At 43.9% G+C, this 57671-nt stretch carries 59 protein-coding genes and 3 pseudogenes (1 of these 62 running past the window's edge); 24 read left to right on the forward strand and 38 right to left on the reverse strand.

Annotated features, from left to right (window positions below; all coding sequences use genetic code 11):
• The 8 genes and pseudogenes from LIX84_RS20025 to LIX84_RS20060 all read right to left on the reverse strand — a co-directional run.
• Positions 1-359: pseudogene (locus tag LIX84_RS20025) on the reverse strand (integrase); the annotation flags it as partial.
• Positions 360-667: 308 nt separating this feature from the next.
• A complete protein-coding gene (locus LIX84_RS20030) occupies positions 668-1594 on the reverse strand; it encodes a PhzF family phenazine biosynthesis protein (RefSeq protein WP_102545760.1) in 927 nt (308 codons plus the stop codon).
• A gap of 18 nt (positions 1595-1612) precedes the next feature.
• Positions 1613-1951: pseudogene (locus LIX84_RS20035) on the reverse strand (tetratricopeptide repeat protein); the annotation flags it as partial.
• Positions 1952-2069: 118 nt separating this feature from the next.
• The gene (locus LIX84_RS20040; protein ID WP_226422040.1) at positions 2070-2774 is read right to left on the reverse strand and encodes a DsbA family protein; all 705 of its coding nucleotides are present in this window, start codon (positions 2772-2774) and stop codon (positions 2070-2072) included.
• A gap of 217 nt (positions 2775-2991) precedes the next feature.
• Positions 2992-3297, reverse strand: a complete 306-nt coding sequence (locus LIX84_RS23485; protein WP_226422041.1) for a redoxin domain-containing protein — start codon at positions 3295-3297, stop codon at positions 2992-2994.
• Complete coding sequence (locus LIX84_RS20050) at positions 3294-5408, reverse strand: protein-disulfide reductase DsbD family protein (protein WP_226422042.1); 2115 nt, start codon at positions 5406-5408, stop codon at positions 3294-3296. Before LIX84_RS20050 ends, LIX84_RS23485 begins: the two co-directional genes overlap by 4 nt.
• 164 nt (positions 5409-5572) lie before the next feature.
• Positions 5573-6343: a TerC family protein gene (locus tag LIX84_RS20055; protein ID WP_226422043.1), complete on the reverse strand. Its 771-nt coding sequence runs from the start codon at positions 6341-6343 to the stop codon at positions 5573-5575.
• Positions 6344-6700: 357 nt separating this feature from the next.
• Positions 6701-7453: a 3-oxoacyl-ACP reductase family protein gene (locus LIX84_RS20060; RefSeq protein ID WP_226422044.1), complete on the reverse strand. Its 753-nt coding sequence runs from the start codon at positions 7451-7453 to the stop codon at positions 6701-6703.
• Positions 7454-7572: 119 nt separating this feature from the next.
• On the opposite strand from LIX84_RS20060, the gene LIX84_RS20065 reads away from it, so the two are divergent.
• Entirely contained in the window at positions 7573-8496 is a 924-nt protein-coding gene (locus tag LIX84_RS20065; RefSeq protein ID WP_005378550.1) for a LysR family transcriptional regulator, read from the forward strand.
• Positions 8497-8619: 123 nt separating this feature from the next.
• On the opposite strand, the gene LIX84_RS20070 is transcribed toward LIX84_RS20065, so the two are convergent.
• Together LIX84_RS20070 and LIX84_RS20075 are read right to left on the reverse strand one after the other, a co-directional pair.
• The gene (locus LIX84_RS20070) at positions 8620-10467 is read right to left on the reverse strand and encodes an MOSC N-terminal beta barrel domain-containing protein (RefSeq protein WP_226422045.1); all 1848 of its coding nucleotides are present in this window, start codon (positions 10465-10467) and stop codon (positions 8620-8622) included.
• A 104-nt stretch (positions 10468-10571) separates the two neighbouring features.
• Positions 10572-11339: a carbohydrate deacetylase gene (locus LIX84_RS20075; protein WP_047009886.1), complete on the reverse strand. Its 768-nt coding sequence runs from the start codon at positions 11337-11339 to the stop codon at positions 10572-10574.
• Between the two features lie 211 nt (positions 11340-11550).
• On the opposite strand from LIX84_RS20075, the gene LIX84_RS20080 reads away from it, so the two are divergent.
• Complete coding sequence (locus LIX84_RS20080; RefSeq protein WP_047009887.1) at positions 11551-12444, forward strand: LysR substrate-binding domain-containing protein; 894 nt, start codon at positions 11551-11553, stop codon at positions 12442-12444.
• A gap of 210 nt (positions 12445-12654) precedes the next feature.
• Here the strand turns inward: LIX84_RS20080 and LIX84_RS20085 are convergent, their stop codons facing one another.
• The gene (locus LIX84_RS20085; protein WP_052764195.1) at positions 12655-13629 is read right to left on the reverse strand and encodes an alpha/beta fold hydrolase; all 975 of its coding nucleotides are present in this window, start codon (positions 13627-13629) and stop codon (positions 12655-12657) included.
• 347 nt (positions 13630-13976) lie between these two features.
• On the opposite strand from LIX84_RS20085, the gene LIX84_RS23570 reads away from it, so the two are divergent.
• The 3 genes from LIX84_RS23570 (at position 13977) to LIX84_RS20100 (ending at position 17238) form a co-directional block, all read left to right on the forward strand.
• Positions 13977-14294: an IS1 family transposase gene (locus tag LIX84_RS23570; protein ID WP_198599890.1), complete on the forward strand. Its 318-nt coding sequence runs from the start codon at positions 13977-13979 to the stop codon at positions 14292-14294.
• A 191-nt stretch (positions 14295-14485) separates the two neighbouring features.
• Positions 14486-15655: an MFS transporter gene (locus LIX84_RS20095; protein WP_226422046.1), complete on the forward strand. Its 1170-nt coding sequence runs from the start codon at positions 14486-14488 to the stop codon at positions 15653-15655.
• 398 nt (positions 15656-16053) lie between these two features.
• Positions 16054-17238 (forward strand): hypothetical protein, encoded by a 1185-nt coding sequence (locus LIX84_RS20100; RefSeq protein ID WP_226422047.1) that lies wholly within the window; start codon positions 16054-16056, stop codon positions 17236-17238.
• Between the two features lie 246 nt (positions 17239-17484).
• Here LIX84_RS20100 and LIX84_RS23575 read toward each other — a convergent pair.
• Together LIX84_RS23575 and LIX84_RS23580 are read right to left on the reverse strand one after the other, a co-directional pair.
• Positions 17485-17610 (reverse strand): annotated as a pseudogene (locus LIX84_RS23575) (IS1-like element transposase); the annotation flags it as partial.
• Positions 17611-17625: 15 nt separating this feature from the next.
• Positions 17626-17754, reverse strand: a complete 129-nt coding sequence (locus LIX84_RS23580) for an IS1 family transposase (RefSeq protein ID WP_443083704.1) — start codon at positions 17752-17754, stop codon at positions 17626-17628.
• A gap of 404 nt (positions 17755-18158) precedes the next feature.
• On the opposite strand from LIX84_RS23580, the gene LIX84_RS20110 reads away from it, so the two are divergent.
• Both LIX84_RS20110 and LIX84_RS20115 read left to right on the forward strand, forming a co-directional pair.
• Positions 18159-19763, forward strand: a complete 1605-nt coding sequence (locus tag LIX84_RS20110) for a S8 family peptidase (RefSeq protein ID WP_226422048.1) — start codon at positions 18159-18161, stop codon at positions 19761-19763.
• 771 nt (positions 19764-20534) lie between these two features.
• A complete protein-coding gene (locus LIX84_RS20115) occupies positions 20535-20783 on the forward strand; it encodes a hypothetical protein (protein ID WP_046873682.1) in 249 nt (82 codons plus the stop codon).
• A gap of 140 nt (positions 20784-20923) precedes the next feature.
• Here the strand turns inward: LIX84_RS20115 and LIX84_RS20120 are convergent, their stop codons facing one another.
• Both LIX84_RS20120 and LIX84_RS20125 read right to left on the reverse strand, forming a co-directional pair.
• Complete coding sequence (locus LIX84_RS20120; RefSeq protein WP_046873683.1) at positions 20924-21169, reverse strand: hypothetical protein; 246 nt, start codon at positions 21167-21169, stop codon at positions 20924-20926.
• Positions 21170-21209: 40 nt separating this feature from the next.
• Positions 21210-21425, reverse strand: coding sequence for a DUF3820 family protein (locus LIX84_RS20125; protein WP_005375557.1), 216 nt, complete (start codon positions 21423-21425; stop codon positions 21210-21212).
• Between the two features lie 143 nt (positions 21426-21568).
• Between LIX84_RS20125 and LIX84_RS20130 the strand changes: the two genes are divergently transcribed.
• Complete coding sequence (locus tag LIX84_RS20130) at positions 21569-21877, forward strand: cysteine-rich CWC family protein (protein ID WP_080955956.1); 309 nt, start codon at positions 21569-21571, stop codon at positions 21875-21877.
• Between the two features lie 38 nt (positions 21878-21915).
• Here LIX84_RS20130 and LIX84_RS20135 read toward each other — a convergent pair whose 3' ends face one another.
• Positions 21916-22260: a HopJ type III effector protein gene (locus tag LIX84_RS20135; RefSeq protein ID WP_005375560.1), complete on the reverse strand. Its 345-nt coding sequence runs from the start codon at positions 22258-22260 to the stop codon at positions 21916-21918.
• Positions 22261-22459: 199 nt separating this feature from the next.
• Between LIX84_RS20135 and LIX84_RS20140 the strand changes: the two genes are divergently transcribed.
• Positions 22460-24229: a choice-of-anchor I family protein gene (locus LIX84_RS20140; RefSeq protein ID WP_226422049.1), complete on the forward strand. Its 1770-nt coding sequence runs from the start codon at positions 22460-22462 to the stop codon at positions 24227-24229.
• Between the two features lie 71 nt (positions 24230-24300).
• Here the strand turns inward: LIX84_RS20140 and LIX84_RS20145 are convergent, their stop codons facing one another.
• Complete coding sequence (locus LIX84_RS20145) at positions 24301-24639, reverse strand: 4a-hydroxytetrahydrobiopterin dehydratase (RefSeq protein ID WP_005375563.1); 339 nt, start codon at positions 24637-24639, stop codon at positions 24301-24303.
• Entirely contained in the window at positions 24629-25423 is a 795-nt protein-coding gene (gene phhA, locus LIX84_RS20150; RefSeq protein ID WP_226422050.1) for a phenylalanine 4-monooxygenase, read from the reverse strand. The genes LIX84_RS20145 and phhA overlap by 11 nt, the downstream gene beginning before the upstream one ends.
• Positions 25424-25645: 222 nt before the next feature.
• Between phhA and LIX84_RS20155 the strand changes: the two genes are divergently transcribed.
• The gene (locus LIX84_RS20155) at positions 25646-27619 is read left to right on the forward strand and encodes an acetoacetate--CoA ligase (RefSeq protein ID WP_226422051.1); all 1974 of its coding nucleotides are present in this window, start codon (positions 25646-25648) and stop codon (positions 27617-27619) included.
• A 155-nt stretch (positions 27620-27774) separates the two neighbouring features.
• Here the strand turns inward: LIX84_RS20155 and LIX84_RS20160 are convergent, their stop codons facing one another.
• On the reverse strand, positions 27775-28350 hold the full coding sequence (locus LIX84_RS20160) for a class I SAM-dependent DNA methyltransferase (protein WP_006742039.1): 576 nt from the start codon (positions 28348-28350) through the stop codon (positions 27775-27777).
• A 171-nt stretch (positions 28351-28521) separates the two neighbouring features.
• Here LIX84_RS20160 and LIX84_RS20165 point away from each other — a divergent pair, with 171 nt between their 5' ends.
• Together LIX84_RS20165 and LIX84_RS20170 are read left to right on the forward strand one after the other, a co-directional pair.
• Positions 28522-29400, forward strand: coding sequence for a LysR family transcriptional regulator (locus LIX84_RS20165; protein ID WP_006742040.1), 879 nt, complete (start codon positions 28522-28524; stop codon positions 29398-29400).
• A 176-nt stretch (positions 29401-29576) separates the two neighbouring features.
• The gene (locus tag LIX84_RS20170; RefSeq protein ID WP_226422052.1) at positions 29577-30473 is read left to right on the forward strand and encodes a cation diffusion facilitator family transporter; all 897 of its coding nucleotides are present in this window, start codon (positions 29577-29579) and stop codon (positions 30471-30473) included.
• Between the two features lie 91 nt (positions 30474-30564).
• On the opposite strand, the gene yddG is transcribed toward LIX84_RS20170, so the two are convergent.
• The gene (gene yddG, locus LIX84_RS20175) at positions 30565-31467 is read right to left on the reverse strand and encodes an aromatic amino acid DMT transporter YddG (RefSeq protein WP_226422053.1); all 903 of its coding nucleotides are present in this window, start codon (positions 31465-31467) and stop codon (positions 30565-30567) included.
• Between the two features lie 120 nt (positions 31468-31587).
• Here yddG and LIX84_RS20180 point away from each other — a divergent pair, with 120 nt between their 5' ends.
• The 5 genes from LIX84_RS20180 (at position 31588) to LIX84_RS20200 (ending at position 35860) form a co-directional block, all read left to right on the forward strand.
• The gene (locus LIX84_RS20180; RefSeq protein WP_006742043.1) at positions 31588-31737 is read left to right on the forward strand and encodes a hypothetical protein; all 150 of its coding nucleotides are present in this window, start codon (positions 31588-31590) and stop codon (positions 31735-31737) included.
• A gap of 12 nt (positions 31738-31749) precedes the next feature.
• Entirely contained in the window at positions 31750-32400 is a 651-nt protein-coding gene (gene elbB / locus LIX84_RS20185; RefSeq protein ID WP_048625237.1) for an isoprenoid biosynthesis glyoxalase ElbB, read from the forward strand.
• A 333-nt stretch (positions 32401-32733) separates the two neighbouring features.
• Positions 32734-33882, forward strand: a complete 1149-nt coding sequence (gene yiaY / locus LIX84_RS20190; protein WP_005391135.1) for an L-threonine dehydrogenase — start codon at positions 32734-32736, stop codon at positions 33880-33882.
• Positions 33883-34020: 138 nt separating this feature from the next.
• The gene (locus tag LIX84_RS20195; RefSeq protein WP_226422054.1) at positions 34021-35097 is read left to right on the forward strand and encodes a PQQ-dependent sugar dehydrogenase; all 1077 of its coding nucleotides are present in this window, start codon (positions 34021-34023) and stop codon (positions 35095-35097) included.
• Between the two features lie 142 nt (positions 35098-35239).
• On the forward strand, positions 35240-35860 hold the full coding sequence (locus LIX84_RS20200) for an HAD family hydrolase (RefSeq protein ID WP_226422055.1): 621 nt from the start codon (positions 35240-35242) through the stop codon (positions 35858-35860).
• A gap of 99 nt (positions 35861-35959) precedes the next feature.
• Here the strand turns inward: LIX84_RS20200 and LIX84_RS20205 are convergent, their stop codons facing one another.
• From LIX84_RS20205 to LIX84_RS20245, 9 genes are all read right to left on the reverse strand, one after another.
• The gene (locus LIX84_RS20205) at positions 35960-36439 is read right to left on the reverse strand and encodes a Dps family protein (RefSeq protein ID WP_005388254.1); all 480 of its coding nucleotides are present in this window, start codon (positions 36437-36439) and stop codon (positions 35960-35962) included.
• A gap of 300 nt (positions 36440-36739) precedes the next feature.
• On the reverse strand, positions 36740-38740 hold the full coding sequence (locus LIX84_RS20210; RefSeq protein ID WP_226422056.1) for a HAMP domain-containing methyl-accepting chemotaxis protein: 2001 nt from the start codon (positions 38738-38740) through the stop codon (positions 36740-36742).
• A 144-nt stretch (positions 38741-38884) separates the two neighbouring features.
• Complete coding sequence (locus LIX84_RS20215) at positions 38885-40093, reverse strand: hypothetical protein (protein WP_226422057.1); 1209 nt, start codon at positions 40091-40093, stop codon at positions 38885-38887.
• Positions 40083-40799, reverse strand: a complete 717-nt coding sequence (locus tag LIX84_RS20220) for an ABC transporter ATP-binding protein (RefSeq protein ID WP_005391145.1) — start codon at positions 40797-40799, stop codon at positions 40083-40085. Before LIX84_RS20220 ends, LIX84_RS20215 begins: the two co-directional genes overlap by 11 nt.
• The gene (locus LIX84_RS20225) at positions 40799-42034 is read right to left on the reverse strand and encodes an ABC transporter permease (protein WP_226422058.1); all 1236 of its coding nucleotides are present in this window, start codon (positions 42032-42034) and stop codon (positions 40799-40801) included. Before LIX84_RS20225 ends, LIX84_RS20220 begins: the two co-directional genes overlap by 1 nt.
• The gene (locus LIX84_RS20230) at positions 42024-43253 is read right to left on the reverse strand and encodes an ABC transporter permease (protein WP_226422059.1); all 1230 of its coding nucleotides are present in this window, start codon (positions 43251-43253) and stop codon (positions 42024-42026) included. The genes LIX84_RS20225 and LIX84_RS20230 overlap by 11 nt, the downstream gene beginning before the upstream one ends.
• Before the next feature lie 34 nt (positions 43254-43287).
• A complete protein-coding gene (locus tag LIX84_RS20235; protein ID WP_203342812.1) occupies positions 43288-44034 on the reverse strand; it encodes an outer membrane lipoprotein-sorting protein in 747 nt (248 codons plus the stop codon).
• A gap of 117 nt (positions 44035-44151) precedes the next feature.
• Entirely contained in the window at positions 44152-45594 is a 1443-nt protein-coding gene (locus LIX84_RS20240) for a transporter substrate-binding domain-containing diguanylate cyclase (protein WP_226422060.1), read from the reverse strand.
• A gap of 142 nt (positions 45595-45736) precedes the next feature.
• Positions 45737-46078 (reverse strand): alternative ribosome-rescue factor A, encoded by a 342-nt coding sequence (locus LIX84_RS20245; RefSeq protein ID WP_006742054.1) that lies wholly within the window; start codon positions 46076-46078, stop codon positions 45737-45739.
• Between the two features lie 365 nt (positions 46079-46443).
• On the opposite strand from LIX84_RS20245, the gene LIX84_RS20250 reads away from it, so the two are divergent.
• From LIX84_RS20250 to LIX84_RS20265, 4 genes are all read left to right on the forward strand, one after another.
• Positions 46444-46653 carry a cold-shock protein gene (locus LIX84_RS20250; protein WP_005375625.1) on the forward strand — a complete coding sequence of 70 codons (210 nt, stop codon included), beginning with the start codon at positions 46444-46446 and terminating at the stop codon, positions 46651-46653.
• Between the two features lie 91 nt (positions 46654-46744).
• Positions 46745-47290, forward strand: a complete 546-nt coding sequence (locus LIX84_RS20255) for a YaeQ family protein (RefSeq protein ID WP_005391156.1) — start codon at positions 46745-46747, stop codon at positions 47288-47290.
• The gene (locus LIX84_RS20260) at positions 47277-47819 is read left to right on the forward strand and encodes a hypothetical protein (protein ID WP_139060017.1); all 543 of its coding nucleotides are present in this window, start codon (positions 47277-47279) and stop codon (positions 47817-47819) included. Before LIX84_RS20255 ends, LIX84_RS20260 begins: the two co-directional genes overlap by 14 nt.
• Positions 47820-47930: 111 nt before the next feature.
• Entirely contained in the window at positions 47931-48290 is a 360-nt protein-coding gene (locus LIX84_RS20265) for a glutaredoxin family protein (protein ID WP_053809555.1), read from the forward strand.
• A 192-nt stretch (positions 48291-48482) separates the two neighbouring features.
• On the opposite strand, the gene LIX84_RS20270 is transcribed toward LIX84_RS20265, so the two are convergent.
• Positions 48483-49109 carry an OmpA family protein gene (locus LIX84_RS20270; protein ID WP_226422061.1) on the reverse strand — a complete coding sequence of 209 codons (627 nt, stop codon included), beginning with the start codon at positions 49107-49109 and terminating at the stop codon, positions 48483-48485.
• A 278-nt stretch (positions 49110-49387) separates the two neighbouring features.
• Between LIX84_RS20270 and LIX84_RS20275 the strand changes: the two genes are divergently transcribed.
• Positions 49388-50020, forward strand: coding sequence for a thiol:disulfide interchange protein DsbA/DsbL (locus LIX84_RS20275; protein ID WP_226422062.1), 633 nt, complete (start codon positions 49388-49390; stop codon positions 50018-50020).
• Positions 50021-50033: 13 nt separating this feature from the next.
• Positions 50034-50507, forward strand: a complete 474-nt coding sequence (locus LIX84_RS20280; RefSeq protein WP_005391162.1) for an FKBP-type peptidyl-prolyl cis-trans isomerase — start codon at positions 50034-50036, stop codon at positions 50505-50507.
• Positions 50508-50588: 81 nt separating this feature from the next.
• Here LIX84_RS20280 and cyoE read toward each other — a convergent pair whose 3' ends face one another.
• Genes cyoE through LIX84_RS20300 form a run of 4 tightly spaced genes read right to left on the reverse strand, consistent with a single transcriptional unit; the run spans position 50589 to position 53833 of the window.
• Entirely contained in the window at positions 50589-51488 is a 900-nt protein-coding gene (gene cyoE / locus LIX84_RS20285; RefSeq protein ID WP_006742059.1) for a heme o synthase, read from the reverse strand.
• Entirely contained in the window at positions 51481-52500 is a 1020-nt protein-coding gene (locus LIX84_RS20290) for a COX15/CtaA family protein (RefSeq protein ID WP_226422063.1), read from the reverse strand. The genes cyoE and LIX84_RS20290 overlap by 8 nt, the downstream gene beginning before the upstream one ends.
• Before the next feature lie 12 nt (positions 52501-52512).
• Positions 52513-53049, reverse strand: coding sequence for a cytochrome oxidase biogenesis cluster protein (locus tag LIX84_RS20295; protein ID WP_193447325.1), 537 nt, complete (start codon positions 53047-53049; stop codon positions 52513-52515).
• Positions 53039-53833 carry an SURF1 family protein gene (locus LIX84_RS20300; RefSeq protein ID WP_443083705.1) on the reverse strand — a complete coding sequence of 265 codons (795 nt, stop codon included), beginning with the start codon at positions 53831-53833 and terminating at the stop codon, positions 53039-53041. The genes LIX84_RS20295 and LIX84_RS20300 overlap by 11 nt, the downstream gene beginning before the upstream one ends.
• Between LIX84_RS20300 and LIX84_RS20305 the strand changes: the two genes are divergently transcribed.
• A complete protein-coding gene (locus tag LIX84_RS20305; protein WP_005391169.1) occupies positions 53826-54062 on the forward strand; it encodes a DUF2909 family protein in 237 nt (78 codons plus the stop codon). The two genes, LIX84_RS20300 and LIX84_RS20305, sit on opposite strands and share 8 nt — an antisense overlap.
• Before the next feature lie 13 nt (positions 54063-54075).
• Here the strand turns inward: LIX84_RS20305 and LIX84_RS20310 are convergent, their stop codons facing one another.
• The 4 genes in view from LIX84_RS20310 to coxB are tightly spaced (at most 51 nt apart) and all read right to left on the reverse strand, a layout consistent with a single transcriptional unit that may run on beyond the window.
• Positions 54076-54960 (reverse strand): cytochrome c oxidase subunit 3, encoded by an 885-nt coding sequence (locus tag LIX84_RS20310; protein WP_005391171.1) that lies wholly within the window; start codon positions 54958-54960, stop codon positions 54076-54078.
• 51 nt (positions 54961-55011) lie between these two features.
• Complete coding sequence (locus LIX84_RS20315) at positions 55012-55551, reverse strand: cytochrome c oxidase assembly protein (protein WP_065645779.1); 540 nt, start codon at positions 55549-55551, stop codon at positions 55012-55014.
• Between the two features lie 20 nt (positions 55552-55571).
• Positions 55572-57203 (reverse strand): cytochrome c oxidase subunit I, encoded by a 1632-nt coding sequence (ctaD, locus tag LIX84_RS20320; protein ID WP_226422065.1) that lies wholly within the window; start codon positions 57201-57203, stop codon positions 55572-55574.
• Positions 57200-57671, reverse strand: the end of a protein-coding gene (gene coxB, locus LIX84_RS20325) for a cytochrome c oxidase subunit II (RefSeq protein ID WP_199804445.1). The gene runs 692 nt beyond the window's last position; only the last 472 of its 1164 coding nucleotides appear in the window; its start codon lies beyond the right edge, outside the window; its stop codon occupies positions 57200-57202. Before coxB ends, ctaD begins: the two co-directional genes overlap by 4 nt.

Below are 57671 nucleotides of genomic sequence, written 5' to 3' on the forward strand. Positions count from 1 at the left end.
ATAGGTTGTCCTTTTCGGCGACCACTTGGAAACAAAAAACTGCTTGCCTCTAAGGATGCCGAGTAGATCCATCGGCTAATACTTTGTTGCGTTCTCGGGGTAATCTCGTAGTGGACGTCGGTGCCAGTTTTTTGCTGGATGCATTGAACCCTTTCATAGATTACACCTTGCGAAGAAACATCATATACATGCAGCCTTAGTAAATCACTTGCCCTTAATTTGCTATCAATGGCTAAGTTCAATAGTGCAAGCTGCATTAGGTCGCTTTCAAGCTCTAGCCTAGTTCTAATTCGCCAAATTTCTTCCAACTTGAATGGTCGTTTAATGCCGCTGCATTTTCCTGAAGATAACTTTCTCATGTTGACCTCCTCTTCGATATTATTGGTCAACATAAAGTCTGGCTATAAACTGAAACTGTTCCAGCCTGATAGCCATCGATCACGCAGTCGTTCAGGGTGCTCAGAATCATCCGTGGACATTTCCGAGTTAGAACCTCCACTCTAACTTGTCAGTATCAGATTAAAATTTGATACTTAAACTAATGAATCCTCATATCAAGGATGTTCACCGTCCTGATTTAGGGAATGAACTGCGCCATCAAAAACCATTAAGAGTTACGTAACTCTTACGCTTTTGATGGCATAGGACATACCGAAAAATAACCATTCTAAACCTTGCAAAGTCGTAGGTTTTCAATGTGAGATAAACTTATCGGCACTTCCTTCATTCCTTCCAAGGACGCTTGACCTCCGACTCTAACCCGGCGAATGATACCTTGTTTAGAATCAATGGTAACTTGAATCAAAGATAAGGCCCCCATTGAGCGTCCTTGCTCTAAAGCGAACGTTAAGCTATCAGTGATGCCATGCTTAATAAGATAACAACCTAAAGCCCCACTCGCACTGCCTGTCGCTGATTCTTCATTGATACCATATAAAGGTGCGAAATTTCGGCAATGGGCAATCGTTGCCTTATCGTTGCTAAGTTCAAATACGTGGAAACCGATAGTATTGAACTCTTGGCTTAGCTTCGATATCGCAGCAAAGTTAGGCTTTAGGATATCTAAATGTCCAGTCTGCACAGGGACAATGATATCGGGTAAACCTGTCGAGATGATTTCAATAGGCAATCCCGTACTCGTAATCACGTCACTAGATATGCCAATAGCATAAGCGATGTCTTTAACATGAGGGGCGCGACGAAACAGAGGTTTGGTTTGATCCATTACAATAGAGCTATCATCGACGGCTACATGAAGAATACCTGCTTTTGTTTGTTGTGTGTAACAACCTTGCTCAATGAACCCCTGCGAAGCCAATACGAAAAATGCAGCCAAAGTGGCATGACCACAAAAGTCCACTTCCCCTTCAGCAGTAAAAAATTCCACCTTGAAATCTGTTTCTTTATTGGTGTACACAAAGGCCGTTTCAGAAAAGCCAACCTGTCGCGCGATGTATGTTTTTTGTTCTGTACTAAGGGAAGGTGGGCCTAAAACAACTCCAGCAGGATTTCCGCCTAATCCGCCTTTGGTAAATGAATTAACAAGATAGACGTTTATGTCATGTTCAATGGCGAGTGTCGTATCAATAGTCACAGCTTCATTTCCTTAAAATTACCAAGTTCGATCTAAGTCTTGCGCGTAAAGCCTGATAGCTCGTTTGTACGTTAAAATCTCCTCTGAGCTTGTTGTGTCAATCAGGAGGTTTAATAACCTCTCGACCGCGTTTTTATCCTCTCCAAGGTTATACAAACACATTGCATAAAATGGCATCGCCTCCTTTGTATTGGGGAAAAGAGTGCATGCTTTTTCAAACCAAACGGCTGCTTCATTATATTTCCCGAGGCTTCTCAGCGTGCTAGCCAGGCTAAATAGAGCCTCAAAATGGTCTTTCTCACCGAGGTCACCAGTTAGTGCGGAGTTATAATGCTGAACTGCTTCTAACTCAAGTCCTTGATTATCATAAGATCATCCAATATGGAGGTATGATATCTTTGTTGCTAAGAAGATTGGCCAAATTAACTACGCCACTACATAACTCAATTTGAGGTGGTTTAGCTTTCTATCCGAATTACTCAGCGGAGTCTTTCACCAATGCTTCCAGCTTATCAAGTGGCACATATCCGGGAATAATTTGACCATTTAACAACATCCCGGGCGTTCCTCGCATACCTAACTGGTTAAATATCTGGTAGTTTCTTGCAAGCATCTCATCGGTCAAAGGATCTGATTTGATATGGTTCTCAAGACCCAATCTTTTAGCAATTCGTTCAATAGAACGCTGATCATGTATTCCTGGTTTTTTAATAAGCAACGCATGAGTTTCAGCAAACTCTTCTGGATGGTTTTCCCACACATTTAAGGCAAAACTCGCTGAATTGGAATGGCTTGACATCTCTTTAATAGGTACGTAAATATTCACAACTTTAATATCATTGGGATATTTATCTACAAGTTGATCTAACACACCATCTAATTTCTTGCACCAAGGACAACTGTAATCTGTAAAATTAATGATCGTAGTTTTCGCATTACTAGAACCAAAGCTTGTGTGATTAGAGTTATTGTACATATAGTCGTAATTTTCAGCGATTGTAGCCTCGAAAGCTTTTTGTTGATTCACATACAAGTGTAAGCTTTCATGAAGGTTATCTATAATCAAAGGGTTTTCTTGAAGTATCTTAGTAATGTCTTCAATTTTATCATCATGTGTCATTGCTAACGCAAACGGTGAAACAAATACATTTGCAATCAATATTTTATAACCAATCTTCATCTCATTTTCTCAGTTATTATACAAACCAAATCCTAGCCAAGAGACCAATAGGAGTCGTGAAACCAGTGGTAACGAGTTGAATTTGCCCACCTTTAACAACTGCGATCGTCGGAGTAACTAAAATCCCCCAAGCTCTCGCATTCAATCCTCGTGAATCATTCAAATTCGAAAAGTCATAATGGTGAGCTTCTAAAAACTTCGCTATCCGCTCATCAGGTCAAGAGCTAATTGACACACCAATAACTTCATAAGAATCCATTTTATCTATCAAGTTGATGGTCGGGCTGACAAACTTACAGACTGGACACCAAGTAGCCCAAAAGTAAACGATGACAGGCTTTTCTTTACTCATTTCAAAGATATCGACACTTTTACCATCAATCGACTGGCCAACAATGTTGGGAGCATTAGCAACAGGAATACTCTGTTGCCTCCACAAATCCACCCCGATCGAAAAGACAACAGCAATAAAAACGAAAAGACCAATCTCTTTAAGCCAACGCCTTAATTTTTTATATTTCACTCTTTATTATTTCCGTTCGCTGTCTCAATCGCACTTATCACAGATTCATCTGTAAGAACAATGGGAAGAGGTATTCCATTAGGGGCTTTAGGACCATAAACGATATTGAATGGGACACCAAATCGTCCATTTTCTTGCAGATAGCTCGTTACACTTTGGCTAGGTACTGTCCAGTCGCCCTCCATTGCAACAACCTCTGAATGGTGCAGCATTCCATAGACTGGGTCTTGTAGTAACACACCAATCTTATTCGCTTTACAAGTAATACACCAATCGGCAGTAACATTGACAAAAACAACTTTTCCGTCAGCAATATGATTTTCAATTGCTGTTGTTGAAAGTGGCTCCCAGTTTGGCTCAGGAGGGAGTAATGTGGCCGATTTATTAGAAGTTATGCTGCCTACAACCAGACTTGCTGAAATTAATATAATCAGAGCACCTCCTGTCCATGTGGCAACCTTTTTTCCATACACACGCAATGTACGCATGACTAATAGAGCCAAAGCTACTATTGAAATTACATACACCCATAACATTGGTACATGGTTAGATAACAGACTTAACAACCAAACACTGGTTATCAGCATCATAAAGCCAAATAACAACTTGATGTTATTCATCCATTGGCCCGGCTTTGGCAGTCTTAGTGCAACCGATGGGAATAGAGCCACAGCTATCCATGGTGATGCCATACCCAAAGCCAATGCCGTGAATATCAAAAACATAACTGGAATACTTGTCGCGAGAGCAAACGCCACAGCGGTGCCTAAAAACGGAGCGGAACACGGCGTGGCAAGCAAAGTCGCAAACATACCTTGAGTAAAGTGTCCTTTATATGAGTTATCCCCTTTTGTTGCTAGCCACGTGTTTGCGTTAGAGGACAAGCGTATTTCAAATAACCCCAGCATATTTGCCCCAAATACGCCTGTGATGAATACCATTAATCCAATAAACCAAGCGTTCTGGAATTGGATCCCCCATCCAATAGCGCTACCTGATAGCTTTAGGACGGTTAGAAATAGTGCAATCAACCAAAATGAAACCAGGATACCTAAGGAAGAAGACAAAAACTGAAAGCGTATCTGTCTTTTCTCTAAACCTTGAGTCGAGACAATACTACTCAATTTCATTCCTAAAACGGGTAGGACACATGGCATGATATTAAGAATGAAGCCACCAAACAAAGCGAATAGAATCATCTGAGCGATATTAAAATTGCCCCGATCTTCAATAATCATTTGAGATTTGACTGTAGTGGCGTGCTCAGCAATGAAGTTATTGTCATCTAAAGTGACGGTTATCGTTTGCTCATCAAGCTGAGGTGTCCCCATCCAGTTGGTGACGTCAAATGTCGCAACCAGTTTGTTCCCTTCAACCTCGAAAACGGGTTGTGTGAATGCCGAGTCTCGGACTTCTTCTGTGGTCCCATCTATTAACATGTCGGGCTCCGTCCAACCCATGCTATTCTCGACAGTGACTTGTAACTTACTATTTTGTTCATCCCAGATAGCGTTCACATTTTTAATAAGAGGGGATGGTTTGGGTACTAAGCTCATCCCTTGAGCGTAAGTATGCATAGCCGATTCAGAAAGCTTCAGCTCTGAGGGAATAAATGATATTTCGAAAGGATAGTCGGTCAAAACACAGACGGTCGTGCATGATGAGAGTGTCAGATTTGCATCTAATACCACCGGGGAATCTAAATCATTTACATGTAGGGTCATAGGAAAGATAACGTTGCCTTTATAGCCCAGTGTCTCAATACCTAAAAGCTCAAATCTCTTTGGATGAGGCCAATGCCATACAATGTCACTAAGGTTTTTAGAACCATCCCAAGTCATACTTGGCGCGATCCCGCCTTCACCTGGGCTTCTCCAATAGGTTTTCCAGTCCCCCGCTAAGCGCACTTCTAGAAAACCAGCAACCGTCTTGCTCTCGGCATCAACCTGCCCACTGATGACAAATCGTGTCTCGACTGGTTGGTGGTTGGGGTTTTTCAACCAACCTGTAGTCAGTGGTTCTGCCTTGACCACACTGGCAAACAAGGTAGCCACTATTGCTATAAACAACCCTACGAAAGCTAGACGACAAGCTGGTTTGGAATTTTTCATTTATTACCCTATGAAAATAAAATAGATCAAACTAAATACTGAAGATGTGTTTCTTTGATCTATCAACAACCTTTAGAGAAGGTAGAAACAAAATGATTTCTCAATGGAGTCAATGATCGCTTATGATTTTTTACGGTCATTCCTTGTATAGAACCCTTAACAAGTTAGAGTACCTCCTGACTGGTTTTAGACTGGAATGCTTTAATTCGCTGGATGACTAAGGTTCGCTTCTGTTTGTTTTTTATTTGTATATGACATAACTCAAGCGTTAGTCCGAAAACCATAGCAAAGTACACATAGCCTTTATTGATATGAATGGCTAAACCTTCCGCCATTAGTAGTCCGCCCAATAAAACCAAAAACAGTAAAGCCAATGTTTTAAATCCAGGGTAACGAGTAACTAAGTCGTTGATTTTTTCCGCCGTTAAAATCATAAAAATCGCGGATGTCAAAATAGCGGCTATCATAACTGGTACTTCAGATGTTAAACCAACGGCGGTTATGACTGAATCCATAGAAAAAACGGCATCTACCGCCACAATCTGGAGAAGTACGACGGCTAATCCAGTCCTAGCTCGAGTCGAATATGACGATGGTGTATGTCTTAACCATGACCAAAGTTCTTTCGCACTTTTAGCCAACAAAAAACCACCACCCAATATCATAATAATATCTCGTCCGGTGAACGTTGTATGGGCGAAGCTCAGCAAAGGATTAGTCAGAGACATCACCCACGAAATAGAAAACACAAGACCTATTCGCGTTAACACCGCCAGAGCAATACCTAAATTACGTGCAACTTTGCGTTGCTGTACTGGGAGTCGTTCACATAGAACTGAAATGAAGACGACATTATCGACACCCAAAACAATTTCAAGGATCAATAACGTGGCAAATACTACCCAGATTTCGGGTTGTAGAAAGAGCTCTAGCATGTGCTTATCTCCTTAATACAAGAAGACAATGGGATAAAACGGCACCTAAAGGGGTCGTCCATAGAAGTAATTTACCTCTCTGTTTAGAAATGGAATAAGACTAAGCATTCGTTTTAATAACGCTAATTTTTTAATACGCTATCTGTTTTATTGGGGAGCTCGATATTTAACATCGGATGTTTATGTGGTAATAACTGGATGTCATTAGCAAGCGCGCAAAACTGTTCAAAACTGATAGGTGCTGAATGATTGACCTTGGATGTAGGCCAATCATCGTATCTCTCTTTGCTCATCATGAAGTGATGATTGCTTGAGGTTGGGTTGATCAATCGTGAGTGACTCGACCGTGTATTTCGATTAAGAGGAAAAGCCACCGTCGATCATCAAGTCAGCACCAGTGATGTAACCCGCTTCTGAGCTAGCGACGAATGCTACTAAGCTCGCAATCTCCTCTACTTGACCATAACGACCAAGTGCACCAATAGCTTTTACAGGCTCTGAAGTATCGCCATTGTCTGGGTTTAAGTCGGTATCTACCGGACCTGGTAAAATGTTGTTGACGGTAATGCCTCTAGGGCCTAAATCGCGAGAGAGACCTTTGGCCAATCCGGTTAGTGCAGACTTGCTCATTCCATAGATAGAACCGCCAGCAAAAGGAATGCGCTGAGCGTTCGTACTACTGATATTGATTATTCTGCCATTATTATTCATGTGCTTCGCAGCTTCATGAATCGCCACAAACACACTTCGTACGTTGGTATTGATGGTCTTGTCCCAATCATCCATCGTCAAATTTTCAATACTGTCCCAGATCAGCGTACCTGAATTGTTTACGACAATATCAATTTGACCAAGTTGTTCTATGGTTTCGCTGATTGCATTTCTGATATCTTCAGGTTTAGTGCTATCCGCCTTTATTGCGATGACTTTGCCACCTTGTAAAGTTAAACTCTCCGCAAGCGCTTTGGCTTTTCCGTGGGATGACACAAATGTAAAAGCAACAGACGCTCCCTCCAATGCCAATCTCTCAACAATGGCGGCACCAATACCTCGACTGCCACCTTGGATAAAAGCGACCTTACCTTTGAATCTATTGAAGTTATTCATCATGTTTACCTTAATTGAAAAGTCGATGTAATCATCTCGTTGATGTACGCAGAATAATCGATTCACATCCGCTTATTAAGTCCATATAATGACAAACATAAAGTCCCCTGAGGAATTAATTAATGTTAAAAAGCCAGTTTGTGGAAGTTCGTCACTTTGTCACCGTTGCGCAGTTGGGGAGTTTTACCCTTGCGGCCCAAGCGCTTGGGATGACCGGTTCAGCTTTAAGTAAAAGCGTTGCTCGACTAGAAAAGCAGCTAGGCACCAAACTCCTTCATCGAACAACTCGACGCATCGCGTTGACCAATGATGGGGATTCCTATTTAGCCGACTGCCTTAAAGCGATGACTATTTTAGAGGAAGCAGAGAAGCGCTTAAGCAATCAACAATTATTGCCATCAGGGCGTGTGCGTATTGATTTACCCGCAGTTCTCGGTAGAAGAGCAATCCTACCCAAGTTGCTAGAATTAACGTCCAAGTTCGAGCAATTAGATCTATCTATTACCTTTAATGACCGTCCTACGGATTTAGTCAGTGACGGAATTGATCTTGCGATCCGCGTTGGGCACTTAGAAAACTCGGGCGATATTGTTGCACGTAAAATTGGGGAGCAAAAAAGGGTGATATGTGCCTCTCCCTCTTATTTAGCAACTCGAGGGCCGATTACCAAAAAAGAAGATCTAGCCCAACATGATTGCATCGTCGGCTGGCCTATAGGACAAAGGCATAGCTGGCTACTGAAAAATGCGAAGGGGGCAACCGAATCAGTCGATATTTCAGCACGTCATGAGATAGCCGACTGTGAAGGCATTTTACAATCGGCTTTATCTGGTGCAGGTTTAGCTCAACTACCAGTATGGTTAGTGAAGCAATACCTTGATGATGGACAATTATGCCCTGTATTAGAGAAACTCAATGGCGAAGGAGCACCCATCAGTATTGTTTGGCTAAAAACACCTTACATTCTGCCTAAAATAAGAGTCATCATAGATGAAATCATTGCATTATCGAGCCGTCATCCAGATATTTTCGAGGCTTCTTTGTAATGTTGACTAATCGAAGCATGACATTGCAGGTCATTTGGGTGTTATTGTGTTTTAGATAGTCCAACGATATTGAGGCCACTATCAAAGTTTGATGGTGGCCTCAATCATCATAAAACCTACATACTAGCTAACAATATTTACATTTGTCTTAGGTATCGCGCAGCAAGCTAGTGCCATTCCTTTCGCCTTGTCACTGTCTTCAATTCCAGACGCATCGGGCTGGTAAACCTCTCCTGATTTCACCGTGACTTTGCAGGCGCCGCAGAAACCAGCTCTGCAGTTATTCGAAATAGAAAGCCCTGCTGCTTCAGCTTGCTCCAGAACGGTGCGCTGGTTGCTTCCCTCAAACACGACACCATCAAGGTTAATTTGAACCCTTTTCTCGTTCCCGTCCGCCACTCTTGCAACGCCAAACGTCTCTTGATGGTACTGTTCTTCAGGCAGCCCGCTGTCTATCATTAAGCGCTTTGTACTTTCCATGAAACCACTAGGACCACATACAAAAACTTGACGCTTGTGAAACTCTGAAATTTGATTTAAATGAGTACGACTAAAATGCCCTTTTTCGCCTACCCAACCAGTTGATGGCTCGCTAAGGGCTATAGTCACAGTCACATTGGCGTGTTGCTTTTCTAGCATAACGAGCTCTTCCATGAATGGAATATCCGCTTCCGTCAAACATTGATGATAAAACGCAATATCACGAGTGTCTCGTTGGTCAGTCAAATACCGAAGTATGGATATCATGGGCGTCACACCGCTACCAGCAGAAAGCAGCAACAGCGGGTCATTCGAGCCTTTAGTAATATGGAATGTGCCTTTGGGTTGATCCGCAATAATGGTATTGCCAACTTGTAAGTGGTTGAATAACCAGTTGGAGACTTCACCACCATTGACTCGCTTCACTGAAATCGACAAACGCTCTGGTCGAGAGGGGCTAGATGACAGCGTATACATTCGTTTAGTCAGTTTGCCATTGACCGTGATCTCAATAGGGAGGTGTTGTCCCGCTTTATACTCAGGCACCAAGCCATTTTTAGGCTCAAACCAAAATGTCTCGAAGTTTCTTGCTACAGGTTCTCTTTCAACGCAAATCAACACTTGTTTTTTTGCGTCGAGATCTTCATAAAACTCCTTGGACTTATACTCAAGCACTTCGATAGCATCATTGATGGAAATAACACCTTCGTTTTTCGCTACAAGGTTTTGCCCGAAAAATATTTTGCCTTGCTCGTTGGCTCTAAAGCGCGAAAAGGTTGTCAATGGCTCTTTACTGGCCCTAAACTCCCTATTTCCCAGATCAAGTGTCGTTAAAATACACCGCTCACACGGCTCTACAATTTCAAATTCGACGTCACCTATCTTGATACGCTTCCATGAGTCTTCGATAAAAGGTTCGTCTGATTGCACCACAAGGTTAGTACGAAACTGTTCCATGGTGTGGACGTCGCTGCTGCGTCTATTCAGTTCCGCTAATGAGCCAGAGCTAATAAGCAAAATAGGAAAACCGTCGGCAAAGCTCACATTATGACCAAGGCGTTCTCTCATGCGGTTAGATTGCTCGCCAGTAAACAGTAACTCAACTCGCTTCCCTATCACTTGGCTAAACCAATCATTCGCTTCATCGGTTGTTGTATAGGCGGAAAAACGGTCTCTCCAAACACTGGCATCTGTCGCCTGCATTTTAAAAGTAGAATAGTGTAATTTTAGCGGTTCCATCCCAGGGTAAGAAAAAATGATACCAGTTGGCAGTAGACTGGAACTCACTTGAACCATATTTGGATATTGACGCGCCGTCACCATCGTTGGGTATTTAGCTAAGGCGGAAACCGCCTCGCCAGTCAGCGCCAGCATAAAGCGACGATCAAAAGCAAGGCCTTGCTTTTCAGTCCACGAAGAAGAGAGTGAAAGCCCGCCAATGGATTTAACTGGATAAATAGTGATTTGGGAAAGTACGGTAGGATTTACCACAATGTCACCCTTTATTATTGTGTTGATTGAACCGCAAGCGATGATTTTAACGACCGATCAAGGCTGATGGTTTATCTTGTGAGGAGGTAGGTTGCTTCGCTGAATTAAGCATGAAGCGCATCAAAGCCGACGCATTCAATGTCATTTTTTCTTAGCCAGAGAGAAAACTCATCGCTGGTTAAAATCTTCCACTCTTCAACGCGAGCATGGGCATAGCTAGAGATGTCCTCTAGCTCTTCATCAAGCGTTCTGGCAGGGTGACACATCAATTCAATCGTGCTGTTAGGCATGCTGTCTTGATAAGCCAGCAACATGGCTTTGAGATATTCAATATTAGCGCCTTCGGCATGAAATCCCATATCAAACGCATCTGGTGTCGGGACCGATAACAAGTTTTGACCTCGTATAAAGCTATCAATACGCCTGACGGGGAGGCCTATTTCATTGGCTGCTTGTGTAAAACCTATTTTAAGAGGGCGATAGGCGCCTGCAAAATGGTGGCTATCGATATGATTAATATTAAAGCCTGCGTCTATAGCGGCTTGATATTGCGCTTTAAGCTCTCTCGCCACTTCGTTAGAGGAGACATCGGATTTATTAAATAGGGTCTTTCTATCAAAAAAATGACCATTCTCGTCGACCAGTGTTGGAACCAATGTAGGATCTGAAATGGGTTGACCAGATGTCACTGTAAAATGCAGTCCAACTTCAGAAATAAGGCCACGTTGATAGAGCTGTGACGCATGAGCGACGCCAGGTTGGTTCATCATGATGGTGGTCGATTTTACGGTTCCGGCACGAAAACAATCCGCAATCCCCAAGTTCACCGACTCCGTCAGCCCAAAATCATCAGCATTTAATATAAGTTTCATCGTATCTCATCCAAGTTGTATTTTATCGATTCTAGTAATAGCGCTATCAGTTCCGATGCCCGTGTTGAACTTTCCGCCATCGGCAACGTTGCGCTTCTTGATTGGTCACCATTAACGTCCTTGTAATGTGACATTACACAAATTAATCTATAATGACTCACAGCTTCGGACAAACGAACAATACCTTTAAATGAATTAACCAGAGTAATGCATGAGCTCAATAACCAATCAACAACAGCAGCTTTCTCTGCTTCATACTTTTAGCGTTGCAGCGCGCCACTTGAGTTTTACCAAGGCAGCAGAAGAGCTCTTTCTGACTCAAGGTGGGGTGAGCCAGCGAATTAAAAAACTGGAAATGCAGCTTCAATTCAATCTATTCATTAGAAAAACCCGAAAGTTAGAGCTAACCCCGGAGGGACAAAGAGTTCTGAGTGTTTTGAACTCATCATTTGAGTCCATATTTTCCACCCTTTCTGACATTCAAACCGGAGAGCTGACTGGTAGCTTACATATAGCGACATCACCTTATTTTGCCTCTGCTTGGCTGATCCCGAAACTCCCTTCACTTCGTCAGCTATACCCAAATCTAAGCATCAAGCTGCAAACCAAACAAAATCAATCTGATTTTCAATTTGAGCCTTACGATGTGGCGATTTTTTATAGCCAAGGGCGGTATCCAAACCACTACAGTGAGCGACTGTTTTCAGGGAAAAGAACACCTGTGTGCAGTGTTGATTACGCCGCCGAGCATGGCCTTCACAATGGGTTGAGCGCTCTATCTGACGTTAATTTTATCCATAGAGGGGATACGAGTGCGTGGCAGTATTGGTTAGATGAGATGAATGCCGGCATCGACTGCGAAAAGCGATGTGATTTCTATAGTGATAACAGGCTGGCGATGGAAGCAGCGGAATTATCGCTTGGTGTATTCCTTGCTCGATATGAATTTGCGCTACCTTTAATCCAAGTGGGGAGATTAGTCGCACCATTTCCACATATTGAATCAGGAAAGGGCTACGATTTGGTTTGTCCTAAAGGCATGGAAACGAGAGCAAAATTTCAAGCGTTTTCTCGCTGGGTACATTCTGAACTAGACAACGAATAATGCGTGCTCGTTGTATCGCGATATGACTGAGCACGAATCAACTCAATCACCATTGTTCTCTGAACCTCTCCAACGCTTTAGACTCATCACCCCTCAAATGAAAAAATACCCTAGTGTTTAACTCTAGGGTATGTATTAAGAACAATGATAGACAGTCTATAGCAGCAATGAAGACCGCAATAGAAACAAAACTCAGCTCAGTTTTGTAAATTATTTTTTGTCAAAAAAGTCAGTAACAATACTTTCAACCTGGACGGGGCACTCCTCCATCAACCAGTGGCCACATGACTCCAACACATGACCTTGAACGTCGTTGGCATACTCTTTCATTTGATTAATTTGAGTTTTACCTAAACTGCCTTGACCGTTACCTGATATTGCCAAAATCGGCATTTTCAACAAGTTATTCTCTGATAGATTGTCATTTTGAATCACAGACTCTGGGAGCGCTCTGTAATATTCAAAAGCGGCATGTAACGTTTGAGGCTTTTTATAAGAGTCAGCATACATACTGAAGAGTTCATCTGAAAATGCATTCTTGTTTTCTGCATGCTCAAGAATGAAATGTTTAAAAAACTTATCTTCATTACCGGAGATAAGTGATTCAGCTAATTCATTCTTAGCAGAGAAAAAACTAAAGTGCCACGCGGTCGACTCTCCCTGAGGTGTATAGGCTGGGAACGTATAGATGAGGTCGCTTGGTACGATGGTCTCTAATAAAGCGACCTTATCAATATCATTCTGATGCTGAGCCAGCATTGGGTAGGTCACCCAACCGCCAATGTCATGAGCGATAACATTAAATTTCTCTTCCGGACTAAAGGTTTTAGCTAAAGAATGGATATAAGGTGATACGTCTTGTCCTGTATAAGAGGAGTTGAGCGGCTCAGACAATCCCAACCCTGGCAGGTCCATGGCTACAACTTGATACTCTTCAGCTAATTTAGGCATTAATTGGTGCCACTCGTACCATGACTGAGCAAAACCATGAACCATTAATAATAAAGGTCCTTCACCTCCAACTACGTAGTGAAGCTTTACGCCATTCACGTCTTTAAAGCTACTTTCAAAGCCTGCAGGGATTGGAAACTCACTGTTTTTTTGACTCTGCTCATTACCCGCAATAGCCATTGAGGAAAGTAAAATACCCGATGAGGCTAAAAGTGTTTTCTTCCATTTTTTCATAAGGTTAAATCATCTCATAACGTGTTATACCGATATGCCCTCACATTAAATGGCATACCGAAGCAGGGCGCAAAATGTGTCATGGCATGTTCGAGTCGTCAACTGGGTATTTTTTAACAAATCAACGTAACGGCTAAATTGTGTGCATTCATCACACCTTCTATTTATCGAAAGAAACCAGAGATTAAATTATTTAAAAACAGATACTTGTTTTGCTTTCTTCTGAGCTTGATGTTCAGTCTAACGCTGCAAAAAACACACATTAGGTCCTGGTGGGAATATGTATTAATAATCTAAAGGACTTAATTCGGCGTGTGTTATCCCCTATTATGCAATCCAACTTGATAATGACATTCAAAAGATTCTCGGTATCTCTCGCTGAGACTTTGAGGTTCGATGTGACGACGAATAACCCCCATTGCCACTTCTGTTGTAAGAGTGACAGCGTGGTAAAGCATGGCTATGGCCCTAAAGGCCATCAAAGGTATCGCTGCCTGAGTTGCTGTCGCACGTTTCAGGTGAACTATTGTTACGAAGCCTGCAAACCAGGCATTAGGGGCAGAATTATTGAAATGACCGCACAAAATCATGGAAAGCGAGCAACCAGTCGTCACTTGCAAGTTTCGTACAACACGGTTCTAAGCGCATGTCATCGGGATAAATAGAAGCCATTCCCCCTTTGAAAATGCGAATTCCGATAATTTGCCGAATTCAATTGCATTGATAACGGCATTTTTATTGGACGAAAAACAACATTTTTGCGTCACCTATCCAAAGCATGGATTGAGTGTTCTAACAACAACCAATGTTAACGGTACATATATTCCATACGTTAATAATCATTTGAGTTGAAACAATGAAAAAACAAAGCTTGTTTATCTTTGCTCTATCTTTAGCCGTTTTTGGCGTTATCACGACAGAGCTGGGTATCATCGGTCTTCTTCCGCAAGTCATGAAAGATTTAAACATTGACGTACAAGAAGCGGGGCTATTAGTCAGTATCTATGCTGTCATTGTCGCCATAAGCGGACCCTTCATCACATTATTGATGTCTGGATGGAATAGGAAGTATGTTCTAGTCGGCATTCTTTCCTTATTCGTGCTCTCGAACCTTGTGTACGCCATGACGCAAGATTACTCAACCATGATGATATTTCGCGTTCTACCGGCTTTAGTCCATGCTGTTTTCTTTTCTGTTGCTTTAGTGGTTGTCACTTCTATGGTTCCAGTTGAAGAACAAAGCAACGCCGCCGCTAAAGTTTTTGGTGGAGTAGCGGTAGGTTTGGTCTTTGGTATTCCGATTAGCGCTTTTCTGGCTGAAGAATATTCACTTGCTTATGCCTTCTACTTTGGTTTAGGGGCGTGCGCCATTGCGTTAGTGAGTGTAATGTTCTTGATGGAAAGCGCGCCTGTAAAGGAAAAAATGTCATTCGGCTCTCAAGTGACTATTTTACGTAGCAAGTCCATGTGGCTGTCGCTATTCACCGTTATATTCATCTTTGCAGCGATGTTTTCTTCGTACAGCTTTATTACTCAATACTTAAGCACAGTAACGAATATGAACGGTACGTGGATTAGTGCCATGCTGATGGTGTTCGGTGTATTTGGTATCTTTGGCAACTTTATCTTTGGTAAGTTACTCAGTCAGAATATGCGAAAAACTGTAGTACTGTACCCTGTACTATTCAGTCTTACCTTTATCACAATTTACCTTATGGGATTTTCTTTCTACTTTATGATTGCCATGGTTGCATTTTGGGGCGCTGTACACTCAGCAGGCTTGATCGTTAGCCAGACATGGATAATGGAAAATGCGGGAGATTCTAAAGTGTTTGCGAATAGTCTTTTTGTATCTTTTTCAAACCTAGGAATTACTATTGGCTCGGTAATAGCGGGGTGGTTTATCGCTCAGTTCGGTGTAGAAAATCTATTCCTATCAAGCTTAGCATTTACGGTATTAGCGTTGATTAGTATCTTACTAAATCAGAAAAAAAGTCCCGTTCTTAAACTTTCAGAAGTGAATTAATCCGCGAAAGTGCTGGCTTTCATTAGAGAAGCATAACCGCAAAGGTCAGCACTATTTCTATTACTTGCTCATTCCTGATTGGATTAAACATATTAGTCCAATCAGCCATTCATTTTGCATTAGATTACGTTATTCAAAGTGCATGTCGCTACTTTGAAGTGTCTATTAGTTCTAACAAAGTTTGGGGCAGAATTGAGTAAGCCAACACGCCTTCCCATCGACTGCATCACGACAGTGCGATTGCTTGCTCTTATGGGCGTACTGAACTGCTCGCTGACTAATGAAGTAAGCAAGTCAAAGTAGGAAAATGAGACTTCGTGAACGCCATAAAGTAATGCATTGGGCTAATCTTATGGTTTGTTTTTCTCAGCGTTTTTAGGTAGCAACGGAGTTCTTTCATGAGCAATGGTCCAATCATCGTATCCCCCGAAAGCAGCGTTCAGAGGCTTCAACGAGTCGAGTTGCAGGCAACAGGTATCTACGATGAGAAGTGGTTACAGCAACTTATCTTTGCTAACGCTGACCTATTACCCTTTTATGAGATTGATGCGGACTATACCGGTGCGGTACCAGTGTGTATGGAGCTTGCCACTAAGTCGGGTCGAGTGGACTGCATCTATGTTACGCCATCGGGCCGATTGGTCATCGCGGAAACCAAACTCTATCGTAATCCTCAATCTCGTAGAGAAGTGATTGGACAGATACTCGATTACGCTAAAGACTTGATGAATTGGAGCTACGACGAACTTGATACTAAGGTTTGTGCAATTAATGGTGGTCTGTCGCTTTTTGAATTGGTTGAGGCGGATGGCCATGAAGTATTAGAAGCCTCATTCATTGATGCGGTTCAGCGAAACCTCTCAAAAGGCCGCTTCTTATTATTGGTCGTGGGCGATGGTATTCGAGAGGGGGCTTTTGAGATAAAGGACTTTCTTAATACGTATGCATCAATGGAGTTTTCTTTTGCCATGGTTGAGGTGCAGATCTTCCACATGCCAGGCGAACAACTGCTCGTGAATCCTCAAGTGATGCGCAAAACTGAAATTACTGAGCGCCGAGTGATTTCGATTAATCAAGTAAGTAGTGAAGTTACTGAGAAACTGGAATCCACCAACGAGCAAAATGAATCAGTCACAAACAAAGGTTCTAGTCAATCCTATGAGTATTGGAGTGCATTGCTTAATTATCTTGAGCTTGATGACACTAGTGTAAGGTTACCAACCCCTTCGACTAAGGGGCACTTATGGTTCGAGTTACCACCAAGGGCACACAATAGTTGGATAACAACTTACCGTTCTAAACCCAATGAGGTGGGTGTCTTTGTGAGATTCAGAAATGACGCACTTGGACAATACTTGTTTGAGTACCTGTATGCTAGGCGAGAGTCATTGATGCCACTATTGCCGAAGGACTCTGAATTTGTCCCAGAGAAGCTAAAAATCTCGCTACCTGTAATAACTCTTGACTGGCAGAACGAAGAGTCTTGGAAAGAAGCGTTTGATTTCTACCAGTTGCGTTTAAATCAAATCTACCCCATCGTTAAGCCTTTGCTGCTGCAAGCGCTCAATGCGTATGAAAATTAACGGCGTTTAAAAGCATAAGATGATAGTCCTCCGACTTACCAGACACTACACAGACAAGGAAAAGTAGGTCAAACCTACTCACTGTGATTTGTGAGATTGAGCGTCACTGGCACGGGAAGGAGCAAAGGTGTGTTGCAGTTCTTAAATGGGGAAGTGTTTTTCCTCATATTCCTCAACCAATGCAGCTAGCCTTTCAAGTTTACAAATTAGTCTTATATTTGCTCTATCGAAAGGTATTGAGGTTACTTACCTTGGCGAGATTTTTAAAGTGCTCAATACCGCGTTGTATGCGACATTCAACACTTGTGCTGTTTCCCAAACTCCAGAGCTATTCATTGACATATCGACAATTTTTTCTTTTACATCTGGCTTGCGGACTTCGTAAACTTAATCGAGTTGAAAGCCCTTTCGACACTCGATAGACCTGAAACGAGGAAAGCCAGAATGCCCTTTTCCATTTTCACGGACGGGCTCTGTTTTATTACAGAAACGACATTGAACTTGGATAGTAGCCATGAGTTAAAAAACATCAGAAATCAGGTGGCTATATTAATATCTATCAACCGATTTGAGTCATGACCAATGAAAGGATAGTTAGGTTTTTATTGCGTAAATTATCGGTAAGAATAGTGCATATAACAGGCAATAAGCCAGATGTGTAGAATTATTCTATTTTAGGGATTTTGCTCTAAATCTAAATGAATCTTTGCATTTCAATTTCAATAAAGCTTAGTTATTGATCATGTTTCTAAGTATGTGAATCATTCTCAGCTATGCACATGATTGCTCATTGTCTAGTTTGATTTGTGTAACGTCACTGCAGCACGTATTGAGCGTACTACGCTGATTGTCTGTGTTTTCGTGTTGGCAGTTTGGTATTAGGTAAAAATCAACAAGACTATGATTTCAAGGAACATTTTATGTTAAAGAAACTACTAAGTTGTTGTATCACCTCCGCGCTCTGTTTTCATTCTTCTCTCGCTTTTTCGCAACCCAATGAGATTGCGGACAGTGCAGAGTTACAACAAGCTCCCGACACATTGCCTGCCACTTTGATGCTTGCACCGGACGACATCGCCATTGCAGATCGCTATATTGTGGTATTTCAACAACCGCAAATGATGGTGAGCAATTCAACGGAATTCGAGCAATTCACGCAACAGTCTGTAGACCGCATGTCCGGTTTGTATTCGATACAAGTGGAGTCAGTTTTTGACCACTCGATAAGTGGATTTGTCGCTAATTTGAGTCCTGAGCAACTAAAAGATCTGCGTTCTGATCCTCGTGTGGATTACATTGAGCAGGACAGAATCCTATCGCTTGACCCAATAGTCTCGGCAGACGCAAATCAAACCAATGCCATTTGGGGACTAGACCGAATCGACCAACGTAACTTGCCACTCGATAACAACTACAGTGTCAATTTTGATGGGACTGGGGTAACGGCTTATGTTATCGATACTGGTGTGAATAATGCGCATGTTGAGTTCGGTGGTCGCTCGGTTTCTGGGTATGACTTTGTCGACAACGATGCAGATGCAAGTGACTGTAATGGACACGGGACACACGTTGCGGGCACCATTGGCGGCAGCTTGTATGGTGTTGCGAAAAACGTCAACCTTGTCGGCGTGAGAGTATTGAGCTGTACCGGATCGGGTTCTACGTCTGGTGTTATTGCCGGTGTGGACTGGGTGGCTGCGAACGCTTCCGGACCTTCAGTCGCCAACATGAGTTTAGGTGGCGGTCAATCTGTTGCTCTAGATAGCGCAGTGCAAAGTGCGGTTCAATCAGGTGTCAGCTTTATGCTAGCAGCAGGTAACTCCAACGCCGATGCATGTAACTACTCTCCAGCACGCGTAGCTACAGGAGTGACTGTCGGTTCGACCACAAGCACGGATGCACGTTCGAGTTTTTCAAACTGGGGCAGTTGTGTGGACGTGTTTGCGCCAGGCTCACAAATCAAATCTGCGTGGTATGACGGTGGTTACAAAACCATTAGTGGTACATCGATGGCGACGCCACATGTAGCGGGTGTAGCAGCACTGTATCTTCAAGAAAACAGTTCGCTGTCGCCAAGCCAAGTAGAGGCCTTGATCGTGAGCCGCGCAAGTACTGGAAAGGTGACGGACACAAGAGGCAGCGTGAACAAGCTGCTTTATAGCTTAACGGATGCTGATTGTGGCCAAGACTGTGGTGGCCCAGATCCAACACCAGACCCAGAGGGCAAGTTAACCTCGGGCGTGCCAGTGAGCGGTTTAAGTGGCTCAAGCGGTCAAGTAGCGTATTACTATGTTGATGTAGAAGCTGGGCAGCGCTTAACAGTACAAATGTATGGCGGTACTGGCGATGCTGACTTGTATCTCCGTTTTGGTGCAAAACCGGCACTGAATGCATGGGACTGCCGACCTTTCAAATATGGTAACAATGAAACATGTACGGTCAGCGCGACACAAAGTGGACGCTACCACGTCATGATTCAAGGTTATTCAAACTATAGCGGTGTCAGCATTCAAGCTAACTACTAGTTATTATTCTCGTTACTAAAAGAGAACAAAGCCCGCTTTTCGGTGGGCTTTGCTTTCGGGAATACTGAGTTTAATAGGTGGCGTTCGATGCTATTCAAACGCACCGGCCTTTTTCTTCAAGAACTCAACTCGAAACGGCATCGAAGCTTTCTATTAGTAGTACCCGCATAAGTCGGGTTCTCCAAGTCGTGTACATCAAATAGGATGCGAACTTAATCTCCTCGAGCTAACTCTTTCTCCATCATAAATCTTGGCATGATGGCAAACCCAAGATGATACAAAACAAATTCTTTACTGTGACCGCGGTTCTCACTTGCAATTTTAGGCTGTGAGACAAACGCGTGACCTGACCTTGGCTGTTGGTCATCGTGAACGATATGGTGGCTAATCCGAGAAGATTGTATCCACTCAAAACTCAGACCCTATACTGCACATGTCGATGGGCTGACAACGGTAACACTGGATGAAATGGGCCTTGAACCACGCAAGATCATTATAAATGGGAACTATTAGGCAAAGAGACGAGCAAACCAGCTAAATTGGAATGGGGCAAAGACGTTACAAACCATACAGACACGCCTCTGGATATAAATGCTCTAGTCCTTTTCTATTAAATCATTAATAACCAAGGATATTGCAAAGAGAGTTGTGGACAGCTAGCTCGAGCTGTAGGCTTGTGCTAGCCAGGGCACCTGACTTTGGGAGCGCACTAAACATGAGCCTTGGATTCTGCTACCGTAAAGCCCATATTTAATTTGAGAGAGATGGATAATGAACGACAGTTGGGCTAACTTCTTTCCGTACTTTGCTGGAGCTTTTAAGCTTATTGTACTAGGTATTGGAGCTTACTTAGCTATTAAATGGCATTTTGATGAAGAGCGAAGAGTAAGGGAGGCCGAAGGCGTGGTATTCGATAAACCAAGCTTCAAGAAAAAGTTCGCAATGATGCTAACTTTCCCATTCCTTCTAGGTCTTCTAGTCCTTCTCGTTATTTATGCAACTAACTGGTTTCTCTACTGACGGACTTTATTGATACGATCAATGTTTAAGCTCTCAACGGGTCTGGAGCAAAAAAGAGTCAGCCTAACGGTCTGGCTCTTTTGAATGAAAACACATGGTATCGTGGAATAACTAGGGAGGCTGTGGCAGGTTACACTCACTTACTCCTTAGGCAGGTGACCAGTTTCCTTCGCAAGCTTTTGCATCGCCTCAGCAAACGTTGTTGTCCCGCCTTTAGCTTTCACCTGTATTACCTTATACCCCATTTTTTCCAACGCTTGGCGCTCTGCCAAAACAGCTTTGTCATCTTGCTGGCTACCTTGAGCTGGCTGATGAATGTAACATCCCTCTAATTTACCATCTTCGACCAATTGGTGGTGTTTCAGTGCATCGATATCAAAATTCATAATAAGTCTTTTCATTAAAAGTGGGAGTTTCTGTGGCAGGTTACATACGCTTCAAAGGCTTCACGACACTATCTAAGCCTTCAATTTTGAGCGCTAAACACAGCTTGAGCAAATCCCCTAGTTCGCCGCTTGGCCAGCCCTTTTTATCGAACCACAGTAAGTATTCTTCAGGTAGGTCGATTAACACTCGCCCTGCATATTTCCCAAATGGCATTTGCATTCTAGCGAGTTTAATGAGGTTTTCTTTTTCTAACATAAGTGACAAAGATTTTAGGTAACTCGTCCAAGAATATCACTGCCGCCCTCTCCTCACCAGCAAATCGCACTCACGTTTATTTTGGCGGCTTTGACTCGCTTTGTGCTAGAGTACGCGGCATAAAAAATGAGAACGAGAAAGCAATGAAGTCACCTTGTCGAGCAGCATGTAAAAATAACGCCGGAATATGCTCTGGTTGTCACCGAACGATGGATGAAATCATCCAATGGAAAGACAAAACCGATCTCCAACGAGATACGATTATCGAACAAATCGCAGGGAAAGATTCAACGCACAATTGTCCTGAGTGCGGGACTCAAGCCCATTGTGATATCGCCGCAGGCAAAGAAACCTGTTGGTGCTTTACTATTGAAACCCGTGATTTACCCAAGCCAAGCGCCAACCAGCTGTGTTTGTGCCGAAAATGTCTAGAAAAAAAACCAGTCGCATAATACGACTGGCTTACTGTTCTGCATTTTCTGACTGGAGTTTATTTAGCGGTTAAAGCAGACGCTTCAAACTTAATGCCTTCCCAACCTGTCACCATAAAATTACGAATATTCTGGTGATCGCTATTCTCTGGATGCTGCAATACATCTTCACGATAAAAACGGCCAAAGCAGGCTAGCGTCGCTTCTTTGTCTAGGTTGTTTAGCAAACCGAAAGCGAAGATCTTACACGAACCGTTGTTCTCACCCGCGTTGTTTTGCGTCTCACCATTAACAAAAGCGGTTGGCTCAAACGTATAGTTGTCTTCGATCACCGCCATCGTTGCTTCAAATTCGACCTGCTCTGGTGAAGCTGCCAACAAATCTAAAAACGATTTTAATTCCATTATTCCTCTATCCCTACTTCATCATTTTGATGACACATTAGTTTCATAAAAAGCCAATATAAGAGTCATCAATCATACATATATTCAGAGCCTTACCAAATCACACGTCATTCAGCGTTCCATCATTCCAATTGCGGAAATGGACAGAAGCATAAACCCCATGCTGATTGACAGCGTATCGGATTGATAAGGAGATATCATGATCACCCCTTTAAAGGCAATCGGTGCACTCGCATTGTCATCACTTGCCATCGCGTGTTCATCACAACCCGAAGATACCGTGGCTTCATTCGCTACACAATGCAAACCTACCACTGCGCCCGTTGCTGGGGAAACTTCAATTCAAGGGTTAACGTTTATCGGGACATCCGTTGCTGATGCCCCATTCGACACATCGGCAGCTGAAATCGTCAGTTATGACGCCTGTACGGATAAGCTCTATGTGGTCAATGCTGAAGCAAAACGTGTCGATGTACTTTCTATGGATGACAACGGCGTACCAACGCAAACCGCATTCATTGATCTCAACAGCGCTGGCGAAGCAGCTGGCGTTGAAATTGGCGCTGCAAACAGTGTCGCTGTATTCAATGGTTTGGTCGCGGTTGCGATTGAAAACAGTAATAAACAAGCGAATGGTATTGTTGGTTTGTACCGCTCCGACGATTTGTCATTAGTCATGACGTTTCCAACAGGCGCTTTGCCAGACATGGTAGGCTTCTCGAAAGATGGCCGATATATCGCAACCGCTAATGAGGGCGAACCAAAAAGCGATTACAGCGTCGATCCTGAAGGTAGCGTCACTTTGATCGATCTAAAACCTAGCGTTGCTCAAGCAGAAGTGACACAAATTGGCTTTAACGAATTTGATGGCTCACGAAAAGCAGAGCTTCCAATGAATGTGCGAATTTCGGGGCCAAACGCCACCATCGCACAAGATCTAGAGCCAGAATACCTCACTTTTGCAGATAACGGTAAAATCTATGTCGCGCTACAAGAAAATAACGCCATGACAATCATCAATCCAGAGAGCAAATCGATAGAAAAAATTGTTGGCTTAGGTGAGAAGTCTTGGTCGGACGCTAAACTCGATGCATCTAACAAAGACAAAATTATTGGAAACTTGAAAAGCTACCCACAACTGGTTGGCTTATTTATGCCTGACACCATCGACAGCTACTCAGTGGATGGGACAACTTACATCGTATCTGCAAATGAAGGCGACGGCCGTGAGTACGGATTCAAAACCACTCAAGAACTGTGCGACAAAGCAGGCTTTATGTGGGATGAAGACGATTTCCTTGGAACAGATGAATATACTTCTGAGCAAGGAACCTGTTTAAGTCATGTTGACGAAGTGCGCGGTAAGAAGCTGAAAGTAGCAGCAGAGCACCCACTGGCAGAAGCACTAAAAGACAACAAACAACTCGCGCGTTTAAAAGTGATTAAGCCGGAAAAAACGCTTTCTGCACAAGATAAGGTTCAAGCATTTGGCGCGCGTTCATTCTCGATTTGGGATGAAAACGGCAAGTTGGTCTTTGATAGCGATGACGATTTCGCGACTATCGCGCTGCTGAATGAAGGCAAGAACTTCAACAGTACCAACGATAACAATCACAGTGGCGATGACCGAAGTGATGATAAAGGCATTGAGCCAGAGGCGATTGAAGTAGCACAAATTAACGGTCGCCATTACGCGTTTATCGGCTTGGAGCGCCAAGGCGGTATTATGATTTATGACATTACCGATCCGAAACAAGTGCAGTTCCTACATTACGTAAACCGTCGTGATTACAATCAGCCAGTGTGTACACAAGTGGAAGATGGAGAATGCACCAACGACACATACAATCCAAAAGCAGGCGATTTAGGCCCAGAATCCATCAATTACTTTACCCGTAATGGTGGTCATTTTATCGCTGTTGGCAATGAAGTATCTGGCACGACATCCGTCTTCCGAATTAACCTATAAAGCAATGTAAAAGTCATTTAGAAACACAACGCCCGGCATAAAGCCGGGCGTTTTTTGTGTGAGGTAATGCCCTACTCTGCCGATGCTAGTGCGTCACACTTTGATGCGCAGATAAAATCGTTTTTATGCAGACCTTTGATAGAGTGACTCCACCACGTTACGGTGACCTTACCCCACTCCAACAAAATAGAAGGATGGTGGAACTCATCTTCTGCCAGTTCCGCGATTTTGTTACTGAAAGCCCATGCTTGTTTGAAGTTTTTGAATTTATACACCTTTTCTAGTTGAGGTATGTCTTCTCTTTCAATGATCTGCCAATCAGACAATTGCAGCAGCAGAGATTGTTGTTCTTCTTTGCTTAGTGCAATGGCATCGATACTACAAGCTTCGCATTTTTGTTCATTCAACATGAGCAGGTTCCTTTGGTTCAAAAAGTGGAGGAAGCAGTCCAGCTTCAATCGCTAGATCGGCTTGTTTCAATAAATTTAACTGACTGATTTTAAAGAGCTGAGAAAAGTCATCAATCACGTAGTACTTCGGTTGCATGATGTCGATACGATAAGGCGTTCTCAGCACAGTTTGTAATTCAAATGGGTCGCGAATTGCTACATCACTCTCTAATGCGTAGAGGGTTTCGCCAGGAGATGAGAGAATACCACCACCGTAAATTTTGGTTTTGTCCCCTTCTTTCACCAAGCCAAACTCTACGGTAAACCAGTAGAGACGAGCAAGATAGGCTCTTTGTTTTGGTGTAGCGGCTTGCCCTAGTTGACCATAATGCTCGGTAAATGCAGCAAAATCTGGGTTGGTTAACATCGCGCAATGACCAAATATTTCGTGGAAGAAATCCGGCTCTTGCAAGTAATCGAACTCTTCTCTGGTACGCAAGAATGTGGCGACGGGAAAGCGCTTATTACCGAGCAGATTAAAAAAACGGTCGAAGTCAATAAGCGCGGGAACGGGCTCCACTTGCCAACCTGTTGTCTCCCTCAGGACACGATTAATTTCTGGCAATTGAGGAACGCGGTCTTGAGGTAAATCAAGCAGCGTTAAACCGTGTAAATAAGCCTTACAAGCTCTGTTTTGGATCACACCCATTTGTCGTGTTACCAAATCTCGCCAAATGGCGTCTTCTTCACGGCTCCATTCAACCCTGCCTTCCTGGTTTACGGGTTTAGAACGATACTGAGTCATGGCACATCTCCATTAACAAATCCTTTACATTAAGCCTATCTTCAGTCTTGAGAGCTTCCAATCCCTACACGATTTTCTCAGTATCGATTTGATGTAACATATTGTTTACAACACATCATAACTGCATGATTTTTATGACACGATATAATATCTAGCTTGTTTGACTTTATCGTGTATTCCTCTCAAACTAAAATCTGTTACCACTTTGTTATAGAGGGACCTATGCGCGAGAGCAACAAAGTATGGCAACCGAGCGAAAGTCGTATCGAAGAAGCCAACATCACACAGTTTATTGAACACATTAATCGACAAGGAAATACCATTGAAAACTTCGCCGATCTGCATCAATGGTCGCTCGATCATGTGGAAAAATTTTGGCAAGAAGTCTGGTTATTCTGCGACGTCATTGGTACTCAAGGAGAGACCGTAAAGGAGCAAGCAAAAAGTCGCTGGCAGCAACCCGTCGAAAATAGGGACATGAAATGGTTCCCAAACGCGCAGATTAACTACGCCGAAAATTTGCTAACCTACGCGTGTCACCAACCCGATGATCTCGCGATTTGGTTTGAAAATGAACGTGAAGAAAAGCAAACCTACACATGGAAACAATTGTGTGAAGAAGTTTCGAGTGTCCAGCAATGGTTGAAAGAATGTGGAATCAAGCAAGGTGATGTCGTCGCTGGTTATTTACCTCACCTACCTCAAACGGTGATAGCCATGTTAGCAACCACCAGTTTAGGGGCAACCTGGACTTCTACCTCACCTGATTTTGGCGTTGAAAGCGTTTTGGAGCGCTTTGGTCAAGTGAAACCTAAAATCCTGTTTACTTGTGATGGCTATACATTCAATGGCAAAACTTTCGATATGTCTGAGAAAAACCAGCATATTGCGGATCATCTTGATGGTCTTAAACAGGTTTGCCAAATTAGCTACCTGAAACCACACATTTTTGAATGCGACGTCTGCACTCAAGATTGGCAAAACGTCCTGAATCAATACACACCCGAAGCGCTGACTTTTACTCGTGTTAATTTTAACGATCCGCTGTTTGTGCTCTATTCTTCAGGCACGACAGGCAAACCGAAATGCATCGTTCATTCCGTCGGCGGAACAGTGCTTAACCATTTGAAAGAGCACCAACTGCATTGCGACATCCAACCTAACGACAGAGTGTTTTATTACACAACCTGCGGCTGGATGATGTGGAACTGGCACGTTTCTTCACTCGCGAGCGGCGCATGTTTAGTAATTTTTGATGGTAGCCCTGTTTATCCCGCTCATAACGTGCTATGGGACCTCGCTGAACAAGCCGAAGTGACGCTGTTTGGAACTTCGGCGAAATACCTAGAGGCATTGGAAAAAGTTTCTTTTTCTCCGCCGAAAAGTGATGCATTTCCAAGTCTGAAAACCATTTGTTCAACGGGCTCGGTTCTGTATCCAGAGCAGTTTGATTATGTCTATCAGCACATTAAAGAAGATGTACACCTCGCATCAATCTCAGGCGGGACAGACATTTGTGGCTGCTTTGTGTTAGGCAACCCTATTTCTCCCGTTTATCGAGGAGAGTGCCAATCCGCAGGGTTAGGGGTCGATGTCAGAGTCTTTAACCCGCAAGGTAATAGAGTAATTGGAGAGCGCGGTGAGTTGGTTTGTGCCAATTCATTGCCCAACTTCCCTGCTGGCTTTTGGAACGACACCGGGGAAAGATACCATCGTGCTTATTGGGATAAGTTCGATAATATTTGGCACCACGGCGACGATGTTAAACAAACCAGCGTTGGTGGATACGTGTTTTATGGTCGAAGTGATACCACGTTGAATCCCGGTGGCGTAAGAATCGGCACAGCCGAAATCTATCAGCAAGTGAACAGTATAGACGGTATTCTAGATTCCATCGCAGTAGGAAAAGAAGTCGATCGCAACGAACAAATATGGCTGTTTGTCCAATTAATGAAAGGGATAGAGCTCAACGACGAGATGATCGCCTCCATCAAAGCACAGCTAAAATCTGCATGTTCTCCAAGACATGTACCTAGTGCAATTTACGCAATAAGCGATATACCTAAGACCCGTTCGGGAAAATTGGTTGAGTTAGCCGTTAAGCAAGTCGTTAACAATCGGAGCGTAGAAAATTTAGGCGCAATAGCCAACCCTGAAGTGTTGGAGGAGATCCGCAGGATAGTCGCCCAAAAATAACCTCAGAACACTTGGTTGTTAGAGAACCACTTTGCTTACACCCCCAGCGACAGGTTGAAGAACAAGTGAGATTAACTTGGGTACATACCCTCAACCGATAAGAAAAAAGCGAGCTAGGTAGCTCGCTTTTATCATGTGGTGTTCTTTATTCAGTATTAACGGCGACCAAGCCCCATTAATACCGACATTGTTTTACCGTCAGATGTAATGTCAAAAACGTGTTGCGATTCAACCTCAGTAAAACCTGCATCTTTCAAAGCACGTTTAGACTTCGCAAGGGTAAAACCGTCTTGTTCAGATTCTGCAATCCAATCAAAATGAACAAAGTAACCGCCGTGGTTAAGTAAAGAATGCGAGATTTTTAATGACGCGTCTAAGTCTTCCACAAACGCTAAAACTGACGATGCAACTACTAGGTCAAACTGTCCACGAAACGCTGGATGCTGAGCGACCAAGCCGCGAGACAATGCATCTACGACAGGTTCTACATTGGCAAGCTCTTTTTTATCGAGTTCTTCAATCATGGCTTCCGATGCGTCTAATGCTACGATGTCTTTAACCATCGGTGACAATCGTTGACTTAACTGCCCTGTTCCGCATCCAAAATCTAGTACTTTAATGCCATCAAGCTGAGTTAGCTGTTGTAACTGCTCAAACACCGACTGCGCAAATTGCTCTGTTGCTGGATTTGATTCCCAGTTTTTTGCTAAGCCGTCCCAATCTTGTGCCATCGTGGCCTCCATGTTCACTTTTTGTAACCCACATAGATTACCGCAAAACCGTTAAAAGACCATAGACTTATCTGGCGGATTCGCGTTTTTTTCGATAATCTTTCACGGCTTTGGGAGCACATCTGCATAATACCCAAATTATTTGAATTCATTTATTGGTTGTGTCAAATCATGAACTTAACTCAAGTAGAAGCCTTCTGCACCATCGCTGAGTGTGGTTCTGTTTCTGAAGCAGCAAGGCAACTCGATTGTAATCGCACCAAACTCAGTATGTCGATTAAGGCTTTAGAGAAAGATCTCAACGTTGAGTTGTTTACCCGAACTGGCAACCAGCTCACCCTCTCTGAAGCTGGGAAAGCCATTTACAAAGATTGCGAACACCTACTTATCATCGCACAGCGGATAAGAAAAACCTGTGCTCAAATCTCTGAAGGTTTTAACGCGGAAGTTTGGGTAGCACGTGACGACTCCTTACCTGATGATCTCTGGCAGGAGCTTTCTCATACACTGAATAACCGCTTCCCTTCCACAACCTTCAACTTAATCTTGGCATCCAGTGGCGACTTAGCCAACTTAGTCAGTACCCACCAAGTGGATTTTGCCTTTGGTGTTGATTATGAGCGCGTCGACGATCCTCGTATCGTGTATAACCCGCTAGGCAAGATACGTATGATGTCAGTATGCAGTGCAGAACATCGCCTAAGTAAGATGCGCCGAGTCTCAGACGAAGATCTGCGCAGCCAGATGCAAGCGTTGATGGTGTACCTAAATGAGAAAGACAACCCTGAACTGCAGCCTTTCTCGACTCGATACATTGGCTTTTCGAGTTTTGACTACATGCTCAACACCATCTTAGAAGAAGACGCTTGGGGTGTACTGCCAGAACCATTAATCCGCCATTACCTTCGCCAGCAAAAGCTCGCCGTTATCAAGCATACATACGGATTGACACAAGAAGACTACTGTATGTTTTCACCTAACGGTCAAACTGAGCACCCAGCAATGACATGGTTAGCGGATAAATTGAGCGAGTATTTATTTGACTTCTAAACATTTTATCAGTGAGCGCCAATTTTATTGGCACCAAGATCATGTAGCAAGTCATTGTTTTATAAGAACATAAACAAAAACGTAACTTTTTATATTAGAACCTGCTCACTTAGTGGTTGCCTAAATTACCTTATGCGAGAAGAATAGTAAGGTATTAAAATTTAAAGGCATCTTTTATGTGTGACAGGACAAGCAAAAACGAAAACCATATTCTAACCATTTCAGCCCTTTTAGCATCTGGGTTCGCTGCTGGTGGTATGGTACTTGGCTTGCTTGTAGGATCAATTGTCATCGTTTTTGACGGTGTTTACTCTTTGGTCAGCTTACTGTTAACTTTATTGTCACTGGCCGCTTCCTACTATATTAACAAGCCCTCAAAATCTGTATTCCCATTTGGAAAAGCGGTCTTAGAGCCAATCGTTATTGCGATAAAAGCGGCTGTCATTTTAGTGGTTGTAAGCTTTTCTCTTTACTCTGCAATTTCAGCATTGATGTCCGGAGGCCGTGAAGTCGATGCTTCTATTGCCACTCTATTCGGCATCGTAAACGTCATCGGTTGTGGTTACGCTTGGTGGTTTATGGCTAAACGCAGCCGTCGCTTCTCATCAGGCTTGATTGAAGCAGAGAAAAAACAGTGGCAGATGGATACGCTATTAAGTGTGGCAGTGACGGTAGGATTTGTTGCAGCTTGGGCTGTATCACTAACGCCATTCGCTGAATATGCGGTTTATGCCGATCCTATGATGATGGTGCTAATGGGCTTCTACTTTCTGAAAGTTCCTTTTGATATGTTGGTTGGTGCACTACGTGAGCTACTAATGATGACACCAAGCAAAGAGCTATGTCAGGTCGTTGGCAATGATGTACTAGAGATAGAAAAAACATCTGACCACCAGCTAAAGTTAGCGGGTATCACTAAAGTGGGCCAAGAGCTTCGCATTAACATCGATTTGCACGTCGATGACGACACCATCGCATTAGATAAATTGGAACAAACTCGTACTCAGTTAACGAAACGTCTGTCGAAGCACAGATTCAAACTGCAACTCCATTTAAACGTCGCAAACTGTTAGAACACGAAAGAAAAAAGCTCCCTCGGTCGGGAGCTTTTTTCTTTCTGTCATTTGAGCATACAGCGCAAAGATAAAATCAGATAATTTTGGTTTAACCTGCAGCTTCACGCTTCTCCTTGGTGACAACCCAGCAAAGCAAAGAGCCCACCGTAACCATCACAACCCCCTGCCAAAAGCTCGGGCTCAACGTCACACCAAGAATAATGGAAGAAAATAGCGCAGAGAAAATGGGCGTAAAGTAAGCAAGTGTCGCAAGAAAGACCATGTTTCCGCCAACAATCGCGATGTTCCACAAACCATAACCACCAGCCATCAACGCCGCAGAAGCAAAAAGGTAGCCCATTGCTTCCCATGAAAAAGTCATCTCTGGCTCATCAGCAAACGCATATTTCACCCATAGCGAAACAGCAGTAGCAATGAAAAACAACGTAATCGCGTTATGTTTGGATTGCTGCCTTTGGGTTAAATTACAATAAAAGGCCCATATAACTGCTCCTGCGAAAGCCATAAAGTACACCAAAGGGTTACTACTGACATTGGACATAATCTGAGTAACGGATAAGCCATTCTCACCACTCACCGTCCACGCGACTCCGATAAACGCCAGCGCAACCGCTGGATAAAGCAGCAAGTTTGTTTTTTTGTTACTGCCTAAAACCGCAAACAAAACGGTGAGTGCTGGCCAAAGGTAATTGACAATCGACACTTCAATAGCCTGCGCACGCGAGTTGGAATATCCCAGAGATAAAGCGAGAAATATTTCATAACAAACGAACATCGCGCCACCAAGCACGAGATATTTTGGAGAAAAATACGATAACTTCGGAATGCCAACTACGATAAGAAGGAAAATAGAACTGAGAGAGTACAACATGGCCGCCCCGCCCACGGGACCTAAGCTCTCCGTAACCAACCTGGCAATGCCAAGTAAGCAACTCCAAGAGAGGATGGCGATACAACCATAAAGTGTGAAACGAAATTGCACTGATTTCATGTGACCTACCACTCACGAATGCCAAAGGAAACATCAGCTTAACTCAAAAATGATCAGGTTCAACGTACTGTTTTATAAAAATCAGTATAAAAATCACTCCATTACGCAGTTGGAGTCGATATGAAACATTTTCTGCCCTCGAGTGTTATGCTTACACCTTTTGTTGTGCGCTACTATGATGAAGAAGACGACGATAGCGAAATCGCCGAAACTGATTCGAGCACTCAGCATCTAAAAGAAACAGAGCAACAAACGGAAACCTCAGACTAAAGGAATTCTCAAATGAAAAAAGTCGCAGTTATCTTCAGTGGTTCAGGTGTTTACGATGGCACAGAACTACATGAAGCCGTATTAGCACTCCATGCCATTGAAAAAGAAGGTGCATCATGGCATTGCTTTGCTCCTAACATCGATCAATTACACGTGATTAATCATCTAACTGGCGAAGAGATGGACGAAACACGAAATGTGTTGGTGGAATCTGCACGCCTTGCACGTGGCAATATTGATGATGTTGCAAGATTAAACCCAGATGAGTTTGATGCCCTACTCTTACCTGGCGGTTTTGGTGCCGCTAAAAACCTCACTGACTTCGCAGTATCAGGAGCTGAGTGCTCGATTAATACACACGTAGCTCAAGCTTGTCGCGCATTCGCTCATGCGAAAAAGCCAGCAGGTTATCTGTGTATTTCACCTGTCATTATTCCGATGATTTATGAGCATGGCGTGAAAGGCACCGTAGGCAACGATGAAGCGATCTCGATAGCATTTAATCAAATGGGCGGTGAGCACATCACTTGCTCTGTCGAGGATATCGTTTTTGATGAAACACACCTCGTTCTATCAACCCCAGCTTATATGTTGGCAGAGAATATCTCTCAAGCGGCATCAGGTATCGAAAAGTTAGTATCAAAGCTGATTGATATTGCCTAATTATTGATAGATAACTTATAAACCTACCTCCCATCCCCATTGATAGTTAAGTTATTAATGGGGATTTTTTATACTTTAGTCTAATTTAGAGATATATCCGTATTAGATATCAATTTTTGCCAATCGATTGCGTTACTGGTTTCATATTTGTTCTACTTTATATCTGTGTTGCACCTATACGCTGTGCAACAAGATCACTGTCACAGTTTTTCTCTTGCAAATACCTCTAAATAGGTAAACTTGCTTCAGATCAACTTCAATGTGGAAACGAGTGTGCGACAGTAAATGGCAAATTAAGAAAGATTATTAAAAATAACGACGGAGCTATCCAATATGACAAGTGCATTTTTTATCCCTACGGTAAACCTAATGGGCGCTGGTTGTTTAAAAGACGCAGCAGACAGCATCCAATCTCAAGGCTTTAAAAAAGGTTTGATCGTTACGGATAAGATCCTTAACCAAATCGGTGTAGTCAAACAAGTTCAAGACCTTCTCACTGAACGCGACGTAGCAACCGTTGTGTACGATGGCACTCAACCAAACCCTACTATCACCAACGTTAATGATGGCTTAGCTTTATTAAAAGAAAACGAATGTGACTTCGTTATCTCACTCGGAGGCGGCTCACCGCACGATTGTGCAAAAGGTATCGCTTTAGTAGCGTCAAACGGCGGCAAGATCGGCGATTACGAAGGCGTTGACCAATCCGCAAAACCAATGCTGCCTCTCGTATCAATCAACACAACGGCTGGTACTGCTTCTGAAATGACGCGTTTCTGCATCATCACAGATGAAGAGCGCCACATTAAGATGGCGATTGTGGACAAACACACAACACCATTGATGTCAGTGAATGATCCCGAGTTGATGCTTGCTAAACCTGCGTCTCTTACTGCCGCAACAGGTATGGATGCGCTAACACACGCAATCGAAGCTTACGTATCTATCGCTGCGACACCAATCACTGACGCGGTAGCAATCAAAGCAATTGAACTGATTCAAGCTCACCTTCGCACAGCAGTGAAAAACGGTGAAAACCTTGAAGCTCGCGAGCAAATGGCATACGCACAGTTCATGGCAGGTATGGCATTCAACAACGCATCTCTTGGTTACGTTCACGCAATGGCGCACCAACTAGGCGGCTTCTACGACCTGCCACACGGTGTATGTAACGCAATTCTTCTACCTCACGTACAACGTTACAATGCGCAAGTATGTCCAGAGCGTTTACGTGACGTTGCTAAAGCAATGGGTGTTGATGTTGAAGGTATGTCAGCAGAGCAAGGTGCTGCGGCGGCCATTGATGCTATCGTTGAGCTCGCTAAAGATGTCGGCATCCCATCAGGCATTAAAGAACTTGGTGCGAAGCTAGAAGACATCCCAACCTTAGCGGACAACGCGCTAAAAGACGCTTGTGGTTTCACTAACCCGAAACAAGCAACGCACGAAGAGATCTCTAAGATCTTCGAAGAAGCGATGTAGGCTCGCTAAGTAAACAATTCTCTAGTCTTAATTCAATCCCCGATCTCGTATTGGGGATTTTTTATGTTCGCATACCCTGCCAAACGTCCTCTTTTAGTGTTAGTTTTTAAGTATCTTGGATTCATATTGGAAGGAACCATGAGAACGATCACTGCGACCCTACTCGCTTGCCTAGCTTTTTCTATTGATGCTGCGGAATATCGTGCCAATGAGGTTGCCAATGGGTTTCAAATCCCATGGGGAATTGAATTTCTCGATAAGCAACAAATGATCGTGAATGAAAAAAACGGCACCGTTTCATTACTTAATATTGCTTCGGGAAAACAGCAAACCCTCTTCAAAGTACCGAATGTGAACACCAGTGGGCAAGCTGGTTTATTAGATGTAGCTCTAGTGCCGAATACCGCTCCACAAAATCCACAGCTTTTCTTTACTTACAGCAAACGTATCGATAAAGGAAATACTGTAGCCTTAGCGACCGCACAATTGAAAAACAATCAACTTGTGGGTTGGCAAGACGTCTTTGTCGCCGACGCCATCACGGACACCAGTCGTCATTACGGCAGCCGTATTGCGTTTGTCGATGACAAGGTTTACTTCTCAATAGGGGACCGTGGCGAACGTGATAATGGGCAAGACACTCAAACCCATGCAGGCACTATTCTTCGCCTCAACCTTGATGGCTCGGTACCACAAGATAATCCATTCAAGACTTCTGAGGCTCGCCCTGAAATATGGAGTTACGGGCACCGTAACCCACAAGGCATGTTTTACGACGAAGCAACAAAACAGCTGTGGTCGATTGAGCATGGCCCTCGTGGTGGTGATGAAATCAATCTGATTAGGAAAGGGGCAAACTACGGCTGGGCAAAAGTCTCGCAGGGTAAAGAGTATTGGGGACCGTTAGACGTTGGAGAAGCGAAAAGCTTACCGAATATGGAAGACCCAAAGTTGGTTTATATTCCGTCTATCGCGCCAAGCAATATGGTGGTGTATCGTGGTGATAAGTATCCAGAGTTGGATGGAAAAATCCTCGCCGGTGCCTTGAAGCTGGCGCACATCAACGTGGTTTCTATTGAGAATGGCAAGCTCACCGAATCAAAAAGATTGATGGAGAGTCTTGGCGAGCGAGTCAGAGATATCACCATCAGTCCGGATGGCTATGTCTATTTTTCAACAGATACAGGCAAAATTTTCCGTCTTGAAGAGAAGTAATCAAACACCAACATCATTGAGACTATTTAATTTGTGACGTATCAGTGATTTATTTTCGTACAAGTAACACTTTTGAATCTAAAATTAACAATAACCTTTTGTTTTTAGAAAGATAGCTTGGTTTAAGTCGTACGAGGTCATCATGGTTCCTTTTCCATTAAAACTTGAAAGAGTCAAAGCCGTTATTTTCGACTTAGACAATACACTCGTTAGCTCCGATATGAACTTCAAAGATCTTCGTCAGCAACTAGGCTGTCCACAAAACGAAGATTTATTGGATTTTGTTGATAAGCTTGACCATCCACATCAGAGAGAGCATGCCCATAATGTTATCTTTGATCATGAAATTTCTGATGCTGAGCAGTCATCTCCGATGCTGGGTTGCCGCGAGCTTTTGGCATACTTACATCAGCATAAAGTTAAAACCGCGATAGTAACGCGCAACTGTTTGATCGCTACGCAGCGTAAGTTGGAACATAACCGAATTGATGTTGAACATGTCCTCACTCGTGAATGCTACCCAGCAAAACCTGATCCTTTATCACTCCAAGTCCTAGCCAAAGAGTGGCGATTAATGCCAGATGAAGTACTTTATGTGGGCGATTTCCTTTATGACCTACAAGCCGCATACAACGCCCAAATGCCATCCTGCCTTGTTCACCATAATACGACTGCACAACTCCACGACTCCGCCTCTCTTGCTGTAACAGAACTGACCGATTTACTCGAATATTTTCAGTCTTTTAAGCTCATTCGCGACTAACTAGGTACTTTCATAAACAAAAGGAGCACTCGCGTGCTCCTTTGACTTATTCCCGATTTATTTATGCGTCCCCAAGTGAGTGCTTGGGTGATGCGTCGCTTAGCCTTGTAGGTAAGCGTTAAGCATCCACATTAATTTTTCTTGCTCACGGATGTAGTCACCCATCAATGCCGCTGTACCTTCGTCATCTGCTTCACCCGCGTTTTGTAGAATCTCACGCTGTTTTAGAAGTAGAACGCTAAAACCTTGAACCAGACCTTGTACACACTCCTCACCAGAAGTCGCGTTTTGATGTTCTTTAATTTCACTTGCTTCCAAGTAGTTGCTGAAGGCGTGCGCTGGCGTATGACCCAAAGTTAGAATACGCTCTGCAAGCTCATCGATTTTTGTTTGTAGATCAGTGTAAATCTCTTCAAATTTTACGTGCAGTTCGAAGAATTGCGCACCTTTAATGTTCCAGTGGTAACCGCGAGAGTTCATGTACAACACTTGGTAATGCGCTAGCAGTTGATTTAGCTGTTGAGCTAGTTGTGCTGATTGTTCGCTGTCTAGACCAATTAGGCTTACTTGTTTGTTCATAATCTTGCTCCTAGAAGGATGATACCAATCGTAGTAACGAACGATTCTCTTACCGGGATTGGTATAAAGTTTAAAAATTCTTTTGCAGTATTTGCTGCCGATGGAGTCATATTACGACTACGGCTCGGTGAAGAAAATTTGGTTTTAGCTATGATTTAAATAGCTAAATCCAATGAGCAAGTAGACGAATATCGGCGTATCATCCAACAAAAAGCCCCAACCCTTTTTGTGTAAAAAGGATTGGGGCTTTTTTACTATTTGGTTAACGTTCAAAAGTAGATGAACAGACGTAAACCTTATCTACGCCGTTTTGAAAGTTGCCATCTGTTGATTCAGCTCAGTAACTTGCTCTTTTACTTGCAATGATGTCTCTGATGCACGTTGGCTGTTATTCGAAACCTCATCCACTGATTGAGTTATATCGGACATCAATCCAGTGATCGAATTGGTCGCATGAGATTGCTGCTCTGCCGCTGCCGCAAGTTCTGCCATTTGTTCATTCAAAGAACCAATTTGTTCAGTAGTGACTAGCAAACGAGTTACCGCTTTTTCAATGTGCTCAGCGCCCTGCTCCGCAAGTGATTGACTGTGTTCAATCTCCTCAACCACCGAATTGGTCGAGCGTTGAATCGCATTGATGATGCCGTTGATTTCTGTCGTCGATTGAGTGGTGCGAGTCGCTAACATACGTACTTCGTCTGCCACAACCGCAAAGCCTCGTCCTTGCTCCCCCGCACGCGCTGCTTCTATCGCCGCATTCAATGCCAGTAAGTTAGTTTGCTCTGCTAAGCCTTCAATCACTTCCGTCACTCGGCCAATGGCTTCGCTCTCTTTACTTAACTGCGTCACTTGCGTACTCGCGGTTTCAATGCTGCCATGTAAGCTTTCCATGGTGACTTTGTTTTGCTCTAAAGCATCACGACCTTGTTCAATCTCGCCTTTTGAATCAGAGAGCTTCTGCACCGATTGATTGGCTTGATCTAGCGTGTTACGCGCGGCTAAAGCGATTTCATCCAATTGGCTTCCCATTTCAACAATGCTGGTTTGTTGCTGTTCTACATTCGATGAAGTGACTTGTGCCGATTCCAACAAAGCACCCATGCTGGTATCCACTTGATGCGCTTTCTCGCTCACCCCTGCCACGATGCTCGCTAACGATTGGTTCATGCGGTTAATCGAATCGGTAAGGTCTGCCAATTCATCTTTCCCAGCAACAGTGAGCGGAGGCTGAGAAACGTCCCCTGAAGCGATCGTCTTTGCACGCTCCGATAAGTTTTTCACTCGGCGACCAATGGTGTTGCCCATGTATTTTGAAATCGCTATCGCGGCAAACAAAACCAGTGCCGCTGCAATCAGCATGGTGGTGAGTACGTTTTTGATCGACTGATTAATGCCCTGTCCGCTTTGATCTGCACGACTTTGTTGAGCCAATACGATCGTTTCTAAACTTTGGTCTAGGGCATCCGCTGCTGGCAACAGTTCGTTCGCCATCAACAAGTTTGATTCATTCCACTCTGGTGACTGACGCAATGCAATCACCTGCTCTGCCAAAGGAAAGTACAGCTGCTGCATTTCTTTAAACAGTGACCACAATGATTGGTCGTTATCAGTAAGCCTGCCGAGTTTGCCGTCGATTTCCGCCACGGACTGATTGTGGTACTTAATCAAGTCGTGGTATTTGTCCAAATGATCTCGCTGCCCGTACAACAGGAAATCTCGCAAAGCAGACAGTGCATTGGCGAGGGAGGTATAACTGTCGGCATAGACTTTAAACAGACGTTTTCTGTCTCCACCAAATGGGTTTCCTGACTCTTCATTGATTAAGCTTTGAAGCTGATCAAGTGCCACTTCTGCAATGGGTGCCGCTTCGTTAATAAAGAGGTTATGCGCGGGTAAGTTCTCATCACTGTGGCTAAGTTCAATCAGCTTGTTTAGAGAAACTTTTACCGCATCCCACTGGGTTTGAATCGCTTGAAAATCCTGTTCAGAGATCAAAGCCTGCAACGTCGGAAGCGACTCGTCTGTAGATGCCATGATATTGCGTACGTCCTCACTCAGACGTGCGCTCGCCTCTTCATCGCCACCTAGCAACATGTAGGCTCGAATAGAAGACAGCGACGCTTGAACGGACTGTTGGATACCGCGACTGGTGTCGACGGTCGGTAAATCGGATTTAAGTAACGAAGAGGCGTATTGCTCTACGGTGGTGACGTTGCGATACGTGAATACCGCTGATGCCATAAAAAGTACGGCTAGCAGCACAAAACTGAGCTGCAACTTCCCTGATATCGTAAGGTTCATCCATAAACTCCTGACAACGATGAGCCTTAAATATAACGATGTTTACAAAAATGTTAAATGCTTGTATCAAAAACAACTTCAGAACAAGGCATTATTTGTGATTGATTACATTATTTAGGGATAGCAGCTAAATGAAAGGCGTCTCTAGTAACTATACCGGATATTAGCAAACACCAAAGTTGCAGGTGTTTCTCCAAATAAGCTGCCGTCCGTACCGTTAAAATGTTGAACTACAGTTAGCAGTTGCCAATTATCACTGAGTGAATAGCTGCTGGATAATCCAGCAAAGTAAGAGCCATCATCATAGTAACTAGCCGATAAGGTGACGCGGTTGAGCGCCGTTAAGTCGAAGCTAGCATCGGCATAAACAGTATGCTCCGTGAAGCTCAAGGTTTTCGCAGAGAGAGGGAGGTTTAGGTAAGATAATGCGCTGCTCGCTGGCTTTGGTTCAGAAAAAAACAACCAAGCACCTCTCACCATCCAGTTACGCACACCACCAAAACTGTAGTCTGACTCCAAACTAGCGACTGTCGTATCCTCAGTAGGCTGACCTTGATGCTCTGTATCAATAGGATCAAACCAGCTTAACTCGCCTCGAAACCCGGCTTGATAGATATCAGTCGCGAACCCTGCTCCAAGAACATAGTCTTGCCGAGATCGACCCGCAATGATTTGATAGTCCCAACCAGAAACGTTGGAGAAATATCGTAGTGACGTGCTGTTTTCTTTAGACTGCTTTGACGGAGAGAAAACGAGATCTAACCCATCGGCAAACCCAAGTTTTTTACTCACCATGACAGCGTCGGTGCCCGCCCGCTCTTCGTAATCAAAGTCGTAAATAGAATAGGCGTTGTAGATGTCGTGTGGGTTCCAAATGGTGTTCATTGACCAGTTGACCCGGAACCGCCCTAACCTTGCCCCCCAATCTTGGTCACTCCAAGAGACGTAGAGTCGATCCAGTTGGGTATTGAGGATTACATTATCTTCTCGCCAGTTTTTGCTTAGATCAAAATACCCATTATCAAGCGCCACGAGTTCCGCATATTGAGGAATCTCAAGCGCATCGCCCCACAATGCTCTATTCCTGATAGCAAGATTTATTCGCCATTCAGGAGAAAAGCGATATTCAACGTTAATCCGGTTATGGAGTAGATGGTCAAGGGTATTACCCTGCTCGTCAGGCATACTATAGGTCGCCATGTATTTCACATAGCCATTGATATCCCATGCTTTTTCAGGCTCCAAACCCGGTATGCTGGCATTAGTTTTAATGCAAATTACCGCAGGACTTAACGCAAAAAAAAGCCGCAATAACTTGGATAGTAAGCTTACGCCTTCTACTCTACCACGCATGGCTCTTCTCTATGGTGTTATCAATGTTGGCAAAATCTCGTGCCAAACGCCCGTCCTCAAATACTATGATTCGATGTGCGCGCTTAATAACTCTAGGATCATGGGTAGAAAAGATAAATGTCGTGCCTTCTTTTTCACTGAGTTGTTCCATGATATCAAGCAGCTCGGCTGTACTTTTTGCATCTAAGTTGGCGGTAGGCTCATCTGCCATTACAAACCTTGGTTTTGGTGCCAATGCTCTTGCAACCGCAACTCTCTGTTGTTGGCCTCCAGACATTTTACTCGGACGTTTATGCATCTGCTGTGATAATCCAACCTGTTGCAGTAGCGCGCTGGCGCGTTCACGACATTCCCTTTCTGTTTTCCCTTGCAATTGCATAACAAACTCGACGTTTTCAAGAGCTGTCAGTACGGGGAGCAGACTATAATCTTGGAAGATAAAGCCAATGTTATCGCGTCGATAAGCGATCAACTCTTTTTCTGACATATCAGAGATTAAGCATCCATCAATTTCCACGCGTCCTGATGTAGGAGAATCGATCCCGCCCAACATGTTTAGTAGGGTCGTTTTCCCTGAACCAGAAGGTCCCATAATAGCGACAAACTCACCTTGCTTGATCTCCAAATCTACGCTCTGAACCGCATGTACCGGAAAGTCACTCTTTGGGTTGTACGTCTTGGATAAGCCTTCCAATTTAATCGTCATTACGTTTTCTCCGCCATGGCATCCGCAGGTCGATGTTTGAGAATTTGCCTTGCTGGATACAAAGCCGCAAATAAGCTCGCGACAAAAATAGCCACAATAATCAATTGATACTCGTAAAACGATACTCTTGGATAAAGCAAGGTATCGACGCCATAAGCACCTAATCCATCAGCAAGTGTGCCAAGCGATAAGCCAGTAATACTCAGTATTTTCAGCATGACTGCGCTTCCTAATAACCCTAACGCGCAACCACTCAAACCAAGGAATAGCGTTTCCAAAATAATCAGTGTGCGAATTTTATGCTGCTGCATGCCAACCGCCATTAACACCCCAAACTCTCTCGTTCTTTCAAAAACTGACATCAGCATGATGTTGATGATTCCGAGAGTCATGGCAAGTACGAAAACGACCAACATAATTTGGTTAGAGATATCCATTGAGCTCATCATTGTTGCGAGTAAAGGCTGTATTTCTTGCCATTTTCTCACGACCAATTGTTCACGGTTGGCTTGTGGCAATATTGATAACGTAAATGCCTCTGCACTTTCTAGCTGTTTAGTCTCGTTGGAGTTCAACAAAACGCCAATTTCATGCGCACCCGACAAGCCTGCGATTGTTTCGAGATCGACTTTACGGACGTAGACATTACCGTCATCAAACGTGGTGGATGGCGTTTTAAAAATACCTCGAACGCGAAAAGCTGCGCCAGATACATCACCCTTGATGTCAGATAATGTTAAAACCACTTTCGATCCAACACGCAGCTTCAACCGATTTGCGGTTTTTTGCGAAACAAGAATGGGGTTTCTTCCCACTTCGTTTAACCATTCTCCGTCTATCACATGGCTTGTAAGCGGTGTGATACTTTGCTCTTGTTCAATATTGATGCCATTGATCCGAACGCCTCTCGTACTACGCGCAGAAGCAATCATGCCATCAGCAAGAAATCGCGCCGATACCGCTTTAACATCTTGATGTGCAGCCAAAGCGGCCGTTATCGTTTGATAATTCGTTATTGTGTCACTAAGGTCAGGATTATTAAGGTAGGATTTCTGATGCACTTGTAGATGACTGGTTTGCCACGCAATCGCGTTTTTGATCATGCTGTCGACCAAACCGTTCATGAATCCAATCATGGCAACAACGCCCATTAAGCCGAACACCATCGCTCCCAGCATAATGGAAGTTCTGAGCTTGTTCCGCCATAAATTACGCCACGCCAATTTAATCAACATGCGCGCCTCCTTTTAGCCCACTAGCAATGGGCAAGCGAAGAAGTCTAGCCATCGGATACATCAGACATAACGATAAAATAACGAGAACGACAAGAATTTGATCCATTAACAAATAAGGGTCTAGCGAAACAGGTACGATTGGTTCAAAGCCACTCTCCAGCATCACTTGTGCAGCATCGCCAGTAATCTCAATCGGATTGATATAGAAATACGCAAGCACAGGCGCGCTGATCAAGGCACCGAGCACAAGACCAATAACGGAGATAAACATCGATTCAATGGCGACGAGCCCCATAAGCTTGCTGCGCAACATACCCGTCGCGAGCATCACCGCAAATTCACGCTGGCGCTCTAACGTCATCATCAAAATCGTGGCAAACAGGCCAAAACCAACAATGCCGTACAAGATATAGATCAAAAAGATCCCACCCGCTTTGTCCAAGGCTATCTGTTGAGAAAGTTCTGGCGACAGCTCCTGCCAGCTTTTTACTGCGACGCCATTCCCGTAGTGGCGCTTTAGTTGTTTAACAATGTCAGGCAACACGCGTAAACTTTGAGTGTTAAGGACCCATGCGGTGACTTGGTTATCAAGCGAATACAACGCTTGTGCGGTATCAAGAGGCATGTAGACCAACTGAGAATCTAACTGCTGCAAAGGAAAGTGCAAAATACCGGACACCTGATACAGTCCAGCCGCCGTTTGACCACGATAACCCGAACCATACAACACCAGTTCATCACCAACGTTCAAATGAAGGTAGTTTGCCAAGCCCTCACCAACAAGCACCGAGTTTTGTCCAGATGCAATAAAGCGCCCTTGTACGATTTTGTCACTAATGCTGGAGTAGCTATCTTCAGCGTCAGGCTCAACGCCGAGCACCATCACGCCTTTGGATCGTTCGTCTTTGGCGGCAAGCGCAAATGACTCAATTCTCGGCAGAACGATGTCGATATCAGGATTATTTTTGGCAGATGCAATGAACGCAGGCGTTTGTGGAAGGACATCATCAATGCTAGAGGAGTCCCCAAAATCGGGATGTTGTAGCTGAATTAATCCCGTATAGAACTTCGCAGCGTTTTTAATATTTGAGGAGTAACTTCCTTCTTGGAACGCTCGAGTCAGTAAGGAGAGAAACAGAACAAGAGCTAACGCAGAAGCGGTTAACAATGTCCGCCGTTTTTGCCGCCATAGATTTCGCCATGCGAGCTTGATGAGCATCCGATCTCACCTCTTATCTAAACCAAAATCCACCCTAATCTCGCAGAGCCTTCATTTGCTGCTGAGAGAAAAAGTCATCATCGATATCAAAATCAAATTGCGCTTCGTGCGTAATCAAAACCGTTTTATTTCCTGGTTTATCTATCGGCTGCATCTCCATGCGAGTCGCAACGTCTCGCCCACCCAACGTTTGCACATCGTAAGTCGTCAAAACATTTACCAGTTCATCAAATTCATCGTAAAACTCGACTTTGCGCTGTAAAAAGCTCGTTTGAGAGATCCACAGTCTGACTTTGCTCCAAACCACTGGGGCGTCAGGCTTGGCAAGTGCATCAATTACCCAAACTTTGTCACCATCAAAGGTTTCACTTTGAAGCAGTTGATGTTGATAATCGACAACAATAGAAGATTGGTTAATTAAATCATCATTCGTGAAGTCTGATCCCATCCAAGACTGACTGAGCATGGATGGCGCAATTTTAATCACTCGCTCGATACTCGGCACCCAATTCCACATTTCTCTATGACGTTTTAACGAGGCGCTACCTTTATCTTTCGCCGGAGCAGTCACCAAGACCAAAGATAATTCCGTACCTTTCGTCCAACTCTTCATGGTCATTGAACGTGACCAGTCAGGGCGAACAATTTTCATGGTGGCTTCGCTATAACTGGATTTTCCGCGCATCGCTTGATCAGACTTTTGGACTATATCGAAAGCGCTCTCAGCGTAAGAAAAAGAAGAGAGAAGTACACAAGCGAGAACACAAAACGTTTTATACATACCTTCCCTTTGTACCGACACGACCTAGAATTTGAATCGAAACGGGTATAATAATTTTAAATTCAATTGAGTATAGCAAGTGAGGATTTAGAAATAGCGATTGGTGACTCAAAAATGCTAAGGGACTTGACGAAGCTCAGGTTGAAACTGGCTGTCTGTTATGACTTGAAACACCGCGCGATTTTTACCTTCAGACTTACCTTGATACATCAGTTGATCAGCGTCTTGTATATTCACGATGTGAGTAAATTCAGGGTAGTATGCGCAGCCTAAGCTAATGCTCAAATGAATCGCTTGCCCGCCAAGGATAATAGGTTGTTCGTACACGGCTTTGCAGAGCATTTGAGCAAAGTTGCGCGCCTCTCGCTCAGAGAGCGATGCCGTCACGAGTGCGAACTCTTCTCCGCCAATTCTCGCCAATGTCATACGTTCATCAGTCATTGATTTTGCTGTTTCAGCCACGGCCACTATCGCTCTATCTCCGACAAGATGACCGTATTGGTCATTAATTGATTTAAAATCATCAATATCAAATACCATTACCGTCAAGCTTCGCTGCAAGTGATTCAAGAGCGCCAATTGTTCAATCAAGTGTCTACGGTTGTAGAGTTTTGTTAGGGAATCCGTTAACGTCATCTCCAGCAATTGCTGGTTAGCAATCGTCAATTGTCTTGTGCGCAGCGCAACCATGCGTTTGAGTGCGAAGATATGATACAGCGTCGCGACCGCCATAACGAAAATCGCAATAGGTAGGAGATAAAGAGGATAGACCGTTTTCACCACACTCCACCGATTGAGGATCCTTTCTCGATCTGTATCGATAACTTTTTCAAACGCTCGAGAGACATCCAAAATGGAAGCAGAACTATGCAACCCTGCTGCAATCCGAAGGTCTTTACTATATAAATTTATTACAGGAACAAACATGCCTGCTCCCGGCATAGTTGCCATATAAAAGTTAGCAACTTGAAGGTCCGCGACAAAATACAGCACCTTCTTAGCGACAGCGGCCTGTATCATCGTGTCGTTATTAATGTACTCTGCAATAGGCGCATTAGGATAATTCGTCTTAATAAACTCAGACTCGTAACTTCCTTTAACGACACCAATTGGCAACGTCATTTCACCAGCTAAAACACTTTTGACATCAATCGAAAGCACGTCTTGATTGACATATAATTTAGTTTGAATGGGCATGATAACTGCGCCAAAATCCAAGTAATCGGCTCTTTCCGATGAGTAAACCAATCCCGCGTGAAAGTCAGCACGCCCCTCTTTTACGGCCTGTAAAGAAGCCTCCCAATCAAGAAGCAGAAACTGAACATCAATTTGGTTGTCCGCCGCATACGCTTTCCAGAAGTCGATCAAAATGCCTTTGGGTTCACCGTCTGGGCTAAGGTAAGAGAATGGCTTCCAAGCTTTGGAGTTAGCAACTATTAAAGAATGAGACTCTGACTTGTGCGCATACGTCATCGGGCAAATAGACAGCCATAGTAGTAACAAAGAAGCACACGCTTTTGTACACTTGCAACCATAAGTACCATAACTCGTCGATGACATACCTACTTCTCACCAGTCTTTTTAAACCATAATCTCGGCTGTTTTGTCTGATCTAAAGATATAGCAGAGCGGTGTCGGACAGGAAGTGGCTCCTATTGATATGAATCTAACTTAGTAGGTTTTAGTACTTATTTGGTACTTTTCAGCGTCTAGTTTTAAGAAGAAAGCTAGCCAGTATAAGGTGAGATAAGAGTGATTTAACTAACACTAAACCATTGAATTTGAATAGGTTGATAAAAAGCAGCATCAATAAAAAAGCCCTATTCAAAATCCACATCGGGGAGAACTTTGAATAGGGCTCTTTGCCTCTATGCTTCATTTTCCGACTGAAGCTGCCTTTACCTTTTTTCGCTTTTACGACTCGTGTTCTGAACAATTGACTGGTGACAACCGCTTTTAACGCATTGTCCTTGATTTCACCTCTGCCGAAATCGGTCTCGTGTTGTAACTCATTCGGCTGAGGACTGGTTTTAGGTTTTGCCATAAATCCTCCTTAATGGTCGAACCAGATTGGACAATAATTATATAAATAAGTCAAATTTATAGATTTAGTTGAATTTTATGCTGAAAAACTTCACATCACCGTCATTTATTTGAAATTTAATCAAAAACATGCTGGTTAAATAGTGACTAAATACAAATATTTGTCCATAAAGCACTAATATATGTTGACTCTTCGTGGAATTAACCTAGACTCAAACACGGCTAGAAAGAAAGTTCTTTGTTTTCACATTTCGTTGGATTACTTGTAACCCGTCGTCCTGTGGTACGCAATAGCAATTTATTTTTCCACGCTATAAGCGCCGTTGAGGCGAAAGATTACATTATTTAGATATTTAGGAAATAGACATGTCTAACACAGCTACTGGCACAGTTAAGTGGTTCAACGAAACTAAAGGCTTCGGTTTCATTCAACAAGAAAACGGTCCTGACGTATTTGCTCACTTCTCTGCAATCACTGGTGACGGCTTCCGTACTCTAGTTGAAGGCCAGAAAGTAGAATTTGTTATCTCTCAAGGTCAAAAAGGCCCTCAAGCAGAGCAAATCAAAGTACTTTAATTCTTAAAGAATTTGATACGATAGCCAGCTTTTAAAGCTGGCTATTTTTTTGTCTATAACTTATTTTTGCCAACAAAAACGATATAAATCCATGGCTCTTAAACCGACTATTTATAAATTTCGTATCGCCATTTCCGATATGAATAACGACTATTACGATTCTAAAAATCTAACTATCGCCCTTCACCCTTCAGAAAAACCTCAACGAATGCTGGCTCGTGTTTTAGCTTACTGCTTAAACGCTCAAAGTAATTTAGAGTTTACGAAAGGGCTTTCTACAATTGAAGAGCCTGATTTATGGCATGTTGGCGATGATCAAAGCATTACTCACTGGATTGAAATTGGCGAACCAGAACCAGAAAGAATTAAGAAAGCCTCTCGCCTAGCAAAACACGTGAAAGTCTACACTTATAACACTAAAGCGACGGTATGGTGGGATAAAATGTCAGGAAAGTTCTCAATGCTTCCGGTCAACGTAGAAAGCTTTGACTACGACGCTATCGACTTGATTTGTCAGCACCTTGACCGAGGCACTAGCCTTTCTGTTATGATAACCGGCAGCTCTATTTTTGTTGATATCAACGATCAACACGTCGAAGTAACGGTGAAGGAACTAAAAAGCCATGACGTCTCTTAGTGAACTGAGTCAAGAGATGGGATTCAAAGAAATTCCCTTCGTTAAAGAACATAAAGCGGCAAAGCGACGTTGGTTAAAAGAACAGTCACAACTGTTTACAAAAGTTTGTGAGAACAAACCCGCCACGGCGCCTACTCTTCACCTGCTTGGTCTTTTGACTAAGTCGCATATTGAAGCCAGCGCTAACTATGAGCAACATGCGCATTCTGCCCAGCAAATGCAGCAAGTGCTGACTGACTCCTTGGGTGATGAGCACGCGGATAAGTTCACTAACCAGTCCGCAGAAGACCTTATCTTGATAACCCACCTTTGGCTTTATACTCAAGGCTATTTGAATATGGACTTTAGCTTGGCGCACGATCATGCCGAGCAAACTCAGAATACATTGCAACACGAGCTTGTTGTAAAACGCATGGATGTTGAAGCATTCAGAACCGAACTGATGCAAAGCTTTTATCTAGGTAGAGAAGCCAGTCCAGCTTCGACTAGCGGTTTTTGGGGCAGGTTAAAACGCTTATTTTCCGTATAAAATACATGGTTTTATCCATTTCAAACAACTGATAGACTTCACGCTCAATGCAACAAGCATCATGATTGCATTTTTAAAGGACAATTACCCAATGAACATCAAGGGATCATTATGAAGTTTATCCGTTGGATTTTAGGCAAGGTTATCTTATTGCTGAACGCCGTGTTCTCACCTCGTGGTATTAAACGCAGTGCAGAAGAACAACAACGTATTGATGAAAAAGCAAAGCAATACGCACTTTACCAATTTGAAGCTTGCCCTTTTTGCGTAAAAGTCCGCCGTGCAATGAAGCGTCAATCGGTGAACATTGAGCTACGTGATGCAAAAAATAACCCGACTCATCGAGCTGAACTAGAGCAAGGTGGTGGACGAATTAAAGTCCCTTGCCTGCGTATCGAAAAAGATGGCGAAACACAGTGGCTATACGAGTCATCTGACATCGTCGCTTACGTTGAAAAAGAATTTGCCTAAGTTCCCCCTATGAACATTGGCGGATGTAAAAGAGGCACCATACAGGTGCCTCTTTTCTATTCAGCCTAGCTGCTCGTTGCTATGCCTAGCCTTTGGGTTCACTCTTCTTGCTCATTCCCAGACGGAAACGCCAGTAAACACATAAGGGCTTAGTGAAAACAACACGACGTAGTTTATCGACCAACCATCGCCTTACTCATCAACGATCAGCGTTAGCTCTACGCGTCGATTACAAGCTTTGCCACTGGCTGTCGAATTACTGCACTGCGGCACATACTCGCCAAAACCTCTAGAAAACACGCGTTGACGAGAAATACTCGTCGCCAGCAGTTGCTTTTCCACTTCACGAGCTCGCTTTTCTGACAACGTGTCATTAAAGCTGGCAGCTCCCGTGCTATCGGCATGGCCATCGATCACGACATCCACATCCGTTCTTCCTGCTAGATAGTGACCAATGTTTCGAATCCAGTCTTGAGATTGCGCTGATAACTGAGCAGAGCCAGTTTGAAAATGCACTTGCTCTTTCAAACGTATCATTAAGTGACCGCCACTGAGTGTCTCATGAGGAATATTGTGCCTGTTCAGAAACATTTCCAGAGAGGTCACATTTTGCGACTTTTTTACTGATGCCCTCTCAGTCTGATACGTGCGAGGTGAAGAAGCCACACTTGAGGCGCTCGGATAGCCCCACTCAGGATGTCTCAGCTCGGTGTTTGTTTTAGGAGCTGTATCTAAAATGTTCCCGCCAGGAACCATGTCTTGATCAAGGCTACTGCACCCAGTCAGAATGCCGCAAACAATTAAAAACCACTGCTTCATACCATTACCAACGTAGAAAAACTCTTGTCCATTGTGTCGACAAAACACGCCGAATCTTTAGCGCTTTTATCCACCGATTGGTTTGTATATGCAGCGTTCATGCCACTGGAATCAATATCAAGTATCTCTCAAATAAAAAGCGATGCCAAAATACCTCCCTGCAGCCTACACATCAGGAAAAGTCTGTTACCAATCGTCTCACTTTATTGTTATTTAATGGTTTTAGTCACAATCGTTAACCGATAAACTAACGCAAATTTCTTACTTAGAGCATTATTATGTTAAAAACCATATCGAAAGGCTTTGCTGTGATTGCCGCCATGATGGCCTTGTCGGCATGCGATAGCGGCAACACTCAGCCTCAGCAAGGCAAACAATACGAAGTTTTGCCTGTATCCCTTGAAGAATATGATTTAGCTCCCCTGACTGAAGCATTCTCTTTAACGTGTGGCCACTGTCGCTCAATGGAAGAGTTTGTCCCTCAAATTGAATCGTTGACCGAGCAAAGCGTTGAAAAAATGCATGTAACTTTCAATGAGAGTGCACAAGTAAGCGCCATCATCTTCTACACTGCAGTCATGCAACTAGAGTCTACACCTGACAAAGCATTTATGGCGGATCTTTTTGCTGCCGTACAAATGGGTCCTGATGCGACTGCTGAGGAACGTCAAATCGCCGTAGAGAAAGCCTTTGAGTCTCGCAACCTTATCAGCCCTTACCATTTAGATGAAGCACAGCAAAAAACGCTGTTTGAGTACATCACTAAGGCAGAAGCGATCACGACTCGCGGCCAAATTAACTCCGTTCCAGCCTTTATCGTTAATGGAAAATACCAAGTCATTACTGGTGGTCATGACAGCGTCGAAGCCATGGCAGAAACCATTAACTATTTGCTAAAACAACCTAAATAGACAAGGAGCTTACGTGTCTAAATTTTTGTTTCCTCTCATTATTTTCATTCTGGCGGGCTTTTTCATTTACCGTACTTGGACAAACCATAAAGTAGCGGATGAAAACTTTGCGAAAGGCCAAGCATTCTTGCTCGAGAATGCGAAGAAAGAAGGCGTCATTACAACAGAAAGTGGTCTTCAATATATTGTTCTTGAAAAAGGCGAAGGTGAGGTTCACCCAACCGCGACAAGCAAAGTCAAAGTGCACTACCACGGCACGTTGATTGATGGCACTGTGTTTGATAGCTCCGTTAATCGCGGTGAGCCAATTTCGTTTGGTCTTAACCAAGTCATTAAAGGCTGGCAAGAAGGCCTACAATACATGGTCGAAGGTGAAAAAATCCGCCTTTTCGTACCAAGCACGCTCGGTTATGGCAAAAGTGGCTCAGGCCCAATTCCACCAGCAAGTGTTTTGATCTTTGATGTTGAATTGTTAGAGATTCAATAACTCTAGAAACTTTGCATTAAAGCCCAACTATCAAAACCAAAAACGCCGCGAACCACGCGGCGTTTTCTGTTTAAAGAGAGGCTACAAACCAATATAGTGATCCGAAAGCAATGCAATGAACAACGCAAAAAGGTGATAGATAGAAAATTTAAACGCCTCCATCGCGGTATTGGGCTCTGGCGCGTATTTTAGCTTCCATGCATGGTACATAAAGCCAGCGTTAAGTAGTAACGAGGCAAAAAGATAAACTACGCCGACCATTCCAACCAACACCGGCAGCACACAAACCAACGTCAACAATACTGTATACAACAGAATGGAAGTTTTGGTGTACTCGATACCATGTGTCACTGGCAACATTGGAATATCCACCTTACGATAGTCCTCTACGCGATGAATTGCGAGTGCCCAAAAGTGTGGTGGCGTCCAGATAAAAATGATCATCACAAGCAGCCAAGCATTCGCATGCAACTGCCCTGTTACGGCAGTCCAACCGAGAAGAGGCGGCATCGCACCCGCAATACCTGCAATTACGATATTTTGCGGAGTAGCGCGTTTGAGGTACATGGTGTACACCATCGCATAGCCGAGTAAACTCATCAAAGTCAGCCATGCCGTCAGTGGGTTAACCAGCGCATACAAAAGAACAAATCCTATGACGCCTAAAGCCGTCGCAAAGGTTATCACCGATAACGGCTTAGCTTCACCCGATGGCAACGGACGTTTGTGTGTGCGAGCCATTCTCGCATCAATGCGGCGGTCAATCAGGTGATTAAACGCTGCCGCGGAGCCTGCCATCAAACCAATGCCTGTTAGGCCAACCGCCGCCTGCAACCAAGGAAACTCAGTAACAGGCGCTAAACTCATCCCGACAACTGCCGTCACCAGCATTAATGCGACTACTTTAGGCTTCGTTAACTTCAAATAAACGGAACTTAGTCGCTTTCGCTCATTTAACGACAGTGCGATTTCTTTACTCATAGCGAACTCCTTTCGCGGTGTAACTCCAAGCTTTTTTGCCCTGCCACAAATAAAACTGACTCACACAAACAAGACTCAACATAATGGCGGCACCCAAGTTATGTGCCACGGCGACATAAATAGGAAGTTGGAATACAACGTTGCTCACGCCCAACATAACTTGACACGCTAAAGTGAGTAGTAACCATCCTCCAATGCGCTGTGAATGATGGGAATCTTGCCTCATGAGCATAATGCTATAAGCCAATACGACAGTGGCGGTGACAATCGCACCGAGGCGATGCGTAACATGTATGGTCATTCTTGCCGGATACTCCAATACACCAAATTCGTAATTCTCGAATCCGGTTTGCCAGAAAGAAAACGCCTCTTTCCATGAGAGATGACTCATCCAATCTCCCTCACAAATAGGCAGTGAGGTGCACATGAGCGCGGCATAGTTTGACGAAGTCCACCCTCCGAGCAGCACCTGCATAAAAACAACCAGAAAAACCAATACTGAGAAGCCTCGTAGCGAGCTGGAAGATGGAGAAAAATAGAGATTATTTTGCGCTTTTAACTGGCAGTAAAAAATCGCCTGCAAAACCAGTAAAGTAAAGCCACCAAGCAGATGAAGCATTACGATGACTGGCATTAATTTGAGCGTCACGGTCCACATCCCCAAAAGTGCTTGCCCGACCACCAGTACACTGAGAAGCATCGGAATAGTAGGATTCACGCGCTCAGACCTCATTGATATCACTGTCATGGCAAAAATGACCAAACCCAACGTTCCTGCAAAATAGCGATGAATCATTTCAAGCCATGCTTTCTCATGCTCGACTGCCCGTTCAGGGAAATTAAGATTGGCACGTATTACGTCTTCTTCTTGATGAGGCACGCCAAAGTGCCCATAGCAGCCGGGCCAATCAGGGCAACCTAACCCTGCATCAGAAAGGCGAGTATACGCGCCTAACATGATCACCACGAAAGTTAGGAGCAAACTGAATTTAACCAACTGAATTAACTTCATATACGCCCCTTTCTAACCAACTCGTGACAATTTTAAGAGCTTGCGTAAATCCGCCAACATACCTTTGTTGAACGAGACTAAATCTTCATTCGGTTTTGGCGAGTAAGACATCACCAATTGCCCCAGAGGATCAACGATTAACATTTGTCCGGGTTTCACTTTGGCGGTAACCAATTCATTCATTTGCATCGCTAACATCGATACTTCTATGGGGTCTGAATGCTCAGTCTGCCAAACGACTGGCACTACTCGCTCTTGATACTTACCTAAAGCAACATGGCTTTGCTGAAGCAGGTAAAGCTGCTGTTTACACTGTTCAGTGCATTCGTTAGGCAATACATAAGCGAGTTGCCAACCATGGTCTTTGAGAGGTGACTCTTGACCAAGCTGTTCTAACGTCGTGTATGGTTCAACTAACACACCTCTATTGGTCACACCGCTTTGATACCACCCTTGGGTGAGAATGACCTTAGCGATGACGGCAGGAAGCGCAAACGTACACACCAACGCAATCAACATTAGCCGCCCTTTGGTTACTTTAGATGTCATGCTTCACCTCCATGTGACGCAACTTTCTTTGCCAACGAACAAAAACAATTAAGGTCAATAATAAGAAAACGCCCGCCATCGAAAACCACTGAATCGAATAACCGAAATGCTTGGCGCTGTTGAGCGGCAATGGGTTCCAAGGAAAGTCGTAAGGCCAATTTTTTAGATTGTCTGGCTGCAAGACTGCGGGCATAAGTTCAATATTAAGTAGCTGATTCAGTTGCGCGATATTCAGGTTCTGCACACGAATGGCATCGCCAACTTCTGGCATTAATTCAGAGCTCAACGGGTTAGCAGATTTTCGGTACAGACGTCCCGAGATAAAGGTCGACACTTCGAGTGTTGTGACGGTTGGTAATATTGAACGATCTGCTATTCCCTCCACAAAACCAAGCTCTAATGCATAGGTTCCTGATTCATCACTCATAGAGACAATCTGAAATGCTAAATAGCCCACATTGCCCTGATGCGTTTGGTTATCCAGTAAAATTACGGGAAACGCCTGAGGAACAACATTAGCTTCCACTTTTTTTCCGAGAATGCTGCCTTCTCTCCAATCGTTTTCTTCAAGAACTTCGCCTAATGCTTGGTACGCACTATCCGCTCGCGCAAGAATGGCTTGTTCCAAAGCCTGTTTCTCTTGCCCTCTTTCAAGCTGCCAAAAACCCAGTTTGACCAAAAGAGAAAACACAACCACAGTTAAACCAACTGCAACCCAAAACCGTTTCGATAGCCATAATTGTCTTGATAACAACAACGATGAAACCGGAGGTGCTATGTCCACCGTATTTCTATTCAAACTGACGCTTGTCCTTTTGCTGCTTTTCATTATCTTCAACCTCGCAAAAGCGCTTATCGAAATGGTTCGTGAAGACCCAGATAATCCCGAAAAAAGAGACAAACCTATGAGTCATTACTTAGGCCGTCGAGTCATGTTCTCCGCTTTAGTAGTTATCCTTCTACTTATTGCGCTCAGTTCAGGCTGGCTGGCTCCGAATCCCCGTCCTTACTAATCGCCCAATGAACCTACAGCACGTACACGAACACAAATAGACATAACCAAACCACATCCACAAAGTGCCAATACCAACTACCTGCTTGGAAGGCAAAATGGTTCTTAGACGAAAAATGATCTTTAGCGATTCGGAGCAATAATACGATTAAGAAAATCGTCCCAAGACAAACGTGCAAACCGTGAAAACCCGTCAGCATAAAGAAGGTGTTTCCGTAGATACCAGATTGCAACGTGAGCCCCATTTCTTGATAAGCATGAGCATACTCAACCGCTTGGTAATATAGGAAAAAGCCCGCAAGCACGATGGTGATTTCCAACCAAACAATCAGTGCCGTTCTTTTGTCTTTTTCAAGGCTTATGTGCGCCATATGCAGTGTAATCGACGACAATAACAGCAAAATAGTATTAGTAAGGGGAATGCCCTGCCACGGCATAGCTTGCGTTGTTTCTCCACCCGGAGTCAGTGTGAGTGGCCACATAGCTTCGAAGGTTGGCCACAAAACCTCGTTGGTCATGAAGTTGTTATCTGCCCCACCTAGCCAAGGCACAGAAATCATCCTGGCGTAAAATAACGCACCAAAAAAGGCACCAAAAAACATCACTTCAGAGAAGATGAACCAGCTCATCCCTTGGCGAAAAGAACGAGTAATTTGCGAGCTGTACTTTCCACTCAGTGACTCAGTAATCACATTACTAAACCAGCCTGCCAACATGTAAAGCAAGAACAGAAAACCTACCGCTAGCACAATGCTACCAATGGTTCCCACAGCCCCTTCACTTTGTGTTCCCTGAACGGTCATTCCTGCACCAACGGCAACTAAAAATAGAGCAAACGCACCGATGATCGGCCAGCTACTTTGAGCGGGAACATAATATGTTCCTGGCTTGTTACTCATAATTTCTCTCCTTACTGACCAGCCTTGGTCTGTATCTCTCTCCTTGAGTGGCTAAGAACCTGTAGGAGGGGGAAGTTTATAGAGTGTGTAAGACAGCGTTAACGTGTGTATCGACTCCGGTAAGTCCGGTTCGATATAAAAAATCAACGGCATTTGAGCATGTTGTTTGCCATCCAAAGGCTGTTGGTTAAAACAAAAGCACTCAATCTTATTGAAATAAGCGGCACCATTCCCGGGAGAAACAGAGGGAACGGCTTGCCCTACCAACTTCTGCCCGCTTTCATTAAATGCAAGGTATTCGGTTTGCACGACTTCACCGGGATGAACGTCCATCGAAATCACTTTGGGTTTAAACTCCCAAGGCATATCGGGGCTGACATGCGCCATAAACTCCACGCGAATGGTTCGGCTCATATCTGGCTGCATACCAGTTGGTTGAATGGCGGCCACTTCACTTGTTTTTCCATTGATACCCAGTGCGTCGCACATTACGTCATACAATGGGACAAGTGCGTAGCCAAACCCAAACATCAAAAGGGTCGCTAAAAGCAACTTCACAGTGAGCTTTTTGTTTGATGGATTCGGTTTCATCTCACTCACCCCGTTCGTTTCTAATCGACTTTAGGCGGCGTAGTAAACGTATGATGGGGCGCCGGGCTTGGCACCGTCCATTCTAAGCCCTCCGCACGTTCCCACGGTTTTGCAGCAGCCTTTTCACCGCCACGAATACACTTAATCACCACCCATAAAAAGATCAATTGTGACAACCCAAACGCAAATCCACCAATGGAGACGATTTGATTGACATCAGCAAACTGAATAGCGTAATCCGGGATACGTCTTGGCATACCCGCTAAACCTAGAAAGTGCATCGGGAAAAACAAAACATTAACTGAAATAATCGAGCACCAGAAATGCCACAAACTCAGCTTGTGATCGTACATATTGCCTGTCCACTTAGGTAGCCAATAGTACGCTGCCGCCATAATCGAGAATACAGCACCAGATACCAACACATAGTGGAAATGCGCAACCACGAAGTAAGTGTCATGATATTGGAAATCCGCCGGCACAATCGCCAGCATCAACCCTGAGAAACCGCCAATCGTAAAGAGCACAATAAAGGCAATGGCAAACAACATCGGCGTTTCAAATGTCAAAGCCCCACGCCACATGGTGGCGACCCAGTTAAAGACTTTCACCCCTGTTGGTACCGCAATCAGCATGGTGCAATACATAAAGAAAAGCTCTGCAAAAACTGGCATCCCCGTTGTAAACATGTGATGCGCCCACACAAGGAAAGACAACAACGCAATGCTGCACGTCGCGTAAACCATCGAATGATAACCAAACAGCTTCTTGCCACTGAAAGCAGGAAGGATGGCAGAAATGATGCCAAACGACGGTAAAATCATGATGTACACTTCTGGGTGACCAAAGAACCAAAAGATGTGTTGGAACATCACTGGGTCACCGCCACCAGCAGCATCAAAGAAGCTAGTCCCGAAGTATTTGTCGGTAAGAACCATCGTCACCGCACCCGCTAATACCGGCATAACCGCGATCAACAAGAAAGCGGTGATTAACCAAGTCCAAACAAACATTGGTAACTTGAACCGAGTCATTCCCGGAGCTCGCATATTTACTATCGTCACGATAACGTTTATCGCGCCCATAATGGAGCTGATACCCATGATGTGAACAGAGAATACAAACAGCGCGGTGCTATCTGGGCCATAAGTCGTGGACAACGGAGCATAGAACGTCCAACCAAAATCAGGGCCGCCGCCAGGTAAAAACAACGAGCTCAACAAAATAAGAAATGCAAAAGGTAGAATCCAGAAGCTCAAGTTGTTCATGCGAGGTAGCGCCATATCTGGAGCACCGATCATCATTGGAATCATCCAGTTAGCAAGACCCGTAAATGCTGGCATCACAGCACCAAACACCATCACCAAACCGTGTACCGTGGTCATTTGATTAAAAAACTGTGGATCAACCAGCTGTAGTCCAGGCTGGAATAGTTCGGCACGAATGACCATCGCCATCGCCCCACCAGTCAGAAACATCGCGAAACTAAACCAAAGGTACAGGGTGCCAATATCTTTATGGTTTGTGGAATACAGCCAACGAGCAATACCTTGGGGAGCATGATGATCGTGGCCATCATCAATCGCAATGGTACTGTTTGCACTGGCTTCCGCTGGAGCAGACTTCACTGCCTTATCTATTGGCTTACTCATATTTCCTCCTTAGCACTGCCTTGTGCCTTAAAGGCATTCACATCGGATGCTTGCACCCTATCACCAGTGTCGTTGCCCCATGCGTTTCGCTGGTATGTGATGACCGCAGCAATTTCTTTGTCACTTAACTGGTTCGAAAAAGACTGCATTGCAGTGCCCGGACGGCCATTCACAATCACATCAATGTGCTCTGAAATTGGGCCTGTTGCGATAGGGCTGCCCTTAATCGCGGGAAATGCACCCGGAATCCCCTCACCATTAGCCTGATGGCACACAGCACAACGCGCCGTGTATATAGATTCGCCCTGCGACATCAACTCACCCATGGATAAGTCTTGAGAGAGCGCCTCTTGTGCCGCCGCTTTTTGAAGTGCGATTTCTTCCTTCTTACTCGCTAACCATTCATCAAACTTTTCTTCTTCCATCGCATGCACCACCACCGGCATGAACCCGTGTGCACGACCACAT

This window comes from Vibrio sp. E14 (assembly GCF_020515785.1).
Classification (GTDB): Bacteria; Pseudomonadota; Gammaproteobacteria; order Enterobacterales; family Vibrionaceae; genus Vibrio; species Vibrio diabolicus.

Coding starts and splice junctions, on each gene's coding strand:
- LIX84_RS20040 (WP_226422040.1), bottom strand. CDS start 2,774: ATGAAGATTGGTTATAAAATATTGATTGCAAATGTATTTGTTTCACCG.
- LIX84_RS20050 (WP_226422042.1), bottom strand. CDS start 5,408: ATGAAAAATTCCAAACCAGCTTGTCGTCTAGCTTTCGTAGGGTTGTTT.
- LIX84_RS20055 (WP_226422043.1), bottom strand. CDS start 6,343: ATGCTAGAGCTCTTTCTACAACCCGAAATCTGGGTAGTATTTGCCACG.
- LIX84_RS20060 (WP_226422044.1), bottom strand. CDS start 7,453: ATGATGAATAACTTCAATAGATTCAAAGGTAAGGTCGCTTTTATCCAA.
- LIX84_RS20065 (WP_005378550.1), top strand. CDS start 7,573: ATGTTAAAAAGCCAGTTTGTGGAAGTTCGTCACTTTGTCACCGTTGCG.
- LIX84_RS20075 (WP_047009886.1), bottom strand. CDS start 11,339: ATGAAACTTATATTAAATGCTGATGATTTTGGGCTGACGGAGTCGGTG.
- LIX84_RS20080 (WP_047009887.1), top strand. CDS start 11,551: ATGAGCTCAATAACCAATCAACAACAGCAGCTTTCTCTGCTTCATACT.
- LIX84_RS20085 (WP_052764195.1), bottom strand. CDS start 13,629: ATGAAAAAATGGAAGAAAACACTTTTAGCCTCATCGGGTATTTTACTT.
- LIX84_RS23570 (WP_198599890.1), top strand. CDS start 13,977: ATGACATTCAAAAGATTCTCGGTATCTCTCGCTGAGACTTTGAGGTTC.
- LIX84_RS20095 (WP_226422046.1), top strand. CDS start 14,486: ATGAAAAAACAAAGCTTGTTTATCTTTGCTCTATCTTTAGCCGTTTTT.
- LIX84_RS20100 (WP_226422047.1), top strand. CDS start 16,054: ATGAGCAATGGTCCAATCATCGTATCCCCCGAAAGCAGCGTTCAGAGG.
- LIX84_RS23580 (WP_443083704.1), bottom strand. CDS start 17,754: ATGGCTACTATCCAAGTTCAATGTCGTTTCTGTAATAAAACAGAGCCC.
- LIX84_RS20110 (WP_226422048.1), top strand. CDS start 18,159: ATGTTAAAGAAACTACTAAGTTGTTGTATCACCTCCGCGCTCTGTTTT.
- LIX84_RS20115 (WP_046873682.1), top strand. CDS start 20,535: ATGAACGACAGTTGGGCTAACTTCTTTCCGTACTTTGCTGGAGCTTTT.
- LIX84_RS20120 (WP_046873683.1), bottom strand. CDS start 21,169: ATGAATTTTGATATCGATGCACTGAAACACCACCAATTGGTCGAAGAT.
- LIX84_RS20125 (WP_005375557.1), bottom strand. CDS start 21,425: ATGTTAGAAAAAGAAAACCTCATTAAACTCGCTAGAATGCAAATGCCA.
- LIX84_RS20130 (WP_080955956.1), top strand. CDS start 21,569: ATGAAGTCACCTTGTCGAGCAGCATGTAAAAATAACGCCGGAATATGC.
- LIX84_RS20135 (WP_005375560.1), bottom strand. CDS start 22,260: ATGGAATTAAAATCGTTTTTAGATTTGTTGGCAGCTTCACCAGAGCAG.
- LIX84_RS20140 (WP_226422049.1), top strand. CDS start 22,460: ATGATCACCCCTTTAAAGGCAATCGGTGCACTCGCATTGTCATCACTT.
- LIX84_RS20145 (WP_005375563.1), bottom strand. CDS start 24,639: ATGTTGAATGAACAAAAATGCGAAGCTTGTAGTATCGATGCCATTGCA.
- phhA (WP_226422050.1), bottom strand. CDS start 25,423: ATGACTCAGTATCGTTCTAAACCCGTAAACCAGGAAGGCAGGGTTGAA.
- LIX84_RS20155 (WP_226422051.1), top strand. CDS start 25,646: ATGCGCGAGAGCAACAAAGTATGGCAACCGAGCGAAAGTCGTATCGAA.
- LIX84_RS20160 (WP_006742039.1), bottom strand. CDS start 28,350: ATGGCACAAGATTGGGACGGCTTAGCAAAAAACTGGGAATCAAATCCA.
- LIX84_RS20165 (WP_006742040.1), top strand. CDS start 28,522: ATGAACTTAACTCAAGTAGAAGCCTTCTGCACCATCGCTGAGTGTGGT.
- LIX84_RS20170 (WP_226422052.1), top strand. CDS start 29,577: ATGTGTGACAGGACAAGCAAAAACGAAAACCATATTCTAACCATTTCA.
- yddG (WP_226422053.1), bottom strand. CDS start 31,467: ATGAAATCAGTGCAATTTCGTTTCACACTTTATGGTTGTATCGCCATC.
- LIX84_RS20180 (WP_006742043.1), top strand. CDS start 31,588: ATGAAACATTTTCTGCCCTCGAGTGTTATGCTTACACCTTTTGTTGTG.
- elbB (WP_048625237.1), top strand. CDS start 31,750: ATGAAAAAAGTCGCAGTTATCTTCAGTGGTTCAGGTGTTTACGATGGC.
- yiaY (WP_005391135.1), top strand. CDS start 32,734: ATGACAAGTGCATTTTTTATCCCTACGGTAAACCTAATGGGCGCTGGT.
- LIX84_RS20195 (WP_226422054.1), top strand. CDS start 34,021: ATGAGAACGATCACTGCGACCCTACTCGCTTGCCTAGCTTTTTCTATT.
- LIX84_RS20200 (WP_226422055.1), top strand. CDS start 35,240: ATGGTTCCTTTTCCATTAAAACTTGAAAGAGTCAAAGCCGTTATTTTC.
- LIX84_RS20205 (WP_005388254.1), bottom strand. CDS start 36,439: ATGAACAAACAAGTAAGCCTAATTGGTCTAGACAGCGAACAATCAGCA.
- LIX84_RS20210 (WP_226422056.1), bottom strand. CDS start 38,740: ATGAACCTTACGATATCAGGGAAGTTGCAGCTCAGTTTTGTGCTGCTA.
- LIX84_RS20215 (WP_226422057.1), bottom strand. CDS start 40,093: ATGCGTGGTAGAGTAGAAGGCGTAAGCTTACTATCCAAGTTATTGCGG.
- LIX84_RS20220 (WP_005391145.1), bottom strand. CDS start 40,799: ATGACGATTAAATTGGAAGGCTTATCCAAGACGTACAACCCAAAGAGT.
- LIX84_RS20225 (WP_226422058.1), bottom strand. CDS start 42,034: ATGTTGATTAAATTGGCGTGGCGTAATTTATGGCGGAACAAGCTCAGA.
- LIX84_RS20230 (WP_226422059.1), bottom strand. CDS start 43,253: ATGCTCATCAAGCTCGCATGGCGAAATCTATGGCGGCAAAAACGGCGG.
- LIX84_RS20235 (WP_203342812.1), bottom strand. CDS start 44,034: ATGTATAAAACGTTTTGTGTTCTCGCTTGTGTACTTCTCTCTTCTTTT.
- LIX84_RS20240 (WP_226422060.1), bottom strand. CDS start 45,594: ATGTCATCGACGAGTTATGGTACTTATGGTTGCAAGTGTACAAAAGCG.
- LIX84_RS20245 (WP_006742054.1), bottom strand. CDS start 46,078: ATGGCAAAACCTAAAACCAGTCCTCAGCCGAATGAGTTACAACACGAG.
- LIX84_RS20250 (WP_005375625.1), top strand. CDS start 46,444: ATGTCTAACACAGCTACTGGCACAGTTAAGTGGTTCAACGAAACTAAA.
- LIX84_RS20255 (WP_005391156.1), top strand. CDS start 46,745: ATGGCTCTTAAACCGACTATTTATAAATTTCGTATCGCCATTTCCGAT.
- LIX84_RS20260 (WP_139060017.1), top strand. CDS start 47,277: ATGACGTCTCTTAGTGAACTGAGTCAAGAGATGGGATTCAAAGAAATT.
- LIX84_RS20265 (WP_053809555.1), top strand. CDS start 47,931: ATGAAGTTTATCCGTTGGATTTTAGGCAAGGTTATCTTATTGCTGAAC.
- LIX84_RS20270 (WP_226422061.1), bottom strand. CDS start 49,109: ATGAAGCAGTGGTTTTTAATTGTTTGCGGCATTCTGACTGGGTGCAGT.
- LIX84_RS20275 (WP_226422062.1), top strand. CDS start 49,388: ATGTTAAAAACCATATCGAAAGGCTTTGCTGTGATTGCCGCCATGATG.
- cyoE (WP_006742059.1), bottom strand. CDS start 51,488: ATGAGTAAAGAAATCGCACTGTCGTTAAATGAGCGAAAGCGACTAAGT.
- LIX84_RS20290 (WP_226422063.1), bottom strand. CDS start 52,500: ATGAAGTTAATTCAGTTGGTTAAATTCAGTTTGCTCCTAACTTTCGTG.
- LIX84_RS20295 (WP_193447325.1), bottom strand. CDS start 53,049: ATGACATCTAAAGTAACCAAAGGGCGGCTAATGTTGATTGCGTTGGTG.
- LIX84_RS20305 (WP_005391169.1), top strand. CDS start 53,826: ATGTCCACCGTATTTCTATTCAAACTGACGCTTGTCCTTTTGCTGCTT.
- LIX84_RS20310 (WP_005391171.1), bottom strand. CDS start 54,960: ATGAGTAACAAGCCAGGAACATATTATGTTCCCGCTCAAAGTAGCTGG.
- LIX84_RS20315 (WP_065645779.1), bottom strand. CDS start 55,551: ATGAAACCGAATCCATCAAACAAAAAGCTCACTGTGAAGTTGCTTTTA.
- ctaD (WP_226422065.1), bottom strand. CDS start 57,203: ATGAGTAAGCCAATAGATAAGGCAGTGAAGTCTGCTCCAGCGGAAGCC.